Here is a 56,951-nt window from a genome sequence, read left to right as displayed (position 1 = left end):
AGCGGGTGGGGTCGTCGCCGCGGGTGAGGTCGTCCCAGCTGTCGATCGCCGCGTCGCGGTCGAGGGTGGTGGGGGTCGCGGAGTCGGGCACGTCAGCGGCCGGCGCGTCAGTGTCCGGCGCGTCAGCGGCCGGCTCCTCGGCGGCGGCGCGGGCCTCGGCGTCGTCGGTGGGCTCCCCGTCGGCGAAGAGCTCGTCGGCGGGGCGCCCGTCCTCCCCCGCGAAGCGGGTCTGGTACTTGCGCGACGGACCGGGCCAGAGCCGCAAGAAGACGACGACCGCCGCGCTCGCCAGGATGACCAGGATGCCCGCCACGAGGGCAACCCACGGCCACAGCTCGATCGCGGACGAGTGCACCAGACGGCGGATCGAGGAGTCCCCGGCCACGCCGGTCGCCGTCGTGATCGCGGAGGACGACGCGCCCACCGCATCCGACACCGCGCTGATCGCCGAGATGAGCACGGAGACGCCGAGCAGCAGGCCGAGCAGAGCGAGCACGATCCGGAAGACCGGACCGGCGATCGCCAGCGCAGCGGTCAGCGCCAGCCCCGCGAGCGACAGGGCGGTCAGCGCTGGCGCGGCCACCGATCCCGCCACGCTGATCGTGGTCGAGTGCTCGGCCGTGTCGGTCAGCGTGATCGTGAACCACGGCTGGGTCGCCGCCAGCAGCGCGAGACCGCTCCCCACGAGGAGGAGCAGCATCGTGGAGTACTTGACGCGACGGCCGTTCACGCTCTCCGTCCTCACAGCACGCGCTTCATGGCGTTCGCCACGGCGACGGCGCGCAGCGGAGCCGCCGCCTTGTTCTGCGACTCCTGGAACTCGTTCTCGGGCACCGAGTCGGCCACCAGTCCCCCGCCGGCCTGCACCCGTGCGACGCCGTCCATGATCGTCGCGGTGCGGATCGCGATGGCGAGGTCCGCATCCCCGGCGAAGTCGAAGTACCCGATCACGCCGCCGTAGACGCCGCGCTGGATGGGCTCCAACTCGTCGATGATCCGCAACGCCATCGGCTTCGGCGCGCCCGAGAGCGTTCCGGCCGGGAACGTCGCGCGGAACACGTCGATCGCCGTCGCATCCGGCAGCAGGTCGCCCTCGACGGACGACACGATGTGCATGATGTGGCTGAACCGCTCGATGCGCATGAACTCCGTCACCTCGACGGTGCCCGCCTCGCACACCTTGAGCAGGTCGTTGCGGGCGAGGTCGACCAGCATCAAGTGCTCGGCGCGCTCTTTGTCGTCGGCGAGCAGCGACGCCTCCAGGTCCAGGTCCTGCTCCGGCGTGGCGCCGCGCGGACGCGATCCGGCGATGGGATGCGTGAATGCGCGTCCCTCCTGCACCTTCACCAGCGCCTCGGGCGACGAGCCCACGATCTGGTATGGCTCGCCGCTCGGCTTCTCCAGCGACAGCAGGTACATGTACGGGCTCGGGTTGAGCGCGCGGAGCACGCGGTAGACGTCGAGCGCGGGGGCCGTGCACTCCAGCTCGAAGCGCTGCGAGATGACGACCTGGAAGATGTCGCCGTCGACGATGCGCTCCTTGGCCGTGACGACCGACGACAGGAAGTCCTCCCGGCGCGTGCGGGAGATCGGCTCGGCCGGGATGCCGAGGTCGACGTCCTCCAGCCACGCCTCGGAAGGCTGCGCGAGCTCGCGCTGCATGCGGTCGAGACGTGCCTGCGCATCCGCCCACAGCGCGTCCGCGTCGGCGACGCCGTCGGCCAGCGCGTTGGCGACCAGCTTCACGGTGCCGGTGCGGTGATCCACGACGACGAGGTCGGCCACGAACGCGAGCGCCTGGCCGGGCACGTCGACATCGGCGGGCGGGGCGTCGGGCAGGCGCTCGATCTGCCGGATCGCCTCCCAGCCGATGAACCCGACGAGACCGCCGGTGAGCGGAGGGAGGCCCGGGATGCGGGCGGTCTGCCAGCGCGCATGCAGCGCCGCGAGAGCCTCCAGCGGCCGGAGGGAGGCCGCCGTGCCGAGGGCGCGCTCGGCGGGCAGGCCGTAGTCGAGCCAGTTCACGGCTTCGCCCTCCTGCGTGAGCACGCCGAACGACGACGCGCCGACGAACGAGAAGCGCGACCAGATGCCGCCCTGCTCGGCGGACTCCAGCAGAAAGGTGCCCGGCCGGCCGGCCGCGAGCTTCCGATAGATGCCGACCGGGGTCTCCCCGTCGGCGAAGAGCTCGCGGATCACCGGGACGACGCGGTGGTCGCCGACGAGTCCGTCGAAGGCGTTCCGGGTCGTCGTACCGCCCACGGTGTCGATCACAGGTCGGCCGCCTCGATCTCGGGGCTCGCGCCGACGACCGGCTCCAGCACATCCGCGTCGAAGCAGGTGCGTGTGCCGGTGTGGCAGGCCGCGCCGACCTGCTCGACCGTGACCAGCAGGGTGTCGCCGTCGCAGTCGAGCGCGGCGCCCTTCACGTACTGCACGTGCCCGGACGTGTCGCCCTTCCGCCAGTACTCCTTGCGGGAGCGCGACCAGAACGTCACCCGGCCCTCGCTCATGGTGCGGCGGAACGCCTCCGCGTCCATCCACCCCATCATCAGCACCTCGCGGGTGTCCCACTGCTGGATGATCGCCGGCACCAGCCCGGTGTCGGTGAAGCGGATGCGCTCCAGCACCGCGTCGGTCGTCGTCGCGTTCATCGGCGGACCTCCATCCCGGCCGCGGCCAGTTCGTCCTTCACCTGCTCGATCGTCAGCTCACCCTGGTGGAACACGCTCGCCGCGAGCACGGCGTCGGCTCCCGCCTGGATGGCCGGAACGAAGTGCTCCAGCGCCCCCGCACCGCCCGAGGCGATCACGGGAACGCTGCTCAGGGCGCGCATCTCGCGGATGAGCTCCAGGTCGAAGCCCTCCTTGGTGCCATCGGCGTCGATGGAGTTGACCAGCAGCTCGCCCGCGCCCAGCTCGATCGCGCGCGCCGCCCACTCCAGGGCATCGAGGTCGGTCTCCGTTCGGCCGCCGTGCGTCGTGACCACGAAACCCGACGGCGTCGCGGCCGAGCGCTTCACATCCAGCGACAGCACCAGCACCTGCGCGCCGAACCGGGCGGCGATCTCCGAGATCAGCTCCGGGCGCGCGATCGCGGCCGAGTTGACACCCACCTTGTCGGCGCCGTGGCCGAGGAGCTTTGCCACATCCTCGGGGCTGCGCACGCCGCCGCCGACGGTGAGCGGGATGAAGACCTGCTCGGCCGTCGCCCGCACCACGTCGTATGTGGTGGCGCGGTCGTCGACGGTCGCCGTCACATCCAGGAAGGTCAGCTCGTCCGCGCCCTGCTCGAAGTACCGCCGGGCGAGCTCGACCGGGTCGCCCTGGTCGCGCAGGTTCTGGAAGTTCACGCCCTTCACGACGCGGCCGGCGGCCACGTCGAGACAGGGGATCACCCGGACCGCGACGCTCATCAGATCCGCGCAGCGTGGATGGAGGTGACCAGGATGGCGCGGGCGCCCAGCTCGTACAGGTCGTCCATGATGTGGTTGGTCTGCTCGCGCTTGATCATCACGCGCACGGCCACCCACTCCGGCTCCCCCAGCGGAGAGACGGTCGGCGACTCGACGCCCGGCGTCAGCGCGACCGCCTTCTCGAGCAGTGCGACGGGGAGGTTGTAGTCGATCAGCACGTACTGGCGGGCGACCATGACGCCCTGCAGCCGGCGCACCAGCGTGTCCACCCCGGCGGCCGGCGACGGGGACGAGATGAGCACGGCCTCCGACTCCAGGATGACCGGTCCGAAGATCTCCAGCCCCTGCTTGCGGAGGGTGGAACCCGTCTCGACGACGTCGGCGACCGCGTCGGCGACGCCGAGCCGCACGGCCGACTCGACCGCGCCGTCGAGCTTGATCAGGGAGGTGCTGACACCGTGCTCGCCGAGGAACGCGCCGACGAGGCCCGGGTAGCTCGTCGCGACGCGCTTGCCCTCCAGGTCGGCCAGCTCGGCGAACACGCCGGCTGGGCCGGCGAACCGGAACGTCGACGCGGCGAAGTCGAGGGCGCTGATCTCGGCGGCGGGTGAGCCCGAGTCGAGCAGCAGGTCGCGGCCGGTGATCCCGACATCGAGCGCGCCGGAGCCGACGTAGGTGGCGATGTCACGCGGGCGCAGATAGAAGAACTCGACGCCGTTGCGGGCGTCGGTGACGATGAGCTCCTTCGGGTCGCGGCGGCCGACATAGCCGGCCTCGTGCAGCATCTGCGCCGCGGTCTCGGAGAGGGAGCCCTTGTTGGGGACGGCGATCTTCAGCATTCGCAGGTCTTTCGTGACGTGATCGGACGAGTGGATGGGCCTAGGTACGGCGAAAAGGCTGGTCCATCACAGATGTCGGTACACGTCGGCCGGCGTCAGCCCCTTGGCGAGGAGCAGGACCTGCAGGTGGTAGAGCAGCTGCGAGATCTCCTCGGCGGTGGCCTCGTCGGACTCGTACTCGGCGGCCATCCAGACCTCGGCGGCCTCCTCGACGATCTTCTTGCCGATGGCGTGCACGCCGGCGTCGAGCTCGCGGACGGTGCCGGAGCCCTCCGGGCGGTCCTGCGCCTTCTGCGCGAGTTCGGCGAAGAGGTCGTCGAAGGTTTTCACCTCTCCAGCGTACCGGTCCGCCCGAGCCGGTCGGACATTCGTGCCGAATGTGCGGTATGCCGCGCTGATTCCGCACATTCGGCACGAATGTGCGCGCCGCGGGTCAGCGTACGGGTCAGTGGAGGTGCGGCAGCGCAGCGGCACGGAGGGCCGCGATGCGGTCCGCCGGCTCTCCGCGGAAGACGCTGGAGCCCGCCACGAACGTGTCCGCCCCGGCCGCGGCCGCCGTGACGATCGTCTCCTCGGTGATGCCGCCGTCCACCTGCAGCCACACGTCGAGACCCCGCGCCTCGACGGCCTGCCGGAGCGCGTTCAGTTTCGGCATGGTCTCCGGCATGAACGACTGGCCGCCGAACCCCGGCTCGACCGTCATGACGAGCACCTGGTCGAACTCCTCCAGCAGGTCGAGGTAGGGCTCGACGCCGGTGCCCGGCTTGACCGCGATGCCCGCCCGCGCGCCGATCGAGCGCAGGCGGCGCGCCAGAGCGATGGGATCGTGCGCAGCCTCGGCGTGGAAGGTCACCGAGTACGCTCCGAGCTCCGCGTACCCCGGCGCCCAGCGGTCCGGGTCGTCGATCATCAGGTGCACATCCAGCGGGATGGGGCTCACATCCTGGATGCGGCCCACCATCTGCGGCCCGAACGTGAGGTTAGGGACGAAGTGGTTGTCCATCACGTCGACGTGCACCAGGTCGGCGGTCGCGATGCGCGCGACCTCGCTCTGCATGTTGACGAAGTCGGCGGCCAGGATGCTGGGGTTGATGCGGACACGCGGGTCGATCCGGTCGGCGGAAGGGGTCGAAGCCATGACTCCAGCCTAGGCGGAGCGCTTGCGGAGCAGCGCGACGAACATCCCGTCGGTGAGGTGCCGGTGCGGCCACAGCTGGACGGTGTCGCCTTCGCCCGCGAGATCGAGCCGTTCGACGGCGATGGACTGCAGGGTGTCGGCGGTCGCCTGCGGCTCGAGCAGGTCGCCGTGGCGCTCGCGCGCGTCGGCGACGACACCTCGGGTCTCGGCGAGGTGCGGCGAGCAGGTCACGTAGGCGAGCAGGCCGCCGGGCTTCAGAGCGGCGATGGCCGAGTCGAGCAGCGCCGACTGCAGCGCGGTCAGCTCGGCGACATCCCGTGGGCTCTTCCGCCAGCGCGCCTCCGGCCGGCGACGGAGCGCGCCGAGCCCGGTGCACGGGGCGTCGAGCAGGATGCGGTCGAACGCTTCGGGATGCTCGGCGCCGACGACCGTGCCGTCCAGCTCCCAGACCGGCACCTCCAGCGGCACCGGAGCGAGCGCGCGTCGCACCAGCTCGGCGCGGGCGGGGACCAGCTCGTTCGCGACCAGGGTCGCGCCGCCGGTCAGCGCCTCGGCGGCGAGCAGAGCCGCCTTCCCGCCGGGGCCGGCGCACAGGTCGAGCCAGCGCTCCCCCGGCCGCACCGGCTCCGCGCGGGTCAGCGCGAGGGCAGCCAGCTGCGAGCCCTCGTCCTGCACGCGGATGCGTCCCTCGGTCTTCTCCACGATCCCGAACGGGTCGCCGCCGCCGACGGTGAAGCCGGGAGGCGAGAAACGGTCGTCGCGCGCGTCGTCCGGCTTGTCGACGAGACCGGGCAGTGCGATGAGGTTGACCCGCGGCGCGGTGTTGTCGGCCTCCAGGAGCTGCTCCAACTCCTCCGCCCGGCCCTCGGCGTCGAGCGATCGGCGCAGCGCGCGGACCACCCAGACGGGATGCGAGTACAGCGCCGACAGGCGGTCGTCGTCGTTCTTCGCCCGCGACGCCACCTCATCCCGCCACTCGTCGGGAGTGTGGCGGCCGATCTCGCGCAGCACGCCGTTCACGAAGCCGGTACCCGAGCGGCTGCCGACGCTGCGCGCCAGCCCGACCGACTCGTTGACCGCCGCGTGCGACGGGACGCGCATCGACAGCAGCTGGTGCGCGCCCAGCCGCAGCACGTCGAGGAGGGGCGGGTCGATCCGGTCGACGTCACGGCCCGCCGCGATGGCGATGACCCGGTCGTAGTAGCCCTGCATCCGCAGCGTGCCGTAGGTCAGCTCAGTGGCGAGGCCGGCATCCGCCGGGGAGAGCCCGGCGCGGGCGATGCGCGTCGGAAGGAGGAGGTTGGCGTAGGCGTCGGAGTCGCTGACGGCCTGCAGCACGTCGAGGGCGACCTGGCGGGCGGGCTGGACGCGGGTCTGCGGCGGACCAGAACGCGGGCGGGGCCGGCGGTCGCGGTTGCGGTCATCGCGCGGCGCGTTCATGCGAACACCACCCCGGTCGATCCGGCAGCGGAGGAGGCCGACGCGGAGGCGACACCGCGCAGCCAGTCGGCGGCCGGCATCGCGCGCTTCCCGGCCGGCTGGACGGTGACGAGCTCCAGCGGAGCGGTCCCCGTCCCGACGAGCACCCGCTTGCCGCGCAGCTCGACCGCGCCGGGAGCCACGGGCTCCTCGCCGTCGGTCGTCCGCGCTTCGTGCACCTTGAACCGCTCGCCGTCCAGCAGCACGAACGCGCCCGGCTCCGGCGTCACGCCGCGCAGCCGCGCGGAGACCCGCTCGGCCGGTTCGGTGAGGTCGAGGCGCGCATCCTCGAGCGTCAGCTTCGGCGCCAGCGTGACTTCACCCTCCTGGGGCGTCGCGGCGGCCGTGCCCGCGGCCAGCGCGTCGGCGGTGTCGGCCAGCAGGGCCGCGCCCTCCTCGGCCAGGGCGGAGAGCAACTCGCCGGCCGTCTCATCCGGGCCGATGGGACGTCGCAGCTCGGCGTACACATCCCCCGCGTCGAGCTCCGGCACGAGATGGAAGACCGCCGCGCCGGTCTCGGTGTCCCCGGCGATCACGGCGCGCTGCACAGGCGCGGCGCCCCGCCAACGCGGGAGCAGGGAGAAGTGGAGGTTGACCCAGCCGAGGCGCGGAAGCGACAGTAGCGGCTCGCGCACCAGGCCGCCGTACGCCACCACCACGCCGAGGTCGGGCTGCAGGGCGGCGATGCGTTCGGTCACGTCGTCGCCGAGCCGGTTCGCCTTGATCACCGGTAGCCCGAGACGCTCTGCAGCCTCCGCGACGGGCGACGGGGTCAGCACGCGCTTGCGGCCGAGCGGCGCATCCTCACGGGTGACGACGGCGACCACCTCGTGCCGGGCCGCGACGGCCTCCAGGGACGGGAGGGCGACGGCCGGCGTTCCGGCGAAGACGATGCGCATGGAGAAGGTTCTTTCGGTTCGGGACGGCCACCCAGCCTACTCTGCGAAGCTCACGACCGGCCGCGAGCGGCGGCAGCCCGGGGTCGGCTCCTAGAGGATCTCGGGATCGTCGAAGCGCACCCGGAGCGTCGGCGCCGGACGGTAGCCCGGCCGTCCCGCCGGCGCGCGACGACGTCGGGTCGCGTTCTTCACGACGGCGGCACGGACGGACGCCGCGACGTCAGCGCCGTGCGCGTACTCGAACCGCAGCACGGCGCGGACGAGGTCGGGCCCGGAGCGGGCGGCGCGCGCCGATGGACCCTCCGCCTCCACCGGCGCGGGCCCCAGGACGTCGATGAGGAGGGAGCGGTCCACCGCATCCAGCACTTCGGTCACGGTGGCCTCCGACCCGGTGACCGAGGCGAGACGCACCGCGGGCGGGAAGCGCAGCTCGCGGCGGTCCACCAGCTCCTCGTGCGCGAACTCGACCAGGCGCCCGGTCGCGAAGTCGCGCGCCAGCGGTCCCCCGACGCCGACCAGGACGGTCGGGGCGCCGGGTGCGGCGAGCCCGGCCGCACTCTGCCACCAGCGCAGACAGTCCTCGGCGACGTGCAGGCTCTCGCGCGCCAGCATCCGCTCGCCGTCCAGCAGCAGCACCGCCTGGTACCCGCCCTCGGCGATCGGCTCGGCGCCACGGGTCGCGACGACGAGCGCGGGCGCCGACCCGACGCGCTGCACGGGATGATCGCCGTCGGCGAGGATGACGCGCGTGCCGGGGAACGCGCGTCCCAGCTCCTCCGCGGTGCGGCCCGAGCCGACGGTGACGAGCCGGAACCGCCGGTGCTCGCAGTGCTCGCACTGCCAGTCGGTCGCGAGCCGGCCGCAGACGGTGCACGACGGCGGCGAGCCCGCCCGCGTCTGGTGCAGCGCGCCCTTGCAGTTCATGCACCGCGCCGCCTGGCCGCAGTTCGCGCAGGCGATCACCGGAGCGTAGCCAGGGCGCCCGACCTGCACGAGCACCGGGCCGCGCGGCCGTCCGCTCTCGCCGTTGAGCGCCTCACGGGCGGCGCGCCAGGCTGTTGACGGGATGCGTGCGGCGCGGGCCATCGGCTCGGGCGCCTGCTGGTTGGCGGTGAGCACCACCTTGGGAGTCTGGATGCGCTCCGGCGCGATGTCGCGCAGCCAGCCGAGCTCCACCAGGCGCTGTGCCTCAACGCTGCGGATGTTGCCGCTCAGAACGAGTGCGCAGCCCTCGAGCTCCTGCCGGACGAGGGCCGCATCCCGCGTGTGCACGTACGGGCTCAGCGGCTCGGCGTGCAGAGGGTCGCTGTCCTCCCAGACCGCGATCAGGCCGAGCCGCTCGGCGGGGGCGTAGACGACCGAGCGGTTGCCGATGACGATGCGCGGGCCGGAGAGCGCCTCCAGGAAGCCGCGGTACCTGTCGGGGTTCGCCTGCCCGGCGTCGGCGCGCACGACCGCGTGCGCGGGCGCGCTGACCGCGAGTGCTGCGGCCAGCTGCTCCAAGTCGCGGTGATCGGGAACGGCGACGATCGCGGTGCGGCCGCCGCGCCAGCAGTCGGCGGCCAGCGTCGCCAGAGTGACCGCCCACTCGCCGACCCAGGTGCCGTCGGGCAACGGCACGAGACGCGGGATGGCGCGCAGCGCGATCCGCTCGTCGCGCGCGACCGCATCCTCCAGCACCCGCTCTCCGTACCCGCGCACCGCCACGGCCGCCCCCGACAGCTCCTGAGTTTTTCGGCCCTCCGATGGCGTGTCGGGCCGAAAAACTCCGGAACTGTCGGCGGCGGCGGATCGCGCCGAGAGCCACGCCTTCTCGACGCGCACCATCCGGCCGGGGACGGCCAGGCGCAGGATGTCGCTCGCCGTACCGGCGCTCCGATCCGCGAGCCGCCGCGCCAGCCGCCACACGCCGGGCGTGAGCACCTGCGCGGGCGAGACGACGGCCTCCAGCGGGCTCAACGTCCCGTCGTACCCGTCGTCCGGTTCGCCGACCTCGACCAGATAGCCGTCCGCGACGCGGCCTGCCGAGCGCAGCGGAACGCGCACGCGCACGCCCGGCTGCGCCTCGGCGGCGAGCTCCTCGGGGATGCTGTAGTCGAAGAGGTGGTCGAGCTGCGGGAGCGGCGAGTCGAGGACCACCCGGGCGACCCGTCCGGCCGCCGCCACCGCTAGATCCCCGCGGCCGAGCGCAGGTCGTCGACGCGGTCGAGCCGCTCCCAGGTGAACTCGGGGAGCTCGCGGCCGAAGTGCCCGTAGGTGGCCGTGCGCGCGTAGATCGGACGCAGCAGGTCGAGGTCGCGGATGATCGCGGCCGGCCGCAGGTCGAAGACGTCGCGGATCGCGCCGATGATGCGCTCCTCCGGAACCTTCGCGGTGCCGAAGGTCTCGACGTACAGCCCGACGGGCGCCGCCTTGCCGATCGCATACGCGATCTGCACCTCGAGCCGGTCGGCGAGGCCGGCGGCGACGGCGTTCTTCGCCACCCAGCGCATGGCGTACGCCGCCGAGCGGTCGACCTTCGACGGGTCCTTGCCCGAGAACGCGCCACCGCCGTGGCGGGAGGCCCCGCCGTAGGTGTCGACGATGATCTTGCGGCCGGTGAGGCCCGCGTCGCCCTTGGGGCCGCCGATCTCGAAGCGTCCGGTCGGGTTGATGAGAGTCCGGATGTGCGAGGTCTCGAGCCCGGCGGCGTGCATCACCGGGTTGATGACCTCCTCGATCACCTCCGCCTGCAGCTGCTCGTTGGAGACCTGGGGAGCGTGCTGCGTCGACAGCACGACCGTCTGCACCGACTTCGGCACGGCGCCCTCGTAGCCGATGGTCACCTGGGTCTTGCCGTCGGGCCGGAGGTAGTCGAGCGTCCCGTCCTTGCGGACGGACGCGAGACGCTCCGCGAGGCGGTGCGCGAGCCAGATCGGCAGCGGCATGTATTGCGGGGTCTCGGTGGTGGCGTAACCGAACATGATGCCCTGGTCGCCCGCGCCCTGACGGTCGAGGTCGTCGTGGCTCTGCTCCGCGCGCGTCTCGAGGGCGTTGTCGACGCCCTGCGCGATGTCGGGCGACTGCGCGCCGATCGACACGGACACACCGCATTGGGTGCCGTCGAAGCTGACGTCGGACGAGTCGTACCCGATCTCGACCAGCTTGTTGCGCACCAGGGCCGGGATCTCGACGTAGCCGTTCGAGGTCACCTCGCCGGCGACGTGCACGAGACCGGTGGTGACGAGGGTCTCCACGGCGGCGCGGCTGTGCGGGTCGACGGTGAGCAGCGCGTCCAGGATGCTGTCGGAGATCTGGTCGCAGATCTTGTCCGGGTGCCCTTCGGTGACGGACTCGGACGTGAAGAGACGCAGATCTGCCATTGTTCTCCCTGGTCGACGGGGCGCTTGTCTCACGACCGGACTCCTCCGGCGCAAGCGTGTTTACGCGATGACGTCGAGGATACGGTCGGCCACCGACAGCTTGCTGCCCGAGGCCTCCATCACTATATCGCCGCCCTTGCGCAGGACCACGACCTCATTGCTCTCCGTTGCGAAGCCCTGCGACCAGCCCACCTGATTGAGCACGAGGAAGTCGCTGCCCTTGGCGGCGAGCTTGGTGCGGCCGAGCTCGATGAGAGCCTGCGGGTCCGGCTCGGTCTCGGCCGCGAACCCGACGACGACCTGATCGTCGCGCTTGTGCGCGGAGAGCCCGGCGAGGATGTCGGGGTTGGCCACCAGCTCCAGCGTCAGGGTGTCGCCGTGGTCCGACTTCTTGATCTTGGCCTCGCGGGTCTCGGCCGGACGGTAGTCGGCGACGGCCGCCGTCATGACGACGACGTCGGCGGCGCGGGCGGCCTCCTCGACCGCCTCTTGCAGTTCGAGCGCGGTCTGCACCTCGATGAGCTCGACGCCCTCCGGCGGTTCCACCTCGAGGTGCGCGGCGATGAGCACGACGTCGGCGCCGCGAGCCTGCGCGGCACTGGCGATGGCGACGCCCTGTCGACCGCTGGACCGGTTGCCGAGGAAGCGGACGGGATCGAGCGGCTCGCGCGTCCCCCCGGCGGTGATGACCACGCGCTTCCCGGCGAGGTCCACGCCGCCGCGTGGGCGCCGGGCGGCCTCGTTGGCGCGGCGTCGCTCGGAGAGCACCACCACGTCGTTCACCGCGGGGGCCTCGGCCGCGGACCCCGCGGGAAGGGCGGCGGGCGCGTGAGCGGGGGCTTCGACCGCGCGCGGCATCGCCCCGGCGGCACGCAGGGCGGCCCGGACGATGACCTCCGGCTCCTCCATGCGGCCGGGGCCGGAGTCGGCGCCGGTCAGCTGACCGCTCGCCGGCCCGACGACCGTGACGCCGCGGCTGCGCAGAGTTGCGATGTTCGCGACCGTGGCCGGGTTCCGCCACATCTCCGTGTGCATCGCGGGCGCGATGACCAGAGGCGCGGTGGACGCGAGGACGGTGTTGCCGAGCAGGTCGTCTGCCAGGCCGGCGGCGAGCTTGGCGATGGTGTTCGCCGTGGCCGGTGCGATGACGATCAGGTCGGCCGACTGGCCGATCGCGACGTGACGGACCTCGGCGACGCCCTCGTACAGGTCGGTCGCGACCGGGTTGCGGCTGATCGCCTCGAGCGTCGGCCTGCCGACGAACCGCAGAGCGGCCTCCGTCGCGACCACGTGCACCGAGTGACCCTCGAGGACCAGGGCGCGGATGACACCGACGGCTTTATACGCAGCGATGCCGCCGGTCACTCCGACGACGATGGTCAATCGTGGGCTCAACGGCGGCACCTCTCCTCGGCCGGGGCCTCCCGGCTGCGGTCGTCCTGCGGTGTTGTCTTCTGCCTCTGTCTTACTCGGCGGCGATCGGCTTCAGGACGAGCTTGTCCTCGTTGATCTCGTGGAGCGCGACCGACAGCGGCTTGTCGTCGACGGACGAGTCGACCAGCGGGCCGACGTTGTCGAACAGGCTGCCCTCGTGGAGGTCGGCGTAGTAGTCGTTGATCTGGCGGGCCCGCTTGGACGCGAAGATCACGAGCGCGTACTTGGACTCGACGCGCGACAGGAGGTCGTCGATGGGCGGGTCGATGATGCCGTTGTTGCTGGTGGCCATGGATGCTCCTTGCTCTGGGCGATCGGGCGCTGGGCCGGATCGGACGACCGCGAGAGGCGGCCGAGGACGGTGGGCGCGCCGGCGACGGCGCGGAGGAAGGTCATGGACGCCCTGGCGCCGCACGGACCTTCATCAAGTCTACGACCTCGCGGGCCGCCTCGGCGACGTCGTGGTTGACGACCTTGTAGTCGAACTCGTCCTGGGCGGCCAGCTCGACCTTCGCCGTCTCCAGGCGTCGCTGCTGCTCGGCCGCATCCTCCGTGCCACGCCCGATGAGGCGCCGCACCAGTTCGTCCCAAGTCGGCGGGAGGAGGAAGATCAGGCGTGCCTCCGGCATCGACTCGCGCACCTGGCGGGCGCCCTGGAGGTCGATCTCCAGCAGCACGCTGCGCCCTGCGGCGAGGGCTTTCTCGATCGGAGCGCGCGGCGTGCCGTAGCGGTAGGCGTTGTGCACGGTGGCGTGCTCGAGCAGCTCGCCGGCGGCGATCATCCGGTCGAACTCGGCGTCGTCAACGAAGTAGTAGTTGATCCCGTCGACCTCGCCCGGGCGCGGCGCACGCGTGGTCGCGGAGACCGACAGCAGCACGTCGGGATAGTGCTCCCGGATGTAGGTGGAGACGGTGCCCTTGCCGACCGCGGTCGGACCGGCCAGAACGACCAGCCGGTTGCGCTGGCGCGCGCTGCGGTTCTCGCGCTCGATGAGGTACTGGCGCAGCCGGAGCCGCTGGTGGCGCCCCAGGCCGCCGAGGCGCTTCGCGGGCGAGATGGCGAGGCGGTCCAGCGCCTCCTGCATCTTCGTCGTGCCGATGGCGGGCACGCTGAGCAGGAACTCGGTCACCCGCAGCCGCCCCTCGACACCCTCCGGGTCGGCGGTCGCGCGGTCGAGCACGACGAGCGGCGACACCTCGCGCGACGCGATCGCGGCCTTCACCGCGGCACGTGCGCGGCGCGCGGCGACGGCGGCCTGCGAGGCGGCCTGACGGTCGACCTCGGGCGGTGCGGGGCGCAGGGAGGCGGCCTCCCGGGTGGATGCGGCCTCAGACATGCGCGGACCGCACCTCCTCGGCGCGACGCGCGATCGCGTCGGCCAGACCCGTAGGCCCTGCCGTGAGGAGCCCGCGCGACTCGCTGACGATCACACCGGCCGCGAGCGAACCGAACAGCCGCGGCGCATCCTCGACCCGGGCGCCCTGGTGCCCGAATCCGGGCGCGAGCACCGGGAGTGCAGGTGTCCGCTCCCCCGCCGTCGCCACATCGATCCCGTAGTGGGCGAGCTCGACGGTCGCGCCGAGCACCAGCCCGACCGATCCGAAGGGCGCGCCGCCCGGCTGCTCCTGATTGAACGAATGCACGTCTTCGATGATCGCACGAGCAACGGACTGTCCCGCCCGCAGCCCGGAGCGGACGACGGCCTGCTGCACATCCGCCGCCTCCGGGTTGGAGGTCGCGGCCAGGACGAAGAGTCCCTTGCCGGCCCGCTCCCCCAGCGCCATGGCGTCGGCGAGCGACCCGACCCCCTGGTAGGCGGCGACGGTCATCGCGTCGGCCTCCAAAGGAGACCCGGGAGTCAGCCACGCCTCCGCGTAGGCCGTGACGCTCGTGCCGATGTCGCCGCGCTTGACATCGGCGATCACCAGGAGACCGGCGGCACGAGCGGCGGCCAGCACCTCCTCCAGCGCTCCGTAGCCCGCGGCGCCGAAGCGCTCGAAGAAGGCCACCTGCGGCTTGACGATCCCCGCCCGGCCGGCTGCGGCCTCCACCACCGTGAGCCCGAAGGAGCGGAGGCCGTCGGCCGACGCCGGGAGCCCCCAGGCCTCGAGCAGGTGCGCGTGCGGGTCGATGCCGACGCACAGCCGCCCCTCCTCGGCGAACACCCCCGCGAGGCGCTCCCCGAACCGCGCCCCGCGCCCGGCCGACGGCTCCTGAGTTTTTCGGCCCGCCACCGGCGTGTCGGACGGAAAAACTCCGGAACTGTCGGCTGCGGGAGCAGGGGTCGTCATGCTCGGGCGGCCCTCTCGACGGCGTACTCCTGGAGGGACTTCACGTCGAAGCCCTCGCGGATGGCGTCCAGCGACGCGACAGCGGCGCTCAGCTCGGCGATGGTCGTGAAGAGCGGCTTGTCCGCCGCGACCGCCGCGGCACGGATCTCGTACCCGTCGGCGCGGGCGGACCGCCCGCTCGGGGTGTTGATCACCACATCCACCTCGGCACGGTTGATGATGTCGACGATCGAGTCGCCGCCGCTCTCCTGGGCCTCGCTGTGCTTGCGCACGATGCGGGCCGCGATGCCGTTGCGGTTCAGCACCTCGGCCGTTCCCTCGGTCGCGACGATCTCGAAGCCGAGCTGGTGCAGCCGGAGCACCGGGAGCACAACAGCCCGCTTGTCGCGGTCGGAGACGGACACGAACGCTGTCCCGCCGAGCGGCATGCCGCCGTACGCGGCCGACTGGCTCTTCGCGAACGCCGTCGGGAAGTCCTTGTCGATGCCCATGACCTCACCGGTCGAGCGCATCTCCGGGCCGAGCACCGAGTCGACGACCGTGCCCTCCTTCGTCCGGAACCGCTTGAACGGCAGCACGGCCTCCTTCACGGCGACCGGCGAGTCCATCGGGATGCGCGAGCCGTCCTGATCGGGCAGCAGACCCTCGGCGACCAGGTCGGCGATCGTCTCGCCGACCATGATGCGCGAGGCCGCCTTGGCGAGCGGGATGCCGAGCGCCTTCGAGACGAACGGTACCGTCCGCGACGCGCGCGGGTTGGCCTCGAGCACGTAGAGCACGCCCGCGCCGATCGCGAACTGCACGTTCAGCAGGCCGCGCACGCCGATGCCCTCGGCGATCTTCCGTGTGGCCTCGCGCACGCGGTCGATCTCGCGGCGGCCGAGCGTGATCGGCGGGAGGGTGCACGATGAGTCGCCGGAGTGGACGCCGGCCTCCTCGATGTGCTCCATCACGCCGCCGATGTACAGCCGCTCGCCGTCGAACAGGGCGTCGACGTCGATCTCGATCGCGTCGTCGAGGAAGCGGTCGACCAGCAGTGGATGCGACGGGCCGACGATGCCCTGGCCCGCGACCCGCTCGAAGTAGTCGGCGAGCGACGCGCTGTCGTACACGATCTCCATGCCACGACCGCCGAGAACGAAGCTCGGACGCACCAGCACCGGGTAGCCGATCTGCTCGGCGACGTGCGAGGCGCTCGGGAAGTCGACGGCGGTGCCGTTGCGCGGAGCGACCAGACCGGCGTCGTCGAGGATCCCGGAGAACAGTCCGCGCTCCTCCGCCAGGTCGATGGCCTCCGGCGTGGTGCCGAGGATCGGGACGCCCGCGGCCTCGAGGCCCTTGGCGAGCCCCAGCGCCGTCTGCCCGCCGAGCTGCACGACCACGCCGACGAGCTCGCCGGACTGCGACTCCGCGTGGATGATCTCCAGCACGTCCTCCAGCGTCAGCGGCTCGAAGTAGAGCCGGTCGCTGGTGTCGTAGTCGGTCGACACCGTCTCCGGGTTGCAGTTGATCATGATCGTCTCGAACCCGGCGTCGTGCAGCGCGAACGACGCGTGCACGCACGAGTAGTCGAACTCGACGCCCTGCCCGATGCGGTTCGGCCCGGAGCCCAGGATGACGACCTTGCGCTTGTCGCTCGGCTCCACCTCGGTCTCCAGGTCGTAGCTGGAGTAGTGGTACGGCGTGAGCGCCGGGAACTCGCCAGCGCAGGTGTCCACCGTCTTGTACACCGGCCGGACACCGAGGATGTGACGCACCTCGCGCACGTCCGCCTCGCCGAAGCCGCGCAGCTCGCCGATCTGCGCGTCCGAGAACCCGTGGTCCTTGGCGTAGCGCAGCGTGTCGGTGTCGAGCGTCGGGGCGTCGCGGATCTGGTCGGCGACCTCGTTGATCAAGACGATCTGGTCGATGAACCAGGGGTCGATCTTCGTGGCCTCGAACACCTGCTCCGGCGTCGCGCCGAGGCGCAGCGCCTGCTGGACGTCGACGATGCGGCCGTCGGTCGGCGTCGCGATCGAGTCGAGCAGCTCGTCCACGGTGCGCGTCTGCGGCCCCCAGTGGAACGACGAGCCGCGCTTCTCGAGCGACCGGAGCGCCTTCTGCAGCGCCGAGCTGAAGCTGCGGCCGATGGCCATCGCCTCGCCGACCGACTTCATGGTCGTCGTCAGCGTCGGGTCGGCGGCGGGGAACTTCTCGAACGCGAATCGCGGGACCTTGACGACGATGTAGTCGAGCGTCGGCTCGAAGCTCGCCGGGGTCACCTTGGTGATGTCGTTCGGGATCTCGTCCAGCCGGTAGCCGATGGCGAGCTTCGCCGCGATCTTCGCGATCGGGAAGCCGGTCGCCTTCGACGCGAGCGCCGAGGAGCGGGAGACGCGCGGGTTCATCTCGATGACGATGATGCGGCCGTTCTCCGGGTTCACCGCGAACTGGATGTTGCAGCCGCCGGTGTCGACGCCCACCGCGCGGATGATGTCGATGCCGATGTCGCGCATCCGCTGGTACTCGCGGTCGGTCAGCGTGAGCGCCGGGGCGACCGTGATCGAGTCGCCGGTGTGCACGCCGACCGGGTCGACGTTCTCGATGGAGCAGACGACGACCGTGTTGTCGGCCGTGTCGCGCATGAGCTCGAGCTCGTACTCCTTCCAGCCGAGGATCGACTCCTCCAGGAGCACCTCGCTGGTCGGGCTCTGGTGGATGCCGTCGCCGGCGATGCGGCGGAGCTCCTCCGGGGTGTGCGCGAAGCCCGAGCCGAGTCCGCCCATCGTGAACGAGGGCCGGACCACGAGCGGGTAGCCGAGGTCCTCGGCGAACTCGAGGGCCTCATCCACCGTGTGGGCGATGTGCGAGCGCGCGACCTCGGCGCCCGCCTCCACGACGAGCTCCTTGAAGATCTGGCGGTCCTCGCCCTTCTGGATCGCCTCGAACTTCGCGCCGATCAGCTCGACGCCGTACTTCTCGAGGATGCCGTGCTCGTGCAGCTGCATGGCCGCGTTGAGCGCCGTCTGTCCGCCCAGGGTCGGGAGGATCGCGTCCGGGCGCTCCTTGGCGATGATCGTCTCGATGACCGGCCAGGTGATCGGCTCGACGTAGGTCGCGTCGGCGAAGTCGGGATCGGTCATGATCGTCGCCGGGTTGGAGTTGACGAGGATGACGCGGACGCCCTCCGCCTTCAGCACGCGGCAGGCCTGGGTGCCGGAGTAGTCGAACTCGACCGCCTGGCCGATGACGATCGGCCCGGAGCCGATGACCAGGACCGACTGGATGTCTTGGCGTTTGGGCATCAGGCGTTCTCCTGGTTCTCGGTGCTGGCGGACCGGTCGGCGTGCTGCGCCCTGACCATGTCCAGGAAGCGGTCGAAGAGGTAGTTGGCGTCATGCGGGCCCGCGGCAGCCTCGGGGTGGTACTGCACGCTGAAGGCGTTCAGGTCGAGGCAGTTCAGGCCCTCGACGACGTTGTCGTTGAGGGAGAAGTGGCTCACCTCGACGCGGCCGAAGCCGGCGGGCGAGTCGAAGGACGCGTCGATCGGCGCCTTCACCGCGAAGCCGTGGTTCTGCGCGGTGATCTCCACACGGCCGGTGCGCTTGTCGAGCACCGGCTGGTTGATCCCACGGTGACCGAACGGCAGCTTGTAAGTGTCGAGGCCGAGCGCGCGGCCGAGCAGCTGATTGCCGAAGCAGATGCCGAAGTACGGCAGCCCGGCGCGCAGGGTCTCCTGCAGGAGCGCGACATGCTTGTCGGAGGCCTGGGGGTCGCCGGGGCCGTTCGAGAAGAACAGTGCAGAGACGCCGAGGTCGAGCACATCCTGCGCGGACACCTGCTGCGGGAGGACGTGGACGTCGAGCCCGCGGGCGGCGAGGTTCTCCAGCGTGGACTTCTTCACGCCGAGGTCGAGGACGGCCACCGAGCCGACCTTCTCGCCGACGGCCGGGACGGTGTACGGCTCGATCGTCGACACCTCGGCCGAGAGGTTGCGGCCCTTCATGGGCGCTCCGGCGAGCACCAGGTCCAGCTGCTCGCTGTCGCTCAGCGCGAAGTCGTCGCCGGAGAAGACGCCGGCGCGCATGGCACCGGCCGAACGGATGTGACGGGTCACGGCGCGCGTGTCGATGCCGCTGATCCCGACGACGCCCTGGGCGACCAGGTCGTCGTCGAGGCTCCGCTGGGCGCGGAAGTTGGAGACGACGCGGCTGGGCTCGCGCACGACGTAGCCGGCGACCCAGATCCGGCGCGACTCCATGTCCTCGTCGTTCGTGCCGGTGTTGCCGATGTGCGGCGCCGTCATGAGGACGATCTGGCCCGCGTACGACGGGTCGGTCAGCGTCTCCTGGTACCCGGTCATCCCGGTGGCGAACACGGCCTCGCCGAGCGTGCGCCCGCGGGCGCCGTAGGCCCGGCCGACGTACCGTTTTCCGTCTTCGAGGACGAGCACTGCGGGTTCTGCAGCGAGCACGTCACACCTCCTTGTCGTTCGGGCGGTCGACGCCCGTCGTGTCGTCGCCGGTGGTCTCCGCACCGGCCGTGCCTGCGGTGTCCGACCGCGGCACGAGATCTTCGATGGCCGCGGCGAGCTGCGCGCGGCCGGCCGGGTCGACGACCCGGACGTAGCTGTCGGCGGCCGTGCCGCCGCTGGTGGTCCAGCCGAGGCGGAGCAGGCCGTCCTTCTCGACGACGCGGTCGATGGCGACGCTCGCGGCGCCGATGCCGGTGACGACGGCGGCCGGGATGAACACCGGCTGCTCCCCCGTCACCGCGAGCTCGACGCCCTCCGGCCGGACGGTCACCGTCGCCGTTCCGCGGAACGCCAGCCCCGGCAGGGTGAGCCGCTCCAGGGGCTGACCGGCGCGGGTCGTCGCAACGTACAGCACCTCGGTGGAGGCGGTCGGCGCGCTCAGCGTTCCCGGGATGGAGTAGCCGCCGCCGGATGCCGTGTCGCGCCGCAGGCGCCGACGCCAGCCGACGACCGCCAGTGCGAGCACGATGACGACGACCGCGAGGATCCCGAGGGTGGGGAGCACCTTATCCATGCGCCGTCACCCCCGCTCCTGCGGCCAGCCGCTCGGCGTCGACCACGGCGCCGTCGAGCACGGTCGCCCGGCCCTGGTGGAAGGTCGCCACGACACGTCCGGGCAGCGTCAGCCCGAGGTAGGGCGAGTTGACGCCCTTGCCCGCGAGGTCGCCGGTCGAGAACGTGCGCGACGCGGTCGGGTCGTAGAGGAAGAGGTTCGCCGCAGCGCCCGCGGCAAGCGGCACGCCGTGGCCGTCCAGCCGGCCGATCTTCGCCGGGGTGGCGGACAGGACACGCGCGATGTCGGCCCAGCCGAGCATCCCGTTGTCCACGACCGATGCCTGCACCACCGAGAGCGCCGACTCGAGGCCGACCATGCCGAACGCGGCGGCATCCCACTCGCAGTCCTTCGACTCGACGGGATGCGGAGCGTGGTCGGTGGCGACGATGTCGATCGTGCCGTCGGCAAGCCCTGCGCGGAGCGCCTCGACGTCCTCCCGGCTGCGCAGCGGCGGGTTCACCTTGTAGCGCGCGTCATAACCGGTCGCCAGCTCCTCGGTGAGAGCGAGGTGGTGCGGCGTGACCTCGGCGGTCACGTCGATGCCGCGGGCCTTCGCCCAGCGGATCACGTCGACGCTGCCGGCCGTCGAGACGTGGCAGACGTGCAGGCGCGAGCCGACGTGCTCGGCGAGGAGCACATCCCGGGCGATGATCGACTCCTCGGCCACCGCCGGCCAGCCGGCAAGACCCAGCTCGCCCGAGAGCGCGCCCTCGTTCATCTGGGCGCCCTCGGTCAGGCGCGGCTCCTGGGCGTGCTGAGCGATGACGCCGTCGAACGCCTTCACGTACTCCAGCGCCCGGCGCATCAGCAGCGGGTCGGAGACGCACTTGCCGTCGTCGGAGAACACCCGGACGCGGGCACGGGACTGCGCCATCGCGCCCAGCTCGGCGAGGCGCTCGCCCTCCAGGCCCACCGTCACGGCGCCGATCGGGCGGACGGTCGCGTAGCCGGCGGCCTCGCCGAGGCTCAGCACCTGCTCCACCACGCCAGCGGTGTCGGCCACCGGCGACGTGTTCGCCATGGCGAACACCGCCGTGAAACCGCCCGCGGCGGCGGCGCGGGTACCGGTCAGGACGGTCTCGCTCTGCTCGTAGCCGGGCTCGCGCAGGTGCGTGTGCAGGTCGACCAGTCCGGGCAGCGCGAGCAGCCCGTCCGCGTCGATCGCCGTCGCGCCCGCGGCGCTCAGCCCGGTACCGGTCTCCACGATCCGGCCGCCCTCGACCAGAAGGTCGGTCCGGGTGCCGTCGGCCAGCGTCGCGCCGCCGATCAGGAATCTCTCGTCCACACTCACCTCACACCGCCGGGCCGTACCTGTTCGGGACCTGCACCCGACAGCAGCAGGTACAGGGCTGCCATCCGCACGGAGACGCCGTTCGCGACCTGCTCCCGGACCGTCGAGCGCGGGGAGTCCGCGGCCGCGGCCGAGATCTCCAGCCCACGGTTCATCGGTCCCGGGTGCATCACAATGCTATCGGCCCGCAGCCGGCCCAACCGTTCCTCGTCCAGCCCCCAGCGTCGCGTGTATTCGCGTGTGGTCGGGAAGAACGCGGCGTTCATCCTCTCGGCCTGGATGCGGAGCATCATCACGACGTCGGGTCCCTCCGCGATCGCCGCGTCGAGGTCGTAGCCGACCGAGGCCGGCCAGCCGGACACATCCACCGGCAGCAGGGTCGGTGGTGCGACCAGCGTGACGTGGGCGCCGAGCGTGCGCAGCAGCCACACGTTCGAGCGCGCGACGCGCGAGTGGAGGATGTCGCCGACGATCGCGACGCTCACGCCGTCGAGGTCCTTGCCGCGCGATGCGGTGCCGTGGAGGCGGCGGCGCATCGTGAACGCGTCGAGCAGCGCCTGCGTCGGGTGCTCGTGCGTGCCGTCGCCGGCGTTGACGATACCCGCGTCGATCCAGCCGCTCGCCGCGAGGGTCTGCGGAGCGCCGGACGACCCGTGACGGATCACCACGGCGTCCGCGCCCATCGCCTGCAGCGTCTGGGCGGTGTCCTTGAGGCTCTCGCCCTTCGAGACGCTGGAGCCCTTCGCCGAGAAGTTGATCACATCGGCCGAGAGGCGCTTCGCGGCGGCCTCGAACGAGATGCGCGTTCGCGTGGAGTCCTCGAAGAACAGGTTGACGACGGTCTTGCCGCGCAGGGTCGGGAGCTTCTTGACCTCGCGGTCCTGCACATCCGCCATGTCCTCGGCGATGTCGAGCAGCCGGATGGCGTCCTCGCGCGGGAGGTCGCGAGTGGAGAGCAGGTGCCTCATGCGTCGGCCTCCTGCGTCGCGTTCGGTTCGGCGTTCGGGTCCTCGATGGTGACCGACTCGTCGCCGTCGACGTCGGCGAGCCGCACGTAGATGCGCTCCGACGCGGCCGACGGCAGGTTCTTGCCCACGAAGTCGGCGCGGATCGGCAGCTCGCGGTGCCCGCGGTCGACCAGCACCGCGAGGCGCACGGCCCGGGGCCGGCCGAGGTCGCTCACCGCGTCCAGGGCTGCGCGGATGGTCCGGCCCGAGAACAGCACGTCGTCGACCAGCACGACGGTCTTCCCGTCGATCGGCCCCGGCAGCGAAGTGGGCTGCGGCGTGCGGGTGGGATGCCGCGAGAGGTCGTCGCGGTACATGGTCACGTCGAGCGCGCCCACGATGTCCGCCAGCGACGCGATGGCCGCCGGTTCGATGCGCTGGATGTTCTCGGCGATCCGCCGCGCGAGCACGACGCCGCGAGTCGGGATCCCGAGGATCACCAGGTCGTCCGTTCCCCGGTTGGACTCCAGGATCTCGTGAGAGATCCGAGTCAACGCCCGGGCGATGTCAGCCTGTTGCAGCACGGTGCGCGCTGTCATGCCGACCTCCTTCCCCGCCTCACAGGACGGCTCTTAAAGGATGCCTACGTCGCCCACCCTATCAGCCTCCCGCCGCCAGTCTGCTTCAGGCGCGCACCGTCCGCTCACCCGCACGGCCCCCCACAGTCCGTAACGGAGGAGATGAGAGGTGACACGCCGCACGGATGCACGAAACGGAGGAGCCGGAGGGCTTGCGCCCGGCGATCTCCTCCGTTTCAGACGGGTCAGTGGTCGGCGAGGAACGCGGTGAACGCCTTCTTGTCGGTGATGCCGCCGGGATACTGCTTGCCGTTCACGAGCACCGTCGGGGTCCCCTTGATCGTGTCGAGCACCTTGGTGCCGTCGACCTCGATCGGGCCCTTCTGCGAGTGCGCGGTGTTCGCCTGCGCCCACGCCTGGTACGGGCCGCTGTCGGCAAGGCACGAGGTGATGTCCCCCGCACCGGCGTCGCTCGCGCGCTTCGCAAGCTGCTTGTCGGTGAGCCCGTCGGAGTTCTCCTCCGGCTGGTCGGTGAACAGCGCCTGGTAGAACGGCAGCACCGCGCTCCGGTCCGTCACGGCGACGCAGGTCAGCGCCGCGGCCGCCCTGGTCGAGTATCCGGTGCCGTTCGATGCGGCGTCAAGGAAGGTCAGAGGGTGCAAGCGGAGCGTGATCGACCCGTCGTCGACGGCCTTCGCCAGCGTCTCACCGTTCGTCTGCTCGAACGCGCCGCACACCGGGCACATCGCGTCGAACCAGATGTCGACCTTCTTCTCGCCGTCACCCGCGGTGATGAAGCGGCCGTCGAAGTCGACAGCGCCATCCGTGCCCGTCGGAGGCTTGTCGGTGGCCACCGGGACATTGGATGCTCCGCCCAGCAGCGAGCACGCCGCGACGCCGGAGACGATGCCGACCGCCAGCACGGCGGCAGCCGCCGCGCGGGCGACCCGGCGACGCAGGCTCGTCCGCACGCTGCTCACACCGACCTCGTTTGGGCGATCTTGGCGAGCAGCCCGTTGACGAAACCGGCCGAGTCATCCGTCGAGAGCACCGTGGCCGCCTCGACCGCCTCGGAGATCGCGACACCCTCGGGCACCTCGTCGTTGAACAGCACCTCCCACACGCCGATGCGCAGGATCGCGCGGTCGACGGCGGGCATGCGCGCCAGCGTCCAGCCCTGCGCGTACGTCTCGATCAGCTCGTCGATCTCGTCCTCGTGCTCGATGACCCCGTCGAGGATCTCGCGCGCATACAGCCACGACGCCTCGCGCGCAGGCTCGTTCGCCGCGCGCTCGGCCTCGGTCGCCAGCGCCTGCCGGAGCGGCGTCTGCCGCAGGTCGGCGCTGTAGAGCACGTCGAGCGCGCGCTTGCGCGCCTTCGTCCGAGCGCTCATTCAGTCGTTGACGCGGCCGAGGTAGTCGCCCGTGCGGGTGTCGACCTTGACCTTGGTGCCGGTCTCGAGGAACAGCGGGACCTGGATCTGGTAGCCGGTCTCGACCGTCGCGGGCTTGGTGCCGCCGGTGGAGCGGTCGCCCTGGAGGCCCGGCTCGGTGTAGGTGATCTCGAGAACGACGGAGGCGGGGAGCTCGACGTACAGAGGCGAGCCCTCGTGCAGCGCGACCGTGACGTTCTGGTTCTCGAGCATGAAGTTGGCGGCGTCGCCGACGACCGGGCCCGGGATGGTGATCTGGTCGTAGTCGGACGTGTCCATGAACACGAAGTCGGCGCCGTCCTGGTACAGGTACTGGTAGTCGCGGCGGTCGACGTTGGTGATCTCGATCTTGGCGCCGGCGTTGTAGGTGCGGTCGACCGTCTTGCCCGTCGTGACGTTCTTCAGCTTGGTGCGGACGAACGCGCCGCCCTTGCCCGGCTTGACGTGCTGGAACTCGATCACGGTCCAGAGCTGTCCGTCGATGCTGAGGACGACGCCGTTCTTGATGTCAGCGGTTGAGGCCAAGGGGATGTTTCCGTTCGCTCGATGAGAAGTTTCGGGTGGTGCAGGCTTCGCTACGGGAAGCGGCCCACGGTCGGCCGCGCACGGCGGCCCCCAGAGATTCTAGACGTCAGCGGGCGTTTCGGCGAATGAACGCCAGCGCCAGCCGGTACGACTCGAAGCCGAACCCGGCGATGACGCCGGTCGCCACAGCGCTCAGCACGCTGGTGTGGCGGAACTCCTCGCGGGCGTGCGGATTCGACAGGTGCACCTCGATCACGGTGCCTCCCGCCTTCGTCACGAGCGACACCGCATCCCGCACGGCGTAGGAGTAGTGCGTCCACGCCCCGGCGTTCAGGATGACGGGCGCACCCGTGTCCGCCGCCTCGTGCAGCCACCGCAGCAACTGACCCTCGTCGTCGGTCTGGCGCAGGTCGATGGTGTCGTCGCCGGCGTCCTCCGCGAGGACGACGCGCAGGTCGTCGAGGGTACCGGAGCCGTAGACGTCGGGCTCGCGGGTGCCGAGGCGCCCCAGGTTGGGGCCGTTGAGGACGAGGATGGTCGTCACGTCACTCCTCCCCGTCCTTGAGCGGGCGCACACGTACCGCCGACCAGGTGTCGTCGACCGCGATGTTGCTCACGCCACGCCAGCCGTAGGCGCGCGCCTCGCCCGCGACCACGTCGCGGTTGACGTCGGCGCGCCCGCCCTTCGGGTACACGACCCAGACGGCGCGCGCGCCGGACGCCACCGGCAGCTGCTCGGCATAGCGCGCCAGCAGCTCGTCGCGCGTCCGGACCACGGTCGCCAGGATCGCGGCGGACGCCACCGGCGCCTCGGTCGCACCGTCCGGGAGCGCGCCCAGCAGTGCGCGGTCGCCGTCCTCTGCGACCACCAGCGCGATCCCGTCGCCGGGCTTCGCCTGGAACCTCTGCAGCACGGTCTTCTCGCTCACGAGCCCACCTCCTGGTATGCGGCGAACAGCAGGCTCTGATCGGGGCCGGCCAGCACGGTGGGCCGGGCGACGTCGTCGAGCACGATGAACCGCAGCATACTGCCCCGGGCCTTCTTGTCGCGCTGCATCGTGGCGAGCAGGGTCTGCCAGCGGCCCAGCGGATACGAAACCGGCAGGGTCAGCGACTCCAGGATGCGGCGGTGCCGGTCGACGACCTCGTCGCTCAGCCGCCCGCTCAGCCGGGCCAGCTCCGCCGCGAAGACCATCCCGACCGAGACGGCGGCCCCGTGGCGCCACTGGTATCGCTCGGCGTGCTCGATGGCGTGCCCGAGGGTGTGGCCGTAGTTGAGGATCTCGCGGAGCCCCTGCTCGGTGAAGTCCTCCCCCACGACCCGCGCCTTGATGCCGATGGACAGCTCCACCAGCCGGCGCAGTTCCGGCGTCTCCGGGTCGGTCGCCCGGTCGACGTCGGCCTCGATGATGTCCAGGATCTCCGGCTCGGCGATGAACCCGTACTTCACGACCTCCGCGAAGCCGGCGAGGATCTCGTTCTTCGGCAGGGATGTGAGCGTGTCGAGGTCGCAGATCACGGCGTCCGGCGCGTAGAACGCCCCGACGAGGTTCTTGCCCTCCGCGGTGTTGATGCCGGTCTTGCCGCCGACCGCCGCATCCACCATCCCGAGCAGCGTCGTCGGGACCTGGATCAGCTTCACGCCGCGCAGCCAGGTCGCGGCCACGAATCCGGCCAGGTCGGTGACTGCGCCGCCGCCGAACCCGATGACGGCGTCCGAGCGGGTGAAGTCGGCCTGCCCCATGATGCCCCAGAGGAACGACGCCACCTCGACGCGCTTGGCCGCCTCCGCGTCCGGCACCTCGGCGAGCAGCACCTCGTAGCGCCCGACGAGCGACTCGCGCAGTTCGGCGGCCGCAGCGCCCAGCGTCGGCGGGTGCACGACGAGCACCTTGTTGACCGCGTTCCCGAGGTGGTCGGCGAGCTCCAGCCGGAGTCCGCGGCCCACGATCACCGGGTACGGATGCGCACCGGGGACCAGGATCTCGGTGGGGGCGTCGGTCATGCGTGTCCTTCCTTCTGCGACTCGACCCAGGTCGCGATCTCCTCGACGATGGTGTCGATGGGACGGGACGAGGTGTCGGCCGTGTAGTCGGCGAGCGAGTGATAGAGGTCGCTGCGCGCGGCGACGAGGCGCTTCCACGACTCGAGGTCGGTCACCAGCGGCCGCTTGGAGTTGTCGATGCGGCGGGCGATCGCCTCCGGGCGCACGGTCAGCAGCACCACGCGGGTCTCGGCCAGGTCCGCCTGCGTCGCGGGGTCGAGCACGGCTCCCCCGCCGAGTGAGACGACACCCGGTTCACGCACTGCCTCGGCGACCGCTGCCCGCTCCAGCTGGCGGAAGTACGGCTCCCCGTGCTCGGCGAACAGAGCAGGGATGGGGCCGTGCTGCGCCACCACGACGGCGTCCGTGTCGACGAACGGCAGGTGCAGCCGGCGCGCGAGACGCTTGCCGACCCGCGTCTTGCCGGCCGCGGGCGGGCCGATCAGGACGACGGGCGTCGTGAGCTCGGACGACACGGCGTCAGGCGTAGGGGGCGCTGACGCGCTCGGTCGTGAGGTTCTCCGGGATGCTGGCCAGGTACGCGTGGAGGTTGCGGGCCGTCTCGCCGATCGAGTCGCCGCCGAACTTCTCGAGCACGGCGTTCGCGAGGACGAGAGCGACCATGGCCTCCGCCACGACTCCGGCGGCCGGAACCGCGCAGACGTCGGAGCGCTGGTGGTGCGCCGGTGCGGCCTCGCTTGTCGCCACATCCACTGTGCGCAGCGCGTGCGGGACGGTCGCGATCGGCTTCATGCCGGCACGGACGCGGAGCACACCGCCGGTGCTCATTCCGCCCTCGGTGCCGCCCGCCTTGTCGCTGGTGCGCGCGATCGTGCCGTCAGCGGCGACGAGCTCGTCGTGCGCCTCCGACCCGCGACGCGTCGTGGTGAGGAACCCGTCGCCGATCTCGACGCCCTTGATCGCCTGGATGCCCATGAGCGCCGCGGCCAGCTGTGCGTCGAGCTTGCGGTCCCAGTGGACGTGCGAGCCGAGCCCCGGCGGGACGCCGTACGCGAGCACCTCGACGACGCCGCCGAGCGTGTCGCCGTCCTTGTGTGCGGCATCCACCTCGGCGACCATGCGCTCGGAGGTGGCCGGGTCGAAGCAGCGCAGCGGGTCGGCGTCGAGCGTGTCGACGTCCGACGGACGCGGAAGCGGGGCATCCTCCGGTACGCGGACCGGACCGATGGAGAGCGTGTGGCTGACCAGGGTGATGCCCAGTTCGTTCAGGAACGAGCGCGCGACGGCGCCGAGGGACACGCGGGCGGCGGTCTCACGGGCGCTCGCGCGCTCCAGGATCGGTCGGGCCTCGTCGAAGCCGTACTTCTGCATGCCGACGAGGTCGGCGTGACCGGGACGCGGACGCGTGAGCGCGGCGCCGCGGCCGGACTTCAGCACCTCCGGATCGACCGGCTCGGGGCTCATCACGTCGACCCACTTCGGCCACTCGGTGTTGCCGATGCGCAGGGCGATCGGGCTGCCGAGGCTCAGACCGTGACGGACTCCGCCGGACACCTCCAGCGCATCCTGCTCGAACTTCATGCGCGCGCCGCGGCCGTACCCGAGCTTGCGACGCGCCAGATCGGCACGGATCGCGTCGAGCGAGACCGGGACCCCGGCGGGAAGACCCTCCAGGACGGCGATGAGTTCGGGACCGTGGGATTCCCCGGCCGTGAGCCAACGAAGCATGATTCGATTCTGGCACAGCGCGGTGGAGCTCAAGGGCAGCGCGCAGCGATGCCGCGACCCCAGCGCCGAGGGAGCCTGCGACCGAGGTACGAGCCGCCGTGCCCTCAGACCTCCAGCGGAGCGCCCTGCGCGTCGATGCCGACCGCGTCCAGCATGGCTGCGAGCACGGCCTCCTCGTCCTCCAGCGGCTGCAGCGGGTCGCCCGAGACGAACACACGCACCTGCAGAAGTGCCTGGTGGGCCAGCATGGCGAGGCCCGAGACGACACGGCCGCCCACGGACTCCCACTGGCGGGCCAGCGGCGTCGGCCACGGCTCGTAGGCGACGTCGAACAGGACGGACCGGCGCCGCGTGGAGTCGGTGTAGACCGCCTCGGTGGTGGTGCCGCCCGGCAGCGTGCTGATCACGAGGTCCGGCACGTCGAGTGAGCGGTCCGCCTGCGCGAACGGACGGATGCGGACGCGCAGGCCGAGCTGGTTCGCCAGCGGTTCGATCCAGGCGCTGCGCTCCAGGTCGCGCACGTGCGCGTCCACACGGTCGGCGCCGAGCTCCGCCGCCGCGACGAGCGCCGACGCTGCGGTCGCTCCCCCGCCCAGGATGTGGACGTAGTGCGCCTGCTCGAGCCCGGCCGCTTGCAGGGCGCGCACGATGCCGGCGACGTCGGTGTTGAAACCCCGGACTGCCTCGCCGTCGAGGAGCACAGTGTTCGCTCCCCCGGTCTGCTCCGCGATGCGGTCGGTCTCGGTGAGGAGCGGGAGCACCGCCTTCTTCAGCGGCATGGTTAGCGACAGCCCGCGCCACTCCGGACCGAGGCCTGCGATGAACTCGGGCAGGGCGTCCTCGGTGACGTCGATTGCCTCGTACGACCAGTCCATGCCGAGCGCCTCGTACGCCGCCCGGTGGAGCTGCGGCGACTTCGAGTGGCCGATCGGCGAGCCGAGCACGGCCAGCTTGCGGCTCGGGGCCTTCGGCTTGCGGGGCTTGGATGCTGTCGACTTCGCGGGGGCCCTGGTCGACTGCTTCGTAGAGGCCTTCGCGGGCTCCGGCTCCGAGGCCGTCTCGGACTCCGGCTCCGCCTCGGCTGCCGTCTCGGACTCCGGCTCCGGCTCGTCGTGCGGGGCCTCCCGCTCGACGGCCTCCTCCGCCTCCTCGACCGCGGCCTCCTCGGCTTCGCGCTCCCGCTCGGCCTCGACGAGCGCAGCGATCGACGCCTCCGCCGATGCCTCCGAGACGCCGTCCTCGACCGCGGCCCGCTCGTCGGCCTCCTCCGTCTGCGACTCCTCGACCGTGTCGTCCTCGAGCACCGCGGGCTCCGCCAGGTCCTCGTCGCGCCGCTGCTTGCTCGTGTCACTCATAGCCGGGATTGTCCCTCATCCACTGCTGCCATTTCTCCACCGCTGCCTCGTGTTCGGCCTGCGTGGTGGAGAAGATCGTCTCTCCGGTCTGGAGGTTCCAGGTCACGAAGTACATCCAGGTGCCGTCGGCGGGATGCTGCACCGCGTTGATCGCCAGGTCGCCCGGATTCGAGATCGGGCCGACCGGAAGGCCGGGATGCACATAGGTGTTGTACGGGTTCCCGGCGTCCTCGCGCTCGGCGTCGGTCGTCTCCACCCGATCGGTGTGGCCGGTGCCGTAGGCGACCGTCGCGTCCGACTGCAGGTCCCATCCCTGGGCCAGCCGGTTGAGGAAGACCCGGGCGACCTTGGGGTAGTCGTCCTTCAGGCCGGCCTCGCGCTGCACGACGGATGCGAGCACGACGGTGTTCCAGCGGTTCTGCGGGGCCACGCCGGCCTCGTCGAGCGCCTGGAACATCCGGTCGACCATGGTCTTGATCGCCTGCTGCGCCGTCGTCCCCGGTGCGAAGGTGTAGGTCGCCGGGAACAGGAAGCCCTCGAGCGACTTGGCCTCGGCGGGGAGCCCGTACGCGGCCGGGTTCGCGGCCGCGGTCTGCAGGTCGGCGAGCGGGATCTTGGTCGCGTCCGACACCGTCTGCAGGATGTCCTTCTCCGGAGTCCCCTCCGGGATGATCGCGGTGTTCTCCACGCGCGACGACGGATCCTTCAGGGCGGCAAGCGCTGCCGCCGCGCTCATCTGCTTCGCGAGCTTGAAGACGCCGGGCTGGAACTCCACATCCGGCTTCTGCCGCAGCAGCAGCGAGTAGAACGCTTCGTAGGTCTTGACGACACCCGCCTTCGCGAGGTTCTCCGAGATCGTCGAGCCGTCGTCGCCGGACTTGATCGTGAACATGACCTCGCCCGTCCCTGTGCCCTTGTAGTCGTTCTCGGGCGGGAAGAGCGCGTTCTGCACCTTGGCGATCTGCGGCTGGAAGATGGCGTACGCGGCGCCGGCCATGCCGCCGAGGATGCCGAGCACGACGATGGTCACGATCAGCCGCTTGACCCACCGGCGCTTCTTCGGCGGCTCGTCATGCGACAGATAGTTCTGCTGCCGCCAGACGAGTGGATGCTCGTCCTGGGCGGAATCGTCCTCGGTCTCCTCCAGCACTCCGAAGATGGTACGCGCAGGATGGTCATGGTGCGATGGCGTCTGATCGTCCGAGCCGTGGCGCGCCGCGACGGAGACCGTCTCGGGCTCCTCGACGTGGGCGATGGGGCCGGTGATGACGGCGTCGAAGTCGAGGCCGTCGAGCGCCGCGCGATCTGCCGGCGTCTCCTGGGACGGGATCGGCGAGGAGATCGGCGTGCTGTCGTCGAACAGCGACCACGGCGTCGCGGACGGGGACTGCGCGGCCGAGACAGGAGCTCCGGCGACGGGCGCTGACGGCTCCTCCGGCTGCTCGGGCTGCGACGAGGATGGCTGCTGCGCCACCTGCTCCGGCTGCACCTGCTCCGGCTGCGCCTGCGACTCCTCCGCCCGGCGCTCCTGCGCCTCGCGGGCGGCCCGCGCCTCGCGGCGCGTCATCGGCGGACGCTCGCCGCTGTCCGTCGCCGGCGTCTGCGGCGGCGACGGCGGCCGGTTCACGGCCGGGAAGGCGGGCGGCTCGGGCCGCTCTGGGGGGTTCTGAGCCAAGCTACTGTCCAATGCTCGATTCGACGGGGTCACCCGGCGGACGGCCTGTGGCCCGTTCCGCATCGAGGGCGTGCTGCAAAATTATCGTGGCCGCGACCTGATCCACCACCGGACGCGCCTTCTTCGCGTTCCTGCCCGACGCGCGGAGCGCCGAGGCCGCCGACACGGTCGACAGGCGTTCGTCGACCAGCCGTACCGGGATCCCGACCTCGACGGCCAGGGACTCGGCGAAACCGATCGCGTCCGCCGTGGATGCGGTGTGTGCGCCCGAGAGCGCCAACGGCAGTCCGACGATAACCTCGAAGGCTCCGAGTTCGCCGACGATCTCAGCGATCCGCCGGCGGTCCGCAGCGTCCTCGGAGCGAGGGACCGTCTCGACCGGGGTGGCCAGCATCCCGTGCAGGTCGGACCGGCTCACGCCGATCCTGACCTTGCCGACGTCGATGCCGATCCGCACCCCGCTACGCACGCGGTGCTATCCGATCGCCGAGACGACGGCGCTCAGCGCCGCGGGGATCGCGTCCGCGTCGGTCCCGCCGCCCTGCGCCAGGTCGGCCTTGCCGCCGCCACCGCCGCCGAGCACGCCCGCCGCCGTCTTCGCGAGCGCACCCGCGTTGACGCCCGCGTCACGAGCGGCCTGGTTGGTGCCGACGATCACGACCGGCTTGCCGCCGGCGCGGGCCGCGAGGGCGACCGCCGCGGCGTCCGAGCCGAGGCGCTCGCGCACCGTGGTGACCAGCATCCGCAGGTCATCGGCGCTGTTCAGCGTGCCCGCGTCCTCGGCTACGACGGTGACCGCTCCGCGGCGCGACGCCGACTCGAGCAGCGTCGGCACCTTGTCGAGCACCGCACGGGCCTCGAACGCCTGGATGCGCTTCTCCGCCGCCTTGAGGTTCGCCATCAGGTCGGCGATCTTCTCGGGCAGCTGCTCGCGCGGCGTCTTGAGCGAGCTCGACAGCTGCGACACGATCGTGCGCTCGATCGCGAGGTCCTTGAACGCCTCCAAGCCGACCAGCGACTCGACGCGGCGGTTCGTGGAACCCACCGACGACTCGCTGACGAGGTTGATCATCCCGATCTCGGAGCTCGTCGAGACGTGCGTGCCCGCGCAGAGCTCGCGCGACCACGGGCCGCCGATGTCGACGACGCGCACGACATCGCCGTACTTCTCGCCGAACAGCGCCATGGCGCCGAGCGCCTTCGCCTCGCTCAGCGGCAGCTCGCGGGTGGTGACCTCGAGGTTCTGCCGGATGGCGTTGTTCGAGATCTCCTCGATCTCGCTCCGCGTCTCGGCCGAGAGCGCCTGGTTCCACGAGAAGTCGAGACGCAGGTAGCCGGCCTTGTTGTACGAGCCGGACTGGTGCGCGTTCGAGCCGAGCACCTGGCGGAGCGCCGCGTGGATGATGTGGGTGCCCGAGTGCGCCTGTCGCGCGCCGCGGCGGTAGTCCGCATCCACGATGCTCGTCGCCGGGGCGCCGACTCCGACCTCGCCGCTGCGCACCAGCACCTTGTGGCTGATCAGGCCCTTCACGGGCTTCTGCACGTCGAGCACGTCGAGCTCGTAGCCGGGGCCGACGATCGAGCCGGCGTCCGCATCCTGTCCGCCGGACTCCGCGTAAAGCGCCGTCGCGCCGAGGATGACCTCCGCGACCTGGCCCTCACGGGCGCTGTTCACGGAGCGCCCATCGACGATGAGGCCGAGGATGCTCGACTCCGTCTGCAGCTCGGTGTAGCCGGTGAACACGGTCTCGCCGAGCGAGCGGAAGCTGCTGTACACCGACAGGTCGGCCAGCGCCGTCTTCTTCGCCTTCGCGTCCGCCTTCGCCCGCGAGCGCTGGTCGGCCATGAGCTTGTCGAACGCGCCGCGATCGACGGTGAGCCCGGCCTCCTCCGCCATCTCCAGGGTGAGGTCGATCGGGAAGCCGTAAGTGTCGTGCAGGAGGAACGCGGTGTCGCCCGCGAGCTGCTTCCGCCCCTCCTTCTGGGTGGTCGCCACCGCGGTGTCGAGGATGCTCGTTCCCGCGGTGAGGGTGCGCAGGAAGGTCTCCTCCTCCGCGTAGGCGAGCTGCGAGATGCGGTCGAACTCGGTGTCGACCTCCGGGTACGCCGCCTTCATCGCGTCGCGCGAGACGGGGAAGAGCTCCGGGAAGGTCGCGGTCTCGACGCCGAGCAGGCGCATGGCGCGCACGGTGCGGCGGAGGAGGCGGCGCAGCACGTAGCCGCGTCCCTCGTTCGACGGGGTGACACCGTCGGCCATCAGCATGAGCGCACTGCGGACGTGGTCGGCCACGACGCGCAGCCGCACGTCGTCCTCGTGCGCCTCGTTGCCGTACGGCTTCTCGGCGAGCTCGGCCGCGCGGTCGAGCACCGGACGCACCTGGTCGATCTCGTACATGTTGTCGACGCCCTGCTTGAGGAACGCGACGCGCTCGAGACCCATGCCGGTGTCGATGTTCTTCTTCGGCAGGTCGCCGAGGATCTCGAACTCCTTGCCGTCGCCCTCGCCGCGCAGGTACTGCATGAAGACGAGGTTCCAGATCTCGACGTAGCGGTCGTCATCCGTCGCCGGTCCGCCGTCGATGCCGTAGGCAGGGCCGCGGTCGAAGAAGATCTCCGAGCACGGGCCCGCGGGGCCGGGCTGGCCGGTCGACCAGTAGTTGGTGTCCTTGCCGAGGCCCTGGATGCGGTCCGCCGGCAGGGTCGAGACGCGCTGCCAGATCTCGCGGGCCTCGTCGTCCTCCTCGTAGACCGTGACCCACAGGTCCTTCGGGTCGAAGCCGAGGCCGCCGTCGTCCTCCGACGTCGTCAGCAGCTCCCAGGCGAAGGTGATCGCCTGCTCCTTGAAGTAGTCGCCGAAGGAGAAGTTGCCGCACATCTGGAAGAACGTGCCGTGCCGCGGCGTCTTGCCGACCTCGTCGATGTCGAGCGTGCGGATGCACTTCTGGACGCTCGTCGCGCGCGGGAACGGCGCCGGCACCACGCCGGTCAGGTACGGCACGAAGGGCACCATCCCGGCCACCGTGAAGAGCAGCGACGGGTCGTCGCTGACCAGGGAGGCGGAGGGGACGACGGTGTGGCCGCGCTGCGCGAAGAAGTCGAGCCAGCGGCGGTGGATTTCAGCGGTCTGCATGGGTTCCGGTCGATCGAAGTCTGCGGGTGGGAGGGAAAGGGGGCGTCAGTCGCCCTGGATGGCCGAGCGGATCTCGGCCTCGCGCTGACGGTATCCGTCGGTGACGGCCTCCCCGAAGTCGCGCGCCTTCTGGTCGATGTTGCTGAAGAATTCGCGACCCTTGGCGGTCTCGTTGACCTTGTGGGCGACGGCGAAGCCGATGGCCACGCCGGTGAGCAGCCACAGGAAACTCTTCATGCTGATCCTCCCTCTCTGGATGCCGCCGCGCGCGGGCGCGGCGCACGAGAGTCAAGTCTAGTGCGAGCCGCCGCGTCCCTTCCTGGAGCCGAATCCTCCAGCGGCCCGGAACGCCGCCCGCGCCGCGGCGCTGAAGCCGGCGAGCTTGATGAGCGGGCCGCCGACCGTCGCGGCGAACAAGGCCACCAGGGCAGACACGTTACCGGTGACGTCCGCGACGTTCTTGGTGATCACGTCCACCCGGGCGAGCTGCTTGTTCGTCTCCTGCAGCGTCGTCGCGGTCTCGTCGAGGATCGGCGTGATGCCGTCGCTCGCCTCCTTGATCGCGTCGCGCGTCGAGTCGAGCACCCGCCCCAGCTTGATCAGGGGGATGGCGATGAAGCCGACGAGGACCGCGAACACGACGGCCGCGATCAACCCTGCGATGTCTCCTCCGGACACGTGGGCTCCTTCCATTCCGCCTCAGGCATACGGGACAAGCGTAGTCGCACGCGCGGGCGGCGGGAACGGCGCGAACGGTAATGACGTTCCCGGAGACGACGAACGGGGCCGCGACGAAGAGTCGCGACCCCGTCCGGGGTGGTGCTGATGGTCAGCGAGCCGCGTAGTACTCGACGACCAGCTGGACCTCACAGGTCACGGGGACCTCTGCGCGCTTCGGGCGACGCACGAGGCGGGCCTGCAGCTTGTCGATCTCGACATCCAGGTAGCCCGGGGTCTTCGGCAGAACGTCGAGGTGACCGCCGGCGGCCGCGACCTGGAAGGGCTCGGTGCCCTCGGAGCGGGCCTTGACGTGGATGAGCTGGCCCGGCTTCACACGGAAGGACGGGCGGTCGACGAGCTGGCCGTCGACGAGGATGTGACGGTGCACGACGAACTGGCGCGCCTGCGTGATGGTGCGGGCGAAGCCGGCGCGGAGCACGAGGGCGTCCAGACGCATCTCGAGGAGCTCGACCAGGTTCTCACCGGTCAGGCCCTGCGTACGGCGGGCCTCCTCGAAGGCGATCCGGAGCTGCTTCTCGCGGATGCCGTACTGGGCGCGCAGACGCTGCTTCTCGCGCAGACGCACGGCGTAGTCCGAGTCGGCCTTGCGCTTGGTGCGGCCGTGCTCACCCGGAGCGTAGGGGCGCTTCTCCATGTAGCGCGCCGCCTTCGGGGTGAGCGGGATGCCCAGGGCCCGCGACTCGCGGGTCTTGCTGCGGGAACGTGAAGACACGGTTTCCTTTCGAAAGTTCTCTCTGACGTGATGGATGCGGGCATACGTGTGCGCCCGCAGAGAGAGGGATTGTCGCCAGGGACGCCCGGCTACAGGGCTCTTCCCATCAAATCGTGGACGCGGCAGCCGCACCCCGAACACGCTTCTAGGCGCAGAAAGTCTAACAGATCGTGGTCAGCGCCCGCGCACGATGCGGCGCAGCTTCGCCAGCCGTGCGGAGACGTCCCGTTCGTTGCCGTGCTCGGTGGGCGTGTAGTAGGTCGTGCCGGCCAGTTCGTCCGGCAGATACTGCTGCTCGAGCACGCCGAGCGCGTCGTCATGCGGGTACTTGTAGCCCTTGCCGTGACCGAGCCGCTTGGCGCCGGGATAGTGGGCGTCGCGAAGGTGCTTGGGCACGCGTCCGATCTTGCCGGCGCGCACGTCGGCGATCGCGGCGTCGAGCGCCATGTAGGCCGCGTTCGACTTCGGTGCCGTGGCCAGGTGCACGACCGCCTGGGCGAGAGGGATGCGGCCCTCCGGCATCCCGATGTACTGCACGGCGTCCGCCGCGGCGATGGCGACGCCGAGTGCCTGCGGGTCGGCCATCCCGATGTCCTCCGACGCCAGCACGATGATGCGGCGGGCGATGAAGCGCGGATCCTCCCCCGCCTCGATCATGCGGGCGAGGTAGTGCAGGGACGCGTCGACGTCGGAGCCCCTCACCGACTTGATGAAGGCGCTGATGACGTCGTAGTGCTCGTCGCCGTTGCGGTCGTAGCGGAGCAGCGCGCGGTCGACGGCCTGCGCGACGAGCTCGGCGGTGATGACCGGCTTCTTCTTGGAGGTCGCCGGCGTGGCCGATGCCGCTGTGACCGAGGCGGCCTCCAGCGCCGTCAACGCCCGCCGGGCGTCACCCGAGGCGAGACGGATGAGGGCGGCACGCGCCTCCGGGTCGAGCGTGTACTGGCCGCCGAGACCGCGGTCGTCGGCCACGGCGCGGTCGATGACGACGCCGAGGTCGTCGTCGCTCAGCGTCTCCAGGGTGAGGAGCAGGCTGCGCGAGAGCAGCGGCGAGATGACGGAGAACGACGGGTTCTCGGTCGTCGCAGCCACCAGGATGACCCAGCCGTTCTCGACGCCGGGCAGCAGCGCATCCTGCTGCGCCTTGGTGAAGCGGTGGATCTCGTCGAGGAAGAGGACGGTCGAGACCCCGTAGAGATCGCGCGTCGAGAGCGCCTCGTCCATCACCAGCCGGACATCCTTCACGCCGGCCGTCACGGCCGACAGCTCGACGAATCGGCGGCCCGAGGAGTGCGCGATCGCCTGCGCGAGGGTCGTCTTGCCCGTGCCGGGCGGACCCCACAGGATGACGGAGACCGACCCCGACTGCCCCTCCTTGTCGGAGGCGAGCGCGACCAGCGGCGAACCCGGCTTGAGGAGGTGACGCTGACCGGCCACCTCGTCGAGCGACTTCGGGCGCATGCGCACCGCGAGAGGAGTCGCTCCGGTGCGGAGCCCAGGTTGCACGTCGACCACCCGTCCAGGCTAGTCGTGACCACCGACAGTCCGCCTGGGAGCGGCGAGTTTGTCGTCCATAGGGCCGCCGGATAGGGTTCTCCATGATCCAGCGGGCGCACGCCTCGCGGAGATCCCCCGTACCGACGCCGGAGGACACACGTGGCACCGAAGCAGAACGACCGCGAAGCGCGACAGGCACGCGAGCGGCTGCGCGCCTATCAGGCGCGACAGACCGTGCACGAGCACAAGGTCAAGCGCCGCAAGCGTGACAACTGGGTGGCCGGAATCGCGGCCATCGTGATCGTCGCCCTCGCGGTGGGCACGCAGCTCCTGTACTTCTCCGCCGGACCCGGCGCGGCGAAGGCTTCGTCCTCGTCGTCCCCGTCCACGTCGCCCTCCGCGGGCGGCGTCCCGCCGAAGACGCTCGCCGAGGACCGCACCTGGACGGGCACCATGACGATCAACGGCGTCCCGCTGGGGGTCTCGCTCGACGGCGCCGCGGCCCCGCAGGCCGTCTCGTCCACGGTGTCGCTCGTGCAGAAGAAGTTCTACGACGGCCTGACCTGCCACCGCCTGACCAACGGCGGCTTCTACGTGCTGCAGTGCGGCGATCCGAAGGGCGACGGCTCCGGCGGACCGGGCTACGAGTACGGCCCGATCGAGAACGCGCCTGCCGACGACGTCTACAAGGCGGGCACGATCGCGATGGCCCGTCAGGGCAACAACGCCGAGAGCCAGGGCAGCCAGTTCTTCATCGTCTACGAGGACACGAAGATCCCCTCGGACGACGCCGGCGGCTACACGGTCATCGGCTCGGTGACCAGCGGCCTCGACCAGCTCAAGGCGCAGGTCACCGACAAGGGCATCGAAGGCGGCAAGACCGACGGCACCCCCGCGGTGAAGACGACGATCGACAGCTTCACCCTGCAGTGACCGTGGCACGTGCAATAGGCTGATTCCCAAACGAGGGGCGGCATCCCGCCCCATCGCGCAGCAGCAAGGTGAGGCTCTTGGCTACTTCTGAACAGCACCCCTGGGGACGTGTCGACGACACCGGAACCGTGTACGTCCGCGAGGGCGACGGCGAACGCGTCGTCGGCGAGTACCCCGACGGTACGGCGGAGGAGGCGCTCGCGTACTTCGAGCGCAAGTACACCGATCTCGCCGGGCAGGTCGGCCTGCTGGAGCAGCGGGCGCGCCGGGGAGCCCCCGCGAGCGACGTCGCCAAGTCCGTCGCCAACCTGCGGTCCGCCGTCGAGGGCGCGAACGCGGTCGGCGACCTCGCGTCCCTCCTGACGCGCCTGGATGCACTGGGCGGCACCGTGGAGGAGCTCACCGAGCAGCAGAGCGCCGAGGCGAAGGCTGCGCTCGACGCCGCCATCGCCGAACGCACCGCGATCGTCGAGCAGGCGGAGGCCCTCGCGGCCCAGGACCCGGCGCGGACGCAGTGGAAGACGACGAGCGCCGAGCTCGACGCCCTGTTCGCGCGCTGGCAGGCCCACCAGCACGACGGCCCGCGCATCCCCAAGAACGAAGCGAACGAGCTGTGGAAGCGGTTCCGTGCCGCCCGCTCGACGATCGAGCACAACCGCAAGGCGTTCTTCACCGAGCTGGACACGCAGCACCGCGACGTGCGCAACCGCAAGAACGCGCTCATCGAGGAAGCCGAGAAGCTCATCCCGCTCGGCGCGGACGGGGTGCCGGAGTACCGCCGCCTGCTCGACCAGTGGAAGGCCGCCGGCCGCGCCGGCAAGAAGAACGACGACGCCCTGTGGGCGCGCTTCAAGGCCGCGGGCGACGCGATCTACTCGGCGAAGGCCGAAGTGGATGCGCGCGACAGCGCCGAGTACGAGGCGAACCTCCAGCAGAAGCTCGCGCTCCTCGACGAGGCCGAGCCGCTGCTGAAGGCCACCGATCGTGAGACGGCCCGCGCGCAGCTGCTGTCGATCCAGGAGCGCTGGGACCAGATCGGCCGCGTGCCGCGCGAGCAGGTGCGGCCGATCGAAGACCGCCTGCGCCGCGTCGAGGCCGCTGTCCGCCGCCTCGACGAAGAGCACTGGGAGAAGAACAACCCTGAGAAGAAGGCTCGCTCCGAAGGACTGGCCAGCCAGCTCAACGCGGCCATCGCGAAGCTGGAGCAGGAGCTCGCCGATGCGCAGGCGACCGGCGACAGCGCCAAGGTGAAGGCGGCGCAGGAGGCCCTCGACGCCCGCAAGATCTGGCTCGACGCGCTGGGCTGAGTCGTCGTGATGACGCGGCGGTGATCTCGCCGCCGCGTCGCAGTTCTCCACAGCACGCCTGACGAGGACGTTCTCCACCGTTCCGAGAATCCCGAGCCGCCCGGGATCCTCCCGGACGAGGCTAGAGGCATGAACACGATCTCCGCTCCCCTGCTCGACGCCGACATCCTGCCTGTGGTCGAGCTGCTCTCCCTCTGTCTCGACGGTCACCTGTTCCGCGTCGGCGACGCGTTCGCCCCGGCCGACGCGGTCGACGGGCCGGCGCTGCGTTCGCAGGCGTTCGCGCGCACCGCGCCCGGCTGGGCCGTCGCCGACCGTGGGTCGGCGGCCTGGATCCACGGCACGCGCGCCATGGCGCCCCCGGTCCCACAGGTCTGCGTCCCGCCCCATCGCCGCGGAGGCGCGCTCTTCCCCGCTGTCGACACCTCGCATCGCATGCTCGGTGACGGCGAGACGGTCGTCTACGACGGTGTGCGGGTCACGAGTCCCCTGCGCACAGCGGTCGATCTGCTCTGCTCCGGCACGCGCTTCGGCGAGACGGAGGCGCTCGAAGTCCGGCACCTCCTGCTGCTTGCCGGAGTCTCACCGTCTGAACTCGACGACCGGCTGCGGAGCAGTCGGCAGAAGGGATGCGGCCTCGCGCGGCAACGGCTGCCCGCCGTGGCACGCGCACGGCTGCCGCTCGCGATAGAGCCGGCGGTCGGGTCGGCGGTCGTCGGCGGTCAGCCGCCGCTGACGCGGTAGACGTCGTAGACGGCGTCGATGCGGCGCACCGCGTTGAGGACGCGGTCGAGGTGGGTGGTGTCTCCCATCTCGAAGACGAAACGGCTGAGGGCCAGCCGATCGCTGGAGGTGGTCACCGTGGCCGAGAGGATGTTGACGTGATGTTCGGACAGCACGCGGGTGACGTCGCTGAGGAGGCCGGAGCGGTCGAGGGCTTCGACCTGGATCTGCACCAGGAAGACGCTCTTGGAACTCGGCGCCCACTCGACGTCGATCATCCGCTCGGGCTCCTGAAGCAGCGACTGCACGTTGTGGCAGTTCGCCTGGTGCACCGAGACGCCCTGGCCGCGGGTGATGAACCCGACGATCGGGTCGCCCGGGACGGGCGTGCAGCACTTCGCCAGCTTCACGAGGATGTCGGGGGCGCCACGAACGAGGACGCCGGAGTCGCTGTTGCGCAGCTGACGGCGGCCCTTGACCGGGATCTCGAGCTCGCCGTCCGACTCGACCTCGGTCTGCAGGGAGGCGACGATCTTCTCGATGACCGACTGCGTGGAGACGTGCCCCTCACCGACGGCCGCGTACAGGGCGGACACATCCGGATACTTGAGCGAGAAGGCGACCTCGACCAGGGCGTCCTGCGTCATCAGCTTCTGAAGCGGCAGGTTCTGCTTGCGCATCGCGCGCGCGATCGCATCCTTGCCCTGCTCGATCGCCTCGTCGCGGCGCTCCTTGGTGAACCACTGGCGGATCTTGTTGCGCGCACGCGGGCTCTTGACGAAGTTGAGCCAGTCCTGGCTCGGGCCGGAGTCCGGGTTCTTCGAGGTGAAGATCTCGACGACGTCGCCCGTGTTGAGGCTGCTCTCCAGCGGGACGAGGCGTCCGTTCACCTTCGCGCCCATCGTACGGTGGCCCACCTCGGTGTGCACGGCATACGCGAAGTCGACCGGGGTCGCACCGGCGGGCAGGCCGATCACTCGTCCCTTCGGCGTGAAGACGTAGACCTCCTTCGCGCCGATCTCGAAGCGGAGCGAGTCGAGGAACTCGCTCGGGTCGGCGGTCTCCGCCTGCCAGTCCGAGATGTGGGCGAGCCAGGCCAGGTCGGTGTCCACCTTCGCGGGGCCGCCGGAGCTCTTGCCGGTGGTCTGCTCCTTGTACTTCCAGTGCGCAGCCACACCGAACTCGGCACGCTGGTGCATCTCCTCGGTGCGGATCTGGATCTCGACCGGGCGGCCCTGCGGACCGATCACGGTCGTGTGGAGCGACTGGTACAGGTTGAACTTCGGCGTCGCGATGTAGTCCTTGAAGCGGCCGGGCATCGGGGTCCAACGCGCGTGGATCTGCCCGAGCACCGCGTAACAGTCGCGCACCGTGTTCACCAGAACGCGGATGCCGACCAGGTCGTAGATGTCGTCGAACTCGCGGCCGCGGACCACCATCTTCTGGTAGATCGAGTAGTACTGCTTCGGCCGGCCGACGACCTTGCCGCGGATCTTGGCGGACTTCAAGTCGTCATTGATCGCGTCGATGACCTGCTGCACCAGGCGCTCGCGCTCCGGCGTGCGCTGCTTCACGAGGCTCTCGATCTCGGCGTACAGCTTCGGGTACAGCACCGCGAACGACAGGTCCTCGAGCTCCCACTTGATCGCCTGGATGCCGAGACGGTGTGCGAGCGGTGCGTAGATCTCGAGAGTCTCGGTCGCCTTGCGCGTCGCCGATGCGGCGGGGACGAAGCCCCAGGTGCGCGCGTTGTGCAGGCGGTCCGCGAGCTTGATGATCAGCACCCGGATGTCCTTCGACATCGCGACGATCATCTTCCGGACCGTCTCGGCCTGCGCGCTGTCGCCGTACTTGACTTTGTCGAGCTTGGTGACGCCGTCGACCAGCATCGCGATCTCGTCGCCGAACTGGTCACGCAACTCGTCGAGTGTGTACTCGGTATCCTCGACCGTGTCGTGCAGGAGCGCGGCGGCGATGGTCTTGGCGCCGATGCCCAGGTCGGCGATGATCTGCGCGACGGCGACGGGATGCGTGATGTACGGCTCGCCCGAACGACGCTTCTGGCCGCGGTGCGCCCGCTCCGCAACGGAGTAGGCGCGCTCGATCAGCGACAGGTCGGCCTTCGGGTGGTGCATCCGCACCGTGCGCATCAGTGTCTCGACAGCACCGCCGGACGGCTGCGCTCGGGAGAAGATGCGCGGCACGAGACGGCGCAGGGAAGCGCTCTGCGATGTCGTCGTGTCAACCATTCGCGCGCCTCCTGTCGTCCATTATGACCGCTCCGGAACACCGTTCTGTCACGGTGCGGGATCTCGGCCCTAGACGATCGCTCCTGGCGTACCGTCGTCGCGCAGAACGGGACCGCCCTCGGCGTGCCAGGCACTCATCCCGCCCGCGACGTTGGCGACGGGATAGTTCGCCTCGATGAGCGCATCGGTGACCCTCCGTGACCGGGCGCCGCTCCGGCAGATGACCAGCAGCTGCTGGTCCTCAGGGAGCTCATGCTGCCGCTCCCCCAGCTCACCGAGCGGGATGTGGTGCGCACCGGGCGCGTGCCCGGCCTCCCACTCGAAGGGCTCGCGCACATCGAGCAGCCACGCGTCACCCGCGTCGGTCAGCTCGCGCGCACGTGCAACGGTGATCTCGTCCTCGGGGAGGAAAGGCGTCTGCGGGGCGGCGTCGGTCATCCGGCCAGGCTACTCCGCGGCCGCAGCGACTGCGTCGGCCTTGACCTCGGCCTTCGGACGGATGGACAGCACCTTCTGGTCGTGCTTCCGGATCGCCGGCTCCTTCTCACGGAACTGCGAGTACATCGGCGCGGCCAGGAAGATCGTCGAGTACGTGCCGACGATGATGCCGATCAGCAGGGCGAGCGAGATGTCGCGCAGCGTCGCCGCGCCGAGCGCGTAGGCACCGATGAACAGGATGGACGCGACAGGCAGCACCGCGACGACGGCCGTGTTGATCGACCGCACCAGGGTCTGGTTGACCGCCAGGTTGACCGACTCGGCGAACGTGCGCCGGGTCAGCTCCATCTCCTCCTTGGTGTTCTCGCGGATCTTGTCGAACACCACGACGGTGTCGTACAGCGAGTAGCCGAGGATGGTCAGGAAGCCGATCATCGTCGCCGGCGACACCTCGAACCCGACGAGCGCATAGACGCCCGCCGTGATGATGAGGTCGTGGAACAGGGAGATGATCGCGGCGGCGGACATCTTCCAGGTGCGGAAGTAGAGCGCCATGGCGATGAAGGCCAGCAGCAGGAACACCACGAGGCCCTGGATGGACTGCTGCGTCACATCCGCACCCCACGACGGCCCGATGAAGGTCGCAGAGACCTCCGACGCGTCGACGTCGTACGCCTTCGCCAGCGCGTCCGACACCTCGCGCGTCTGCGTCTCCGACAGCTGGTCGGTCTGCACGCGCACGGCGTTGTCGCCGACCACGCTGACGTGCGAGACGGCGCTCGGCACGACACTGCTGACAGCGTCCTGCGCCTTGCTGGTGTCGGTGCTCGACACGTCGCTCACCTGGAACTGCGAACCGCCGCGGAACTCGATCGAGAAGTTGAACCCGCCGCGGACGATCGGCACGAGGATCGAGAGCACAACCATGACGGCCGCGATCGAGTACCAGATCTTGCGGCGGCCGACGAAGTCGATCGAGCGCGCGCCGGTGTAGAGGTCGTTACCGAATTGCACGAGACGGCTGGCCATCAGGAGTCCTTCCCCTCGGTCGATCGATCCGAGGACGTCGAGGCGCCGGCGAGCTCTGCCGCCTTGCGCTCGGCGATCGTCTGGCGGCGAGCCGCCTCCTTGCCCGCTCGCGCGGCCGTTCCCGCTTTGACGGCTGCCGTCGGCGCCCGGAACTGCGCGGCCCCGCGATACACGGCGCCGAGCGCCTGCGGGTCGAGGCCGGACAGCGGGTGACCGGAGCTGAAGAAGCGCGTCCGCGCGAGCAGCTGCAGCGTCGGGTGCGTGAAGAGCAGCACGACGATGACGTCGATGATGGTCGTGAGTCCGAGCGTGAAGGCGAACCCGCGCACGTTCGCCGCCGCGAGCACGTACAGCACGACGGCCGCGAGGAGGTTGGTGGCCTTCGACGCGTAGATCGTCCGGCGGGCGCGTCCCCAGCCGGCCTCCACGGCGGATTCGAGACCCCTCCCATCGCGCAACTCGTCTCGGATGCGTTCGAAGTACACGATGAAGGAGTCGGCCGTGAAGCCGATCGCGACGATCAGACCCGCCACACCCGCGAGGGAGAGCCGGTAGTCGTAGTGCCACGACAGCAGCGAGATCGTCAGCCAGGTCAGCACGCCGGCCACGACCAGCGAGAAGATCGTGACGAGACCGAGCAGGCGGTACTGGAAGAACGTGTAGATGGCGACCAGGATGAGGCCGATCAGGCCCGCGATCAGACCGGCGAGCAGCTGCGCGGTACCGAGGGTCGCCGAGATGGTGTCCTGGCTCTGCACCTTGAAGCTGAACGGCAGCGCGCCGAACTTCAGTTGATCGGCGAGGGCCTTCGCGGTCGTCTCGGTGAAGTTACCGGTGATCTGCGGCTTGCCGTCCGTGATCGCCGCCTGCGTCGTCGGCGCGGAGATCACCTTGCCGTCGAGCACGATCGCGAACTGGTTCTGCGATCCCTGGAGGCCGACGAGGCGCGTCGTGACGTCGGAGAAGGCCTTGGTGCCCGCCCCGTTGAAGATGATGTTGACGGCCCACTGGCCGGTCGTCACGCCCTGCGAGCTCTGGACGAGCCCGGCGTTCGCGTCGCTGATGTCCTGACCCTTGACCTCGACCGGACCGAGCAGGTACTTGACCGTGTTCTGGTCGTCACACGTGATCAGCGGCTGGTCCGTCGGCGCGGAGCTCGTCGTCTTGTTCGCGTTCGCCTTGCAGTCGTAGGCGTTGAAGTCGGCCTGGAGCTTCGGCGTCACCCAGGCGAGGTCGCTCCCGTTCGTCGGCTTCGTCGACGGCGTCGCCTGCAGGTCGGGAGCCGGTGACGGCGCCGGGGTGGACTTGCCGTCGGCGCCGACGACCTCGTTCGTCGGGCCGCCGGCGATGAGCACCGGACGGAAGTCGAGACGTGCGCTGGACTTCACGCGGTCGAGCGTCGCCTGGTCCGGCTTGCCGGGCAGCGAGACGACGATGTTCTTCGAGCCCTCGGTGGAGATCTGCGCCTCGGACACGCCGGACGCGTCGATGCGCTGGCGGATGATCGACACCGCCTGGTCCAGCTGCTGCTGCTGCACCGACTGGCCGTTCTCGACCTGCGGGGCGAGGATGATCTGCGTTCCCCCCTCGAGGTCGAGGGCGAGCTTCGGCAGCCACGTGGCGTTGCTGAACAGGACGCCTGCCGTGAGGGTGCCGAGGAGCACCACCACGATGACGCCGAGCCACGTCAGCGAACGCCAGGCTTTCTTGACCGGGGTCGACTTTGCCACCAGGAACTCAGCTTTCTACGAGCGCTCCGGCCCCGCGTGGGGGCCGGAGCACAGGGGATGTGTCAGTCGTCGCTCTTCGAGCCGGGCTTCTTGGGCGAGTCGTCGAGACGCTCGCCGTACTCCGGCGTCGTGGAGTCCGACGCGTCGTGGGTGATCGCGTGGTCCTCGTTGAGCTCGACACCGGGGGCCTCGGCGTCGTCGCTCGTGGCCTCGGCGTTCGTGGGCTCGACGACGCGGGCGAGCACCTGGCGGTGCACCTTGACGACGTGGCCGGGGCTCGTCTCGATGGTGGCGGTGTTGTCGTCCTCATTGACGGACAGGAGCGTGCCGTAGAGACCGAAGTTGGTCATGACCTCGGCGCCGGGCACCATCTTCGAACGCGTCTCCTCCTGCTCCCGGCGCCGCTTGCGGCTGTTCCGGAACATGAAGAACACGAGGGCCGCCAGGATGACGACCATCAGGATGGTCAACGGGTCAAAGACCATGAAGCTGCCGAACCTTTCGATGGGGGCAAGGGGGTTGGCCGAACGGCCAGCTTGGATTATATGTCATCGACGAGCGTCGGAGGCTGGGAGGAATCCCGCCGCGGGCTCGGAATTCCGAGATGACGCCATGCCGCAGCGGTCGCCATGCGGCCGCGAGGCGTTCGGGAGAGCAATCCGATGCGCACGAGGAAGGGCTCGACGACGGACTCGATCGTCTCCGCCTCCTCCCCGACGGAGACCGCGAGGGTGTTCAGTCCCACCGGTCCGCCGTCGAATCGTTCGAGGATGATCTGCAACACCGCGCGGTCGAGGCGGTCGAGGCCGAGCGGGTCGACATCGTAGAGCTCGAGCGCCGCGCGGACCGCGTTGACATCGGCCCGGCCGCCGTGGACGAGCGCGTAGTCGCGCACCCGGCGCAGCAGCCGGTTGGCGATGCGCGGCGTGCCCCGGCAGCGCCCGGCGATCTCGGCCAGCGCCTCCCTGTCGACCTCGAAGTCGAGCATCGTCGCCGCCCGGGTGAGCACCTGGGTCAACTCGGCCTCGTCGTAGAACTCGAGGTGCGCGGTGAACCCGAAACGGTCGCGCAGCGGGTTGGGCAGCAGCCCCGAGCGCGTCGTCGCGCCGACCAGCGTGAACGGGGCCAGATCGAGCGGGATGGACGTGGCGCCCGCGCCTTTTCCGACCATGATGTCGATGCGGAAGTCCTCCATCGCGAGGTACAGCATCTCTTCCGCCGACCGCGCCATGCGATGGATCTCGTCGATGAAGAGCACCTCGCCCGGCGTGAGCGACGACAGCAGCGCCGCGAGGTCGCCGGCGTGCTGGATGGCCGGACCGCTGGAGAGGCGCAGCGGCCGCTCGCTCTCGTGCGCGACGATCATCGCGAGCGTCGTCTTCCCGAGACCTGGGGGGCCGGCGAGCAGGATGTGGTCGGCCGTCCGCTCCTGCATCCGCGCCGCGGTCAGCAACAGCTGGAGCTGGCCGCGCACCTTCGCCTGCCCGACGAACTCGGACAGCGTGCGCGGCCGCAGGGCTCCCTCGAAGGCGAGCTCGGTCTCCGACTCGAGCTCTGGAGTGGTCAGGTCGTCGCTCATCGCGCCGGTCCGAGCCGCGAAAGGGTGAGGCGCAGGAGGGACTGGACGCTGTCGCGCTCCTTCTCCTCGGTCTCGGCCGTGACCTCGGCGACCGCCTCGGCGGCGACCCGCTCCGGCCAGCCGAGCCCGACGAGGGCGACGAGCACGCTGTCGCCGACCGACGACGGGGCTCGGGATGTCTTCACCGCGGGCGCGGGACGGCGGACGGCGGTGAGCTTGCCGGCGAGGGAGACGACGATCAGCTTCGCGGTCTTGGGCCCGATCCCGGACACCTTACGGAAGGGGGCGTCGTCGTCGGCTGCCACCGCGGTGGCGATGTCGTCCGGCGACAGCACGGACAGCACGCCGATGGCTGACTTGGGACCGACGCCCGACACGCCGTTGAGAAGCTCGAACACCTCCAGCTGCTCCCGGTCGGCGAACCCGAACAGCTGCAGGGCGTCCTCCCGGACGATGAGCGAGGTGTGCAGGAAGGTCTCTTCACCCACGCGCAGCGACAGCACCTGGTCGGGCGTCAGCTGCAGGGCGAAGCCGACGCCGCCCACCTCGACGACGGCGGTGCCGCCGCTCGCCGAGAGCACGGTACCGCGGAGGGAGGAGATCACCGTGCAAGCCTACGGGGCACCGCCGACGTGCGGCTGGAGCGCTCCGCGGCGCGCCACGCCTGCTGCGCGGGGGTGAGCGCGGTGTCCGTCGCTCCCCCGGCGTCGGCCGCCACCGGGCCGCCGCGCCAGGCGTGGCAGATGGCGATCGCGAGGGCGTCCGCCGCATCCGCCGGCTTCGGCGCCTCCGCGAGCCCGAGGATGCGCGCGACCATCGCCTGGACCTGCCTCTTGTCCGCAGAGCCGTAGCCGGTGATCGCCGCCTTCACCTCGCTCGGCGTGTGCAGGGCGACCGGGAGGCCGCGCTTCGCCGCCGAGTGCAGGGCGACCCCGCTGACCTGCGCGGTGCCCATCACGGTGCGGAGGTTGTGCTGCGCGAACACGCGCTCGATGGCGACGACCGCGGGCAGATGCTCGTCGAGCAGGCGCTCGATGCCGTTCCCGACCGCGAGGAGCCGCTCCTCCAGGGCCATGCCCGGCGGAGTGCGGATGACCGTCACATCCACCAGCGTGGCGCGACGGTCCGCCTGCACGTCGACGATCCCGACACCGCAGCGCGTCAGACCCGGGTCGATGCCGAGCACCCGGATCGTCACGGCCGCGACCTACTCGTCGTCTTCGTCGAGCTGCGCCTGCACCTCAGGGCTGATGTCGAGGTTCGTGTACACGTTCTGCACGTCGTCGGAGTCCTCGAGGGCGTCGATGAGACGGAACACCTTGCGGGCCACCTCGGCGTCGGCCTCGACGTTGACGGTGGCCACGAACTCCGCGTCGGCCGAGTCGTAGTCGATACCGGCCTCCTGCAGCGCGGTGCGCGCCGCGACCAGGTCGGAAGCCTCGGTCAGCACCTCGAAGCTCTCGCCCCGGTCGGTGACCTCCTCCGCACCGGCGTCGAGCACGGCGGTGAGGACCGTGTCCTCATCCACACCGTCGGCGTGCGGCACGACGATGACGCCCTTGCGGTGGAAGTTGTAGGCGACGCTGCCCGGGTCGGCCATGGTGCCGCCGTTGCGGGTCATCGCGGTCCGGACCTCGGCTGCGGCCCGGTTCTTGTTCTCGGTGAGGCACTCGATCAGCAGTGCGACGCCGCCGGGACCGTAGCCCTCGTACATGATCGTCGTGTAGTCGATCGACTCGCCGGTGAGGCCGGCGCCGCGCTTGATGGCGCGGTCGATGTTGTCGTTCGGGACCGAGGTCTTCTTCGCCTTCTGCACCGCGTCGACGAGCGTGGGGTTACCCGACAGGTCGGCACCGCCGGTCTTCGCCGCAACCTCGATGTTCTTGATCAGCTTCGCGAAGGACTTCGCGCGGCGGGCGTCGATCACCGCCTTCTTGTGCTTGGTCGTTGCCCACTTGGAATGCCCGGACACTGGTGCTCCCTCGTCTCACGTCTGAAGATCCTGACCATTGTAGGACGACAGCCCGCCCCGCTCCCGCACCGACCCTCGCGGCGGGGTCAGGCCGCGCGCAGAGCCGCCCGGCGCACCTTCCCGAGGAAGTACTCGTGGAAGCGGGTGTCGCCGGTGATCTCGGGGTGGAACGACGTGCCGAGCAGGTTGCCCTGCTCGACGGCGACCACACGTCCGTCCGCGACCGTTGCCAGGGGCGTCGCTCGCTCGCCCACGCTCTCGACGATGGGTGCACGGATGAACACCGCGTGCATCGGCTCCTCGCCGACCGCCGGAATGTCGAGGTCGGTCTCGAACGAATCCACCTGCGAGCCGAACGCGTTGCGCCGCACCGACACATCCAGGCCGCCGAGGCTCTGCTGGCCGGCGATACCGTCGAGGATGCGGTCGGCGAGCATGATCAGCCCGGCGCACGTCCCGTACACGGGCAGACCGTCGGCGATGGCCTGGCGCAACGGCTCCGCGACGCCGAACGCACGCGAGAGCTTGTCCATCACGCTGGACTCGCCGCCCGGGATCACCAGGCCGTCGATCTCCTCCAGCTCGGACGCACGGCGCACGGGGACGGCGTCGGCGCCCAGGCCCCGCAGGACCGCGATGTGCTCGCGGAAATCCCCCTGCAGGGCGAGGACGCCGACCCGCGTCGTCGTTCCGGTCACGCTTACCAGCCGCGCTCGGCCAGACGGTGCGGAGCGGGGAGGTCGCCGACGTTGATGCCGACCATGGCCTCGCCGAGGCCGCGGGAGACCTCCGCGATGACCTTCGGGTCGTCGTAGAACGTGGTCGCCTTGACGATCGCCGCCGCGCGCTGCTCGGGGTTGCCGGACTTGAAGATGCCCGAGCCGACGAACACGCCGTCCGCGCCCAGCTGCATCATCATCGCCGCGTCGGCCGGGGTGGCCACGCCGCCCGCGGTGAACAGCACGACCGGCAGCTTGCCCGTCTCGGCGATCTCCGCCACCAGCTCGTACGGGGCCTGGAGCTCCTTGGCCGCGACGTACAGCTCGTCCTTGGTCATCGACTTCAGGGCGTTGATCTCCGAGGTGATCTTGCGGATGTGCTTCGTCGCCTCGGAGACATCGCCGGTGCCGGCCTCGCCCTTCGAGCGGATCATCGCCGCGCCCTCGTTGATGCGGCGGAGCGCCTCGCCCAGGTTCGTCGCACCGCACACGAACGGCACGGTGAAGCGCCACTTGTCGATGTGGTTGACGTAGTCCGCCGGCGAGAGCACCTCGGACTCATCGATGTAGTCGACGTCGAGCGCCTCGAGCACCTGTGCCTCGACGAAGTGGCCGATGCGGGCCTTCGCCATGACGGGGATGGACACCTCGGCGATGATGGCCTCGATCAGGTCCGGGTCGCTCATCCGGGCCACGCCGCCCTGGGCGCGGATGTCGGCGGGGACACGCTCGAGCGCCATGACGGCGACGGCGCCGGCGTCCTCGGCGATGCGGGCCTGCTCGGGGGTGACGACGTCCATGATGACGCCGCCCTTCAGCATCTCGGCGAGGCCCCGCTTGACCCGGCTCGAACCGGTCGCGCTGCCCTGTACGTTGTCTGTCATCATCGCCCTCTCGTGCGGAACAAAGAATGTTTTGGCCTATGCCGAACGATAGCATCCCCTTCGCGGCTGGATAGACTCGACCGCGGGACCACCGGGCGGGGAGCGTAATGGACGGAAACGGCATCACCGGCGCCACGGCGTCGGAGATCGCGGCGAGCGTGCGCGCGCTGCACGAACGCGGTGCGCTGCGCCGCGGCGACGCCCTGCCGCCGGTGCGCGAGCTGGCGGCGCAGCTGCAGGTCAACCGGAACACCGCCGTCGCCGCCTACCGCTTGCTCGCGCAGGCGGGCGTCGTCACGGCGCGCGGCCGGGCGGGCACCGTCATCGCCGGACTCGAGGCGGTCGCGCAGGAGGGCTACGCACAGGACAGCGTCCTCCGCGACATCGGGACCGGCAACCCGGACCCGCGCCGCATCCCGCAGCCGTCCGCAGCGCTCGCCGGCGCCATCGGACGACCCGTCCTGTACGGGGAGCCCGTCATCGACCCGGCCCTCGAGGAGCGCGCGCTCGCGTGGGTGCGCGACGACCTGCCCGACCAGACGGTGCGCATCACCGTGACCAACGGCGCGGTGGATGCGGTCGAGCGTCTGCTCGCGCAGGCTCTGCTCCGTGACGACGCTGTGGCCCTGGAGGATCCGTGCTTCCTGGCGAGCATCCACACCGTCCGGCTGGGCGGGTATCGGGCCATCCCGGTGCCGGTGGATGCGGAGGGCATGACCGTGGACGGCCTGCGTGCCGCTCTCGCCGCGGGCGTCCGCGCCGTCATCTGCACGCCGCGGGCGCAGAATCCCACCGGCGCCACCCTCTCCCCCGCACGTGCCGCCGAACTACGCGCGGTGCTCGCCGACCACCCCTACGTGCTCGTCATCGAGGACGACCACTTCTCCATGCTGTCGCAGCGGCGCTACGAGACGCTGATCGGGCCGGGGCACCGGCGCTTCGCACTCATCCGCTCGGTGTCGAAGTTCCTCGGCCCGGACATGTGCCTCGCCGTCGCCGCCACCGACCCGGAGACGGCCGAGCGCCTCGCCTTCCGGCTGAGCCCCGGCACGACCTGGGTCAGCCATATCCTTCAGCGCCTCGTGCTCGCCCAGCTGACCGACGAGACCGCCCTCGCCGAGATCGTCGATGCCGGCCGGCACTACGCCGAGCGGAACCGCGACTTCGCGGCGGAGCTGACCGCACGCGGGCTCCCCGCCGAGCCGGCCGACGGCCTCAACCTGTGGGTCGAGCTTCCCGTGCAGGCGCGGACGGTGGCGGAGCGCCTCATGCGGCGCGGCTGGCTGGCGCGGACGGGCGACGAGTTCCAGCTGGCCGAACATCCCGAACCGTCACATCACCTGCGCCTGACCGTGCACGACCTCACCGCCGAGGAGAGCGCGCGGCTGCTCGACGACCTGGTGGATGCGGCGCGCTGAGCCCCGGACCAGATGAGAGGATCGAGGGATGAAGATCCTCTCGATCCAGTCCGCGGTCGCCTACGGTCACGTCGGCAACTCCGCCGCCGTCTTCCCGCTGCAGCGCATCGGCGTCGAGGTCCTGCCCGTCTACACGGTGAACTTCTCCAACCACACCGGGTACGGCGCGTGGCGCGGACCGCTCATCTCCGCCGACGACGTCCGCGACGTCATCACCGGCATCGAGGAGCGCGGGGTGCTCGGCCAGATCGACGCCGTGCTCTCCGGCTACCAGGGCAGCGAGGGCATCGGCGACGTCATCATCGACGCCGTCGCCCGCGTGAAGGCGGCCAACCCGGACGCCGTCTACGCGTGCGACCCGGTCATGGGCAACGCGAAGTCCGGCTGCTTCGTCGCCCCGGCCATCCCGGTGCTGCTGCGGGAGCGTGTGGTTCCGGTGGCCGACATCATCACGCCGAACCAGTTCGAGCTGGGTTTCCTGACCGAGACGTCGCCCGACACCCTCGAGTCGACGCTGGAGTCGGTGGATGCGGCGCGCGCGATGGGCCCTCGCACCGTCCTCGTGACGAGCGTCGAGCGTCCGGATGCGCCCGCCGACACGATCGAGATGCTCGCCGTCGACGACGCGGGCGCGTGGGTCGTGCAGACCCCGCGCCTCCCGATGAAGGCCAACGGCTCGGGCGACGTGACGGCGGCGCTGTTCACCGCGCACTACGTGCGCACCGGCGACGCCGAGCTGGCCCTGCGGAAGACCGTGTCGAGCGTGTTCGACCTGCTCACGCGCACCCTGGAGTCGGGCGAGCGCGAGCTGCAGCTGGTCGAGTCGCAGGACTCCTACGCGAACCCGCGCGAGCAGTTCGCGGTCACGCGCGTGCGCTGACCCGCCTCCCCCACCGTCAGCTCCTGAGTTTTTCGGGCAAATCGCCGCCAAGACAGCGAAAAACTCAGGAGCTGTTGGCTAGGGACGCGGCCAGGCGTCTGCGATGGCCGCGCGGACCTCTCCGAGCAACTGGGGCAGCGCCTTCGTCTTGGCGATGATGGGCAGGAAGTTCGCATCCTGAGCCCACCGCGGCACAACGTGCTGGTGCAGGTGCGCCGCGATTCCGGCTCCGGCGACCTCGCCCTGGTTCATGCCGATGTTGAAGCCGTCGTTCTTCGACACCTGACGGATGACGCGCATCGCCGTCTGGGTGAGGCTGCCGATCTCGGCGACCTCCTCCGGCGTCGCCTCGTCGTACGTGGCGATGTGGCGATACGGGCACACGAGCAGGTGGCCGCTGTTGTACGGGAACAGGTTCAGCAGCGCATACGCGTGTGTTCCGCGCGCGACGATCAGCGCATCCTCGTCGCTCATGCTCGGGGCGACGCAGAACGGGCAGTCGTCTTTGCCCGGCTGCTGGCCGTGCTGGATGTAGACCATCCGGTGCGGCGTCCAGAGCCGCTGGAACTCGTCCGGAACGCCGACGAGGTACGACGGGTCGTCGACGCGGATGCGCTCCGCATTGACGCTGTCCCGGATCGCCCCGTCGGCTGCGCCGTCTCCGTTCGGGTCGTCCGACGTCCCGTACGAGTCGAGGTTCAGTCGTGCCATGCCGTGTCGACCAGCTCGTGCGAGCGGATACTCTCGACGATCCGCTCGATCGCCTCGTCGACGGTCACGCCGTTGCGCTGCGTGCCGTCGCGGAACCGGAAGCTGACCGTGCCCGCCGACGCATCCTCTTCTCCGACGATCAGCTGGAAGGGGACCTTCGCCTTGGTGTGGGTGCGGATCTTCTTCTGCATGCGGTCGTCGGAGTGGTCGACCTCGGCGCGCACGCCGCGGGCGCGGAGCCGCGAGATCACGTCGTCGAGGAACGGCGCGTACTGGTCGGCGACCGGGATGCCCACGACCTGGACCGGCGACAACCAGACCGGGAAGGCACCGGCGTAGTGCTCCAGCAGGATCGCGAAGAACCGCTCGATCGAGCCGAGCAGCGCCCGGTGGATCATCGCCGGCTGCTTGCGTGTGCCATCCGCCGCGTTGTACTCCAGCTCGAACAGCTCCGGCTGGTTGAAGTCCAGCTGGACGGTCGACAGCTGCCAGGTACGACCGATCGCGTCGCGCGCCTGCACCGAGATCTTCGGGCCGTAGAACGCCGCCCCGCCCGGGTCGTCCACGAGCTCCAGACCGGACTCGATCGCGACCTGGCGCAGCGTCTCGGTCGCGGTCTCCCAGCTCTCGTCGCTACCGACGTACTTGTCGGGGTCCTTCGTGGAGAGCTCCAGGTAGAAGTCGGTGAGGCCGTAGCCGCGCAGGGTCTCCAGCACGAACTCGAGCTGGCGGGCGACCTCGTCCCGGATCTGGTCTTCCGTCACGTAGATGTGGGCGTCGTCCTGGGTGAGCCCGCGGACGCGCGTCAGACCGGCCAGGGTGCCGGACTTCTCGTACCGGTACACCGTCCCGAACTCGGCCAGCCGGAGCGGGAGCTCGCGATAGCTGCGGCCGCGCGCACGGAAGATCAGGTTGTGCATCGGGCAGTTCATCGGCTTCAGGTAGTAGTCCTGGCCCTGCCGGGTGATGTTTCCGTCCGCGTCGCGTTCCTCGTCGAGGTGCATCGGCGGGAACATCCCCTCCTTGTACCAGTTGAGGTGCTGGCTGGTCTCGAAGAGGTGCGCCTTGGTGATGTGCGGCGTGTTGACGAGCTCATAGCCATTGGCGATGAGCCGGTCGCGCATGTAGTCCTCGATCTCCTTGCGGATGATCCCGCCCTTGGGGTGGAACACCGCCAGGCCCGAGCCGATCTCGTCGGGGAAGCTGAACAGGTCCATCTCGGCACCGAGCTTGCGGTGGTCGCGCTTGGCGGCCTCCTCCATGCGGGTCTGGTAGGCGCGCAGCTCCTCCTTGCTCGCCCAGGCGGTGCCGTAGATGCGCTGCAGCTGCTTGTTCTTCTCGTTGCCTCGCCAGTAGGCGGCCGCGACGCGGGTGAGCGCCCAGCCGTTGCCGATCATGCGGGTGTTCGGGAGGTGCGGGCCGCGGCAGAGGTCCTTCCAGACCGTCTCCCCTGTCTTCGGGTCGACGTTGTCGTAGATGGTCAGCTCGCCGGAGCCGACCTCGACCGACTCGCTCTCGTCGAAGGCGGCGGTGTCGCCGTGCTGGACCCCGCCCTTGAGGCCGATGAGCTCCAGCTTGTACGGCTCGTCGGCGAGCTCCGCGCGCGCCTCCTCGTCGGTCACGACACGGCGGACGAACCGCTGGCCCGCCCGCTGGATGCGCGACATCTCCTTATCGAGAGCCTTCAGATCCTCCGGGGTGAACGCCTCCAGCACGTCGAAGTCGTAGTAGAAACCGTCCGTGATGGGCGGCCCGATGCCCAGCTTCGCCTCGGGATTCACGGCCTGCACGGCCTGCGCGAGGACGTGCGCCGTCGAGTGGCGCAGGATGCTGAGGCCGTCGGGCGAGTCGATGGTGACCGGCTCGACCTCGTCGGTCGTCGTGACGGTGGTCGCGAGGTCCTTCAGCTCACCGTTGACGCGCATCGCGACAACGGAACGGTCGGTGAAGAGCTCGAAGCCGTCGGCCACCTGTCCACTCCTTGTTCGTGGGTCGATTTGGGAACCCTCCAACTCTAGCCGGACCGGGGATACCGCTCGGAGCGCGGGTGCACTGCGTAGGCTGCAGCCATGCCGATGTCCGAGTACGTTCAGTCGATCCGTGACCGCGTCGGTAACGACTTCCTGCTTCTGCCGGGAGTCAGCGCGGTGATCCGAGATAGCGACCGGTTCCTCCTGGCGCGACATGCGCACTCCGGCCTCTGGAGCCTGATCGGCGGGGGTATCGAGCCTGGTGAAGAGCCGGCCGAAGCACTCAGACGCGAAGTGCTCGAAGAGACCGGTGCTCACGTGCGGGTCGCGGGCATCATCGGTGCGTACGGCGGCGAGCCGCTGATGGTCGAATACCCGAACGGCGACCGCGTGGGCTATGTCACCGTTGCGTACGACTGCGAGCTGCTCAGCCCGGCCGCCCCGGACATGGACGAGCTGCTCGAGCTCGGCTGGTTCGAACGCGACGCGATCGCCGCGCTTCCCCGGCGGACGTGGATCGACAGGGTGATCGCCGACACGGGAGCCCTGTCATGACCGAGAGCGATCGCGAGGCGTCCGACGGCGACCGTGTCCGCATGTGCGTCCTCGACCAGTGAGGTCGCCTCGTCTCCCGGACTCTCACGCGGGATGCGAGCCCCTGGTGCACGGCAATCGGTCCCGTCACACTTGAAAGGAGTGGACGAGGGAGGTTCCGAATGACGGTGACCGCTCAGCATGCGATCAGGCCGCTGACCCTGGAGACCTTCCCGGCGTGGCTGGCGCTCGCGCAGAAGCACAACGGCGTCTGGGGTGGGTGCTACTGCTCCTACTTCCACGGCGACACGGATGACACCGTCAAACGCGAA

57 protein-coding genes (2 of these 57 running past the window's edge) are annotated in these 56,951 nt (G+C 70.4%); 7 read left to right on the top strand and 50 right to left on the bottom strand.

Annotated features, from left to right (window positions below):
* The 37 genes from BLR91_RS07270 to BLR91_RS07090 all read right to left on the bottom strand — a co-directional run.
* Positions 1-730, bottom strand: partial view of a Trp biosynthesis-associated membrane protein gene (locus BLR91_RS07270; RefSeq protein WP_231918845.1) — the 5' portion only. The gene continues 2 nt to the left of window position 1, outside the view; the window shows 730 of its 732 coding nt (coding positions 1-730); the start codon lies at positions 728-730; the stop codon is cut by the window's left edge — 1 of its three bases falls inside, at position 1.
* 11 nt (positions 731-741) lie between these two features.
* Complete coding sequence (locus BLR91_RS07265) at positions 742-2,274, bottom strand: anthranilate synthase component I (RefSeq protein WP_089876102.1); 1,533 nt, start codon at positions 2,272-2,274, stop codon at positions 742-744.
* Positions 2,271-2,654, bottom strand: coding sequence for a phosphoribosyl-AMP cyclohydrolase (gene hisI, locus BLR91_RS07260; protein ID WP_018191187.1), 384 nt, complete (start codon positions 2,652-2,654; stop codon positions 2,271-2,273). The genes BLR91_RS07265 and hisI overlap by 4 nt, the downstream gene beginning before the upstream one ends.
* Positions 2,651-3,415: an imidazole glycerol phosphate synthase subunit HisF gene (hisF, locus tag BLR91_RS07255; protein WP_018191188.1), complete on the bottom strand. Its 765-nt coding sequence runs from the start codon at positions 3,413-3,415 to the stop codon at positions 2,651-2,653. The genes hisI and hisF overlap by 4 nt, the downstream gene beginning before the upstream one ends.
* A complete protein-coding gene (gene hisG, locus BLR91_RS07250; protein ID WP_020077501.1) occupies positions 3,415-4,254 on the bottom strand; it encodes an ATP phosphoribosyltransferase in 840 nt (279 codons plus the stop codon). The genes hisF and hisG overlap by 1 nt, the downstream gene beginning before the upstream one ends.
* A gap of 66 nt (positions 4,255-4,320) precedes the next feature.
* The gene (locus tag BLR91_RS07245) at positions 4,321-4,584 is read right to left on the bottom strand and encodes a phosphoribosyl-ATP diphosphatase (protein ID WP_018191190.1); all 264 of its coding nucleotides are present in this window, start codon (positions 4,582-4,584) and stop codon (positions 4,321-4,323) included.
* Positions 4,585-4,699: 115 nt separating this feature from the next.
* On the bottom strand, positions 4,700-5,392 hold the full coding sequence (rpe, locus tag BLR91_RS07240; protein ID WP_089876103.1) for a ribulose-phosphate 3-epimerase: 693 nt from the start codon (positions 5,390-5,392) through the stop codon (positions 4,700-4,702).
* Between the two features lie 9 nt (positions 5,393-5,401).
* On the bottom strand, positions 5,402-6,832 hold the full coding sequence (locus tag BLR91_RS07235; RefSeq protein WP_089876104.1) for an RsmB/NOP family class I SAM-dependent RNA methyltransferase: 1,431 nt from the start codon (positions 6,830-6,832) through the stop codon (positions 5,402-5,404).
* The gene (gene fmt / locus BLR91_RS07230; protein ID WP_089876105.1) at positions 6,829-7,770 is read right to left on the bottom strand and encodes a methionyl-tRNA formyltransferase; all 942 of its coding nucleotides are present in this window, start codon (positions 7,768-7,770) and stop codon (positions 6,829-6,831) included. Before fmt ends, BLR91_RS07235 begins: the two co-directional genes overlap by 4 nt.
* 90 nt (positions 7,771-7,860) lie before the next feature.
* Positions 7,861-9,936 (bottom strand): hypothetical protein, encoded by a 2,076-nt coding sequence (locus BLR91_RS07225; protein WP_089876106.1) that lies wholly within the window; start codon positions 9,934-9,936, stop codon positions 7,861-7,863.
* A 2-nt stretch (positions 9,937-9,938) separates the two neighbouring features.
* On the bottom strand, positions 9,939-11,132 hold the full coding sequence (gene metK, locus BLR91_RS07220) for a methionine adenosyltransferase (protein ID WP_018191195.1): 1,194 nt from the start codon (positions 11,130-11,132) through the stop codon (positions 9,939-9,941).
* A gap of 60 nt (positions 11,133-11,192) precedes the next feature.
* On the bottom strand, positions 11,193-12,515 hold the full coding sequence (locus BLR91_RS07215; RefSeq protein ID WP_089876107.1) for a bifunctional phosphopantothenoylcysteine decarboxylase/phosphopantothenate synthase: 1,323 nt from the start codon (positions 12,513-12,515) through the stop codon (positions 11,193-11,195).
* Positions 12,516-12,597: 82 nt separating this feature from the next.
* On the bottom strand, positions 12,598-12,858 hold the full coding sequence (gene rpoZ, locus BLR91_RS07210) for a DNA-directed RNA polymerase subunit omega (protein ID WP_018191197.1): 261 nt from the start codon (positions 12,856-12,858) through the stop codon (positions 12,598-12,600).
* 100 nt (positions 12,859-12,958) lie between these two features.
* A complete protein-coding gene (gene gmk, locus BLR91_RS07205) occupies positions 12,959-13,903 on the bottom strand; it encodes a guanylate kinase (RefSeq protein ID WP_089876108.1) in 945 nt (314 codons plus the stop codon).
* Entirely contained in the window at positions 13,896-14,858 is a 963-nt protein-coding gene (pyrF, locus tag BLR91_RS07200; RefSeq protein WP_269457355.1) for an orotidine-5'-phosphate decarboxylase, read from the bottom strand. Before pyrF ends, gmk begins: the two co-directional genes overlap by 8 nt.
* Positions 14,855-18,142 carry a carbamoyl-phosphate synthase large subunit gene (gene carB, locus BLR91_RS07195; protein ID WP_089876110.1) on the bottom strand — a complete coding sequence of 1,096 codons (3,288 nt, stop codon included), beginning with the start codon at positions 18,140-18,142 and terminating at the stop codon, positions 14,855-14,857. The genes pyrF and carB overlap by 4 nt, the downstream gene beginning before the upstream one ends.
* On the bottom strand, positions 18,142-19,311 hold the full coding sequence (gene carA, locus BLR91_RS07190; RefSeq protein WP_231918844.1) for a glutamine-hydrolyzing carbamoyl-phosphate synthase small subunit: 1,170 nt from the start codon (positions 19,309-19,311) through the stop codon (positions 18,142-18,144). Before carA ends, carB begins: the two co-directional genes overlap by 1 nt.
* A 1-nt stretch (position 19,312) precedes the next feature.
* Complete coding sequence (locus tag BLR91_RS07185) at positions 19,313-19,885, bottom strand: PH-like domain-containing protein (protein WP_231918843.1); 573 nt, start codon at positions 19,883-19,885, stop codon at positions 19,313-19,315.
* Entirely contained in the window at positions 19,878-21,212 is a 1,335-nt protein-coding gene (locus BLR91_RS07180) for a dihydroorotase (RefSeq protein WP_089876114.1), read from the bottom strand. The genes BLR91_RS07185 and BLR91_RS07180 overlap by 8 nt, the downstream gene beginning before the upstream one ends.
* Before the next feature lie 2 nt (positions 21,213-21,214).
* Positions 21,215-22,186, bottom strand: coding sequence for an aspartate carbamoyltransferase catalytic subunit (locus tag BLR91_RS07175; protein WP_089876116.1), 972 nt, complete (start codon positions 22,184-22,186; stop codon positions 21,215-21,217).
* Positions 22,183-22,764: a bifunctional pyr operon transcriptional regulator/uracil phosphoribosyltransferase PyrR gene (gene pyrR, locus BLR91_RS07170; RefSeq protein WP_089876118.1), complete on the bottom strand. Its 582-nt coding sequence runs from the start codon at positions 22,762-22,764 to the stop codon at positions 22,183-22,185. The genes BLR91_RS07175 and pyrR overlap by 4 nt, the downstream gene beginning before the upstream one ends.
* A gap of 224 nt (positions 22,765-22,988) precedes the next feature.
* Positions 22,989-23,723 carry a DsbA family protein gene (locus BLR91_RS07165; RefSeq protein ID WP_089876120.1) on the bottom strand — a complete coding sequence of 245 codons (735 nt, stop codon included), beginning with the start codon at positions 23,721-23,723 and terminating at the stop codon, positions 22,989-22,991.
* Complete coding sequence (gene nusB / locus BLR91_RS07160) at positions 23,720-24,136, bottom strand: transcription antitermination factor NusB (protein WP_020077487.1); 417 nt, start codon at positions 24,134-24,136, stop codon at positions 23,720-23,722. The genes BLR91_RS07165 and nusB overlap by 4 nt, the downstream gene beginning before the upstream one ends.
* Entirely contained in the window at positions 24,137-24,700 is a 564-nt protein-coding gene (gene efp, locus BLR91_RS07155) for an elongation factor P (RefSeq protein ID WP_018191208.1), read from the bottom strand.
* Between the two features lie 106 nt (positions 24,701-24,806).
* Positions 24,807-25,244, bottom strand: coding sequence for a type II 3-dehydroquinate dehydratase (locus BLR91_RS07150; protein ID WP_018191209.1), 438 nt, complete (start codon positions 25,242-25,244; stop codon positions 24,807-24,809).
* A 1-nt stretch (position 25,245) separates the two neighbouring features.
* Positions 25,246-25,629 (bottom strand): hypothetical protein, encoded by a 384-nt coding sequence (locus BLR91_RS07145; protein ID WP_089876122.1) that lies wholly within the window; start codon positions 25,627-25,629, stop codon positions 25,246-25,248.
* Entirely contained in the window at positions 25,626-26,705 is a 1,080-nt protein-coding gene (gene aroB, locus BLR91_RS07140; RefSeq protein ID WP_020077484.1) for a 3-dehydroquinate synthase, read from the bottom strand. Before aroB ends, BLR91_RS07145 begins: the two co-directional genes overlap by 4 nt.
* Positions 26,702-27,220 (bottom strand): shikimate kinase, encoded by a 519-nt coding sequence (locus tag BLR91_RS07135; protein WP_018191212.1) that lies wholly within the window; start codon positions 27,218-27,220, stop codon positions 26,702-26,704. Before BLR91_RS07135 ends, aroB begins: the two co-directional genes overlap by 4 nt.
* A gap of 4 nt (positions 27,221-27,224) precedes the next feature.
* Positions 27,225-28,433 carry a chorismate synthase gene (aroC, locus tag BLR91_RS07130; protein ID WP_020077483.1) on the bottom strand — a complete coding sequence of 403 codons (1,209 nt, stop codon included), beginning with the start codon at positions 28,431-28,433 and terminating at the stop codon, positions 27,225-27,227.
* Positions 28,434-28,537: 104 nt separating this feature from the next.
* A complete protein-coding gene (locus BLR91_RS07125) occupies positions 28,538-29,788 on the bottom strand; it encodes a shikimate dehydrogenase (protein ID WP_089876124.1) in 1,251 nt (416 codons plus the stop codon).
* Positions 29,781-31,463 carry an endolytic transglycosylase MltG gene (mltG, locus tag BLR91_RS07120; protein WP_231918842.1) on the bottom strand — a complete coding sequence of 561 codons (1,683 nt, stop codon included), beginning with the start codon at positions 31,461-31,463 and terminating at the stop codon, positions 29,781-29,783. The genes BLR91_RS07125 and mltG overlap by 8 nt, the downstream gene beginning before the upstream one ends.
* 1 nt (position 31,464) lies before the next feature.
* A complete protein-coding gene (gene ruvX, locus BLR91_RS07115; protein ID WP_026307193.1) occupies positions 31,465-31,932 on the bottom strand; it encodes a Holliday junction resolvase RuvX in 468 nt (155 codons plus the stop codon).
* Between the two features lie 6 nt (positions 31,933-31,938).
* A complete protein-coding gene (alaS, locus tag BLR91_RS07110; RefSeq protein ID WP_089876126.1) occupies positions 31,939-34,593 on the bottom strand; it encodes an alanine--tRNA ligase in 2,655 nt (884 codons plus the stop codon).
* A gap of 45 nt (positions 34,594-34,638) precedes the next feature.
* Complete coding sequence (locus BLR91_RS07105; protein WP_018191224.1) at positions 34,639-34,830, bottom strand: hypothetical protein; 192 nt, start codon at positions 34,828-34,830, stop codon at positions 34,639-34,641.
* Between the two features lie 57 nt (positions 34,831-34,887).
* Positions 34,888-35,271, bottom strand: coding sequence for a DUF948 domain-containing protein (locus BLR91_RS07100; RefSeq protein ID WP_018191225.1), 384 nt, complete (start codon positions 35,269-35,271; stop codon positions 34,888-34,890).
* Positions 35,272-35,422: 151 nt separating this feature from the next.
* Positions 35,423-36,046, bottom strand: a complete 624-nt coding sequence (gene rpsD / locus BLR91_RS07095) for a 30S ribosomal protein S4 (RefSeq protein ID WP_018191226.1) — start codon at positions 36,044-36,046, stop codon at positions 35,423-35,425.
* Positions 36,047-36,220: 174 nt separating this feature from the next.
* The gene (locus BLR91_RS07090) at positions 36,221-37,561 is read right to left on the bottom strand and encodes a replication-associated recombination protein A (RefSeq protein WP_081630431.1); all 1,341 of its coding nucleotides are present in this window, start codon (positions 37,559-37,561) and stop codon (positions 36,221-36,223) included.
* A 141-nt stretch (positions 37,562-37,702) separates the two neighbouring features.
* Between BLR91_RS07090 and BLR91_RS07085 the strand changes: the two genes are divergently transcribed.
* The 3 genes from BLR91_RS07085 to BLR91_RS07075 all read left to right on the top strand — a co-directional run bounded on the left by BLR91_RS07085 (position 37,703) and on the right by BLR91_RS07075 (position 40,527).
* Positions 37,703-38,476: a peptidylprolyl isomerase gene (locus BLR91_RS07085; protein ID WP_089876129.1), complete on the top strand. Its 774-nt coding sequence runs from the start codon at positions 37,703-37,705 to the stop codon at positions 38,474-38,476.
* Between the two features lie 77 nt (positions 38,477-38,553).
* Complete coding sequence (locus tag BLR91_RS07080; protein ID WP_172823193.1) at positions 38,554-39,783, top strand: DUF349 domain-containing protein; 1,230 nt, start codon at positions 38,554-38,556, stop codon at positions 39,781-39,783.
* A 129-nt stretch (positions 39,784-39,912) separates the two neighbouring features.
* Positions 39,913-40,527 (top strand): type IV toxin-antitoxin system AbiEi family antitoxin, encoded by a 615-nt coding sequence (locus BLR91_RS07075; protein ID WP_089876133.1) that lies wholly within the window; start codon positions 39,913-39,915, stop codon positions 40,525-40,527.
* Here BLR91_RS07075 and BLR91_RS07070 read toward each other — a convergent pair.
* The 11 genes from BLR91_RS07070 to pdxS form a co-directional block, all read right to left on the bottom strand.
* Positions 40,506-42,755, bottom strand: coding sequence for a RelA/SpoT family protein (locus BLR91_RS07070; protein ID WP_018191231.1), 2,250 nt, complete (start codon positions 42,753-42,755; stop codon positions 40,506-40,508). The two genes, BLR91_RS07075 and BLR91_RS07070, sit on opposite strands and share 22 nt — an antisense overlap.
* Positions 42,756-42,824: 69 nt before the next feature.
* Complete coding sequence (locus BLR91_RS07065) at positions 42,825-43,193, bottom strand: rhodanese-like domain-containing protein (RefSeq protein WP_018191232.1); 369 nt, start codon at positions 43,191-43,193, stop codon at positions 42,825-42,827.
* Positions 43,194-43,202: 9 nt separating this feature from the next.
* Positions 43,203-44,222 (bottom strand): protein translocase subunit SecF, encoded by a 1,020-nt coding sequence (gene secF / locus BLR91_RS07060; protein WP_089876135.1) that lies wholly within the window; start codon positions 44,220-44,222, stop codon positions 43,203-43,205.
* Complete coding sequence (gene secD, locus BLR91_RS07055) at positions 44,222-45,952, bottom strand: protein translocase subunit SecD (RefSeq protein ID WP_089876137.1); 1,731 nt, start codon at positions 45,950-45,952, stop codon at positions 44,222-44,224. Before secD ends, secF begins: the two co-directional genes overlap by 1 nt.
* Before the next feature lie 62 nt (positions 45,953-46,014).
* Positions 46,015-46,437, bottom strand: a complete 423-nt coding sequence (yajC, locus tag BLR91_RS07050) for a preprotein translocase subunit YajC (RefSeq protein ID WP_018191235.1) — start codon at positions 46,435-46,437, stop codon at positions 46,015-46,017.
* Between the two features lie 56 nt (positions 46,438-46,493).
* The gene (ruvB, locus tag BLR91_RS07045; RefSeq protein ID WP_018191236.1) at positions 46,494-47,531 is read right to left on the bottom strand and encodes a Holliday junction branch migration DNA helicase RuvB; all 1,038 of its coding nucleotides are present in this window, start codon (positions 47,529-47,531) and stop codon (positions 46,494-46,496) included.
* A complete protein-coding gene (gene ruvA / locus BLR91_RS07040) occupies positions 47,528-48,136 on the bottom strand; it encodes a Holliday junction branch migration protein RuvA (protein ID WP_089876139.1) in 609 nt (202 codons plus the stop codon). The genes ruvB and ruvA overlap by 4 nt, the downstream gene beginning before the upstream one ends.
* Entirely contained in the window at positions 48,133-48,723 is a 591-nt protein-coding gene (ruvC, locus tag BLR91_RS07035) for a crossover junction endodeoxyribonuclease RuvC (RefSeq protein WP_172823254.1), read from the bottom strand. The genes ruvA and ruvC overlap by 4 nt, the downstream gene beginning before the upstream one ends.
* 15 nt (positions 48,724-48,738) lie before the next feature.
* On the bottom strand, positions 48,739-49,503 hold the full coding sequence (locus tag BLR91_RS07030) for a YebC/PmpR family DNA-binding transcriptional regulator (RefSeq protein WP_018191239.1): 765 nt from the start codon (positions 49,501-49,503) through the stop codon (positions 48,739-48,741).
* A gap of 86 nt (positions 49,504-49,589) precedes the next feature.
* Positions 49,590-50,201, bottom strand: a complete 612-nt coding sequence (gene pdxT, locus BLR91_RS07025; protein WP_018191240.1) for a pyridoxal 5'-phosphate synthase glutaminase subunit PdxT — start codon at positions 50,199-50,201, stop codon at positions 49,590-49,592.
* A 2-nt stretch (positions 50,202-50,203) separates the two neighbouring features.
* Complete coding sequence (pdxS, locus tag BLR91_RS07020) at positions 50,204-51,109, bottom strand: pyridoxal 5'-phosphate synthase lyase subunit PdxS (RefSeq protein ID WP_018191241.1); 906 nt, start codon at positions 51,107-51,109, stop codon at positions 50,204-50,206.
* A 104-nt stretch (positions 51,110-51,213) separates the two neighbouring features.
* Between pdxS and BLR91_RS07015 the strand changes: the two genes are divergently transcribed.
* Together BLR91_RS07015 and pdxY are read left to right on the top strand one after the other, a co-directional pair.
* Positions 51,214-52,524, top strand: coding sequence for an aminotransferase class I/II-fold pyridoxal phosphate-dependent enzyme (locus tag BLR91_RS07015; protein ID WP_089876141.1), 1,311 nt, complete (start codon positions 51,214-51,216; stop codon positions 52,522-52,524).
* Positions 52,525-52,552: 28 nt separating this feature from the next.
* A complete protein-coding gene (pdxY, locus tag BLR91_RS07010; RefSeq protein ID WP_089876143.1) occupies positions 52,553-53,404 on the top strand; it encodes a pyridoxal kinase PdxY in 852 nt (283 codons plus the stop codon).
* A 78-nt stretch (positions 53,405-53,482) separates the two neighbouring features.
* Here the strand turns inward: pdxY and BLR91_RS07005 are convergent, their stop codons facing one another.
* Both BLR91_RS07005 and thrS read right to left on the bottom strand, forming a co-directional pair.
* On the bottom strand, positions 53,483-54,115 hold the full coding sequence (locus BLR91_RS07005) for an HIT family protein (RefSeq protein ID WP_089876145.1): 633 nt from the start codon (positions 54,113-54,115) through the stop codon (positions 53,483-53,485).
* Positions 54,103-56,085, bottom strand: a complete 1,983-nt coding sequence (gene thrS, locus BLR91_RS07000; RefSeq protein WP_231918841.1) for a threonine--tRNA ligase — start codon at positions 56,083-56,085, stop codon at positions 54,103-54,105. The genes BLR91_RS07005 and thrS overlap by 13 nt, the downstream gene beginning before the upstream one ends.
* A gap of 99 nt (positions 56,086-56,184) precedes the next feature.
* On the opposite strand from thrS, the gene BLR91_RS06995 reads away from it, so the two are divergent.
* Positions 56,185-56,640 carry an NUDIX domain-containing protein gene (locus tag BLR91_RS06995; protein WP_231918840.1) on the top strand — a complete coding sequence of 152 codons (456 nt, stop codon included), beginning with the start codon at positions 56,185-56,187 and terminating at the stop codon, positions 56,638-56,640.
* Between the two features lie 161 nt (positions 56,641-56,801).
* On the top strand, positions 56,802-56,951 hold the start of the coding sequence (locus tag BLR91_RS06990) for a GNAT family N-acetyltransferase (protein ID WP_089876147.1). 444 nt of this gene lie beyond the right edge of the window; only the first 150 of its 594 coding nucleotides appear in the window; its start codon is at positions 56,802-56,804; its stop codon lies off the right edge, out of view.

Source organism: Leifsonia sp. 466MF, from assembly GCF_900100265.1.
GTDB lineage: Bacteria > Actinomycetota > Actinomycetes > Actinomycetales > Microbacteriaceae > Leifsonia.
This window is presented reverse-complemented; position numbering and strand designations above follow the sequence as displayed.

What these genes read in the sequence shown, in the direction of transcription:
- BLR91_RS07015 (WP_089876141.1), top strand. Translation starts at nt 51,214, where the DNA reads ATGGACGGAAACGGCATCACCGGCGCCACGGCGTCGGAGATCGCGGCG.
- nusB (WP_020077487.1), bottom strand. Translation starts at nt 24,136, where the DNA reads ATGAGCGCTCGGACGAAGGCGCGCAAGCGCGCGCTCGACGTGCTCTAC.
- BLR91_RS07105 (WP_018191224.1), bottom strand. Translation starts at nt 34,830, where the DNA reads ATGAAGAGTTTCCTGTGGCTGCTCACCGGCGTGGCCATCGGCTTCGCC.
- metK (WP_018191195.1), bottom strand. Translation starts at nt 11,132, where the DNA reads ATGGCAGATCTGCGTCTCTTCACGTCCGAGTCCGTCACCGAAGGGCAC.
- BLR91_RS07075 (WP_089876133.1), top strand. Translation starts at nt 39,913, where the DNA reads ATGAACACGATCTCCGCTCCCCTGCTCGACGCCGACATCCTGCCTGTG.
- hisI (WP_018191187.1), bottom strand. Translation starts at nt 2,654, where the DNA reads ATGAACGCGACGACGACCGACGCGGTGCTGGAGCGCATCCGCTTCACC.
- yajC (WP_018191235.1), bottom strand. Translation starts at nt 46,437, where the DNA reads ATGGTCTTTGACCCGTTGACCATCCTGATGGTCGTCATCCTGGCGGCC.
- BLR91_RS07070 (WP_018191231.1), bottom strand. Translation starts at nt 42,755, where the DNA reads ATGGTTGACACGACGACATCGCAGAGCGCTTCCCTGCGCCGTCTCGTG.
- alaS (WP_089876126.1), bottom strand. Translation starts at nt 34,593, where the DNA reads ATGCAGACCGCTGAAATCCACCGCCGCTGGCTCGACTTCTTCGCGCAG.
- aroC (WP_020077483.1), bottom strand. Translation starts at nt 28,433, where the DNA reads ATGCTTCGTTGGCTCACGGCCGGGGAATCCCACGGTCCCGAACTCATC.
- secF (WP_089876135.1), bottom strand. Translation starts at nt 44,222, where the DNA reads ATGGCCAGCCGTCTCGTGCAATTCGGTAACGACCTCTACACCGGCGCG.
- pdxY (WP_089876143.1), top strand. Translation starts at nt 52,553, where the DNA reads ATGAAGATCCTCTCGATCCAGTCCGCGGTCGCCTACGGTCACGTCGGC.
- BLR91_RS07005 (WP_089876145.1), bottom strand. Translation starts at nt 54,115, where the DNA reads ATGGCACGACTGAACCTCGACTCGTACGGGACGTCGGACGACCCGAAC.
- BLR91_RS07185 (WP_231918843.1), bottom strand. Translation starts at nt 19,885, where the DNA reads ATGGATAAGGTGCTCCCCACCCTCGGGATCCTCGCGGTCGTCGTCATC.
- pdxS (WP_018191241.1), bottom strand. Translation starts at nt 51,109, where the DNA reads ATGATGACAGACAACGTACAGGGCAGCGCGACCGGTTCGAGCCGGGTC.
- pyrR (WP_089876118.1), bottom strand. Translation starts at nt 22,764, where the DNA reads ATGACAGCGCGCACCGTGCTGCAACAGGCTGACATCGCCCGGGCGTTG.
- carB (WP_089876110.1), bottom strand. Translation starts at nt 18,142, where the DNA reads ATGCCCAAACGCCAAGACATCCAGTCGGTCCTGGTCATCGGCTCCGGG.
- BLR91_RS06995 (WP_231918840.1), top strand. Translation starts at nt 56,185, where the DNA reads ATGCCGATGTCCGAGTACGTTCAGTCGATCCGTGACCGCGTCGGTAAC.
- rpoZ (WP_018191197.1), bottom strand. Translation starts at nt 12,858, where the DNA reads ATGGCCACCAGCAACAACGGCATCATCGACCCGCCCATCGACGACCTC.
- BLR91_RS07175 (WP_089876116.1), bottom strand. Translation starts at nt 22,186, where the DNA reads ATGAGGCACCTGCTCTCCACTCGCGACCTCCCGCGCGAGGACGCCATC.
- gmk (WP_089876108.1), bottom strand. Translation starts at nt 13,903, where the DNA reads ATGTCTGAGGCCGCATCCACCCGGGAGGCCGCCTCCCTGCGCCCCGCA.
- pyrF (WP_269457355.1), bottom strand. Translation starts at nt 14,858, where the DNA reads ATGACGACCCCTGCTCCCGCAGCCGACAGTTCCGGAGTTTTTCCGTCC.
- rpe (WP_089876103.1), bottom strand. Translation starts at nt 5,392, where the DNA reads ATGGCTTCGACCCCTTCCGCCGACCGGATCGACCCGCGTGTCCGCATC.
- ruvB (WP_018191236.1), bottom strand. Translation starts at nt 47,531, where the DNA reads ATGAGCGACGACCTGACCACTCCAGAGCTCGAGTCGGAGACCGAGCTC.
- aroB (WP_020077484.1), bottom strand. Translation starts at nt 26,705, where the DNA reads ATGACCGACGCCCCCACCGAGATCCTGGTCCCCGGTGCGCATCCGTAC.
- BLR91_RS07065 (WP_018191232.1), bottom strand. Translation starts at nt 43,193, where the DNA reads ATGACCGACGCCGCCCCGCAGACGCCTTTCCTCCCCGAGGACGAGATC.
- hisG (WP_020077501.1), bottom strand. Translation starts at nt 4,254, where the DNA reads ATGCTGAAGATCGCCGTCCCCAACAAGGGCTCCCTCTCCGAGACCGCG.
- hisF (WP_018191188.1), bottom strand. Translation starts at nt 3,415, where the DNA reads ATGAGCGTCGCGGTCCGGGTGATCCCCTGTCTCGACGTGGCCGCCGGC.
- fmt (WP_089876105.1), bottom strand. Translation starts at nt 7,770, where the DNA reads ATGCGCATCGTCTTCGCCGGAACGCCGGCCGTCGCCCTCCCGTCCCTG.
- BLR91_RS07235 (WP_089876104.1), bottom strand. Translation starts at nt 6,832, where the DNA reads ATGAACGCGCCGCGCGATGACCGCAACCGCGACCGCCGGCCCCGCCCG.
- BLR91_RS07125 (WP_089876124.1), bottom strand. Translation starts at nt 29,788, where the DNA reads ATGAGTGACACGAGCAAGCAGCGGCGCGACGAGGACCTGGCGGAGCCC.